Source organism: Vibrio sp. Hal054 (assembly GCF_037162405.1).
Lineage (GTDB): Bacteria > Pseudomonadota > Gammaproteobacteria > Enterobacterales > Vibrionaceae > Vibrio > Vibrio diazotrophicus.
Genome location: NZ_JARLUT010000001.1, coordinates 3,229,598 through 3,287,268 on the forward strand (window position 1 = coordinate 3,229,598; position 57,671 = coordinate 3,287,268).

Here is a 57,671-nt window from a genome sequence, read left to right on the forward strand (position 1 = left end):
AGGAGAAACGGCACCTTCCCACTCAAAAACGAAGTCTATGGATTGAGCATTGGCCAAATCAATCTTAGGAATCGGATTGAGAGGCAAAACTGGGATCTCGGTGTCTTCGGGTAGCTTTGATTGCTGACATTTAAATTCACACAGTGGGAACGGGAATTTTCCTTTCATCTGGCGCACGTAAACCACATTTCCAGCCTTAGGCGCAATAAAAGCGATGTCCACTCTCATTCCCGGCCCAATCTTATGCTCTTTTAAAGGATAAGGCGTTTTAATCGGATTACCATCAATAGCCACTACCCACGCTTCAGCACCTTCAACAGCAATTGGATAAGTAATCGTGTTGTCGACATTAGCAATTCTCAATCTGACACTGGCATTTTGCTGCACATCGTAACTAGGATTGTGAATACCATTTACCGTTCCCCACTCCCCCGGAGTACCCATGCGAGCGCTGTAGCGTGGAATCATCAAGTCCTTCCATTGGCCTTTTTTATCAAGATGCCAATGTTTAAGAACTAACTCATGTTCTTGATCGAAAGTGACTGGCTGCGCTTCTTCCACCACGATAAGACCAACCAGTCCCATCCCCAGTTGTTTTACGCTGTTCATATGAGGGTGATACCAGAAGGTGCCCGCATCCGGTGGAGTAAACTCATAAACGAATGTCTCTCCGGGCATAATCGGCCTCTGGCTTAGAAATGGAACACCATCCATACCAATAGGTATACGCAAACCATGCCAATGGATTGTTGTCGCCTCATCAAGTTTGTTGGTAAAACGAATGGTCACTTTTTCCCCCTGACGACAGCGTATTGTCGGAGCAGGTATTGAACCGTTGAAGCCAAGAACAGGAGTTACATAACCCGGAACGATCTCAGCAGAAGAAGCTTCCGCTGTAAGTTCATAAACATATCTTTCCTGATCAGTTCGAATCAATGAACAGGCAGGTAATAACGTAGATAGCCCAAGAGCTGAACTAACTGAAAGAAAACGACGACGAGTAATATCCATTTCTGCCTCAGGTAAAGCAACACAACAAAGTGTTAATAAAACTTATTCTCATCACAATGTAAACAACAGTGGACATTAAATCGCTCTAGCCCATCTATTTTTTAATGATGCAGTTCCTGCCGTTGCGTTTCGCCATATACAGCGCCGAATCCGCTTTGCTGAATAAACTGTGTAGAGTGTCACCGTTACTAACTTCGCTATAACCAACACTGATAGTAACGGGGTTAGGAAGCATTAAGGAGGCTTTGGTTTCAACAGCCTTACGTATCTCTTCTAAAAGCGTTTTAACACTCTCAGAATCGCTCTGAGAAAGAAAAAGAACAAACTCTTCGCCACCGTAACGACCAATCAGATCTTGCTGTCCCATAAATGATTTAAGGATGTTAGAGACTGCAATAAGCGTATTGTCACCAACATCGTGCCCAAAAGAGTCATTTACCTTCTTGAAATGGTCGATATCAACAACTGCGATGACGCCTCGAGAGCCAGAATTGGATAAAGATTGAGAAATACGTTCATTGATATAGCGCCTATTGTACAACCCCGTCAGTTCATCACGGATAGAGCGCTCGTAATGCCAATCGATCTGCTTAAACAAAAACAGCGACAATAATGAACCAAGCAAAAAGAAACATACAATGTTCTGAGTTACAACAACGGCCACACGATAGTAATCAGGACTGTTAGTTATTCCCAAAGCGATAGTTGGAAAGCTAGCGGCAACCATACAAACCACAGCAGAGAGCGCCAACATGCGCTCACCTCTTCCGTTTTGGTGACGATGCCGATAACAAACCCAATATGCAGGGAGATAAACCATAATAAAGTTCAAGAAAGCTAACTGAACTCTTAACTGAAGGGTTCCGGGCCAGTAATAGTAAACTACGTACTGAACAGCCGTATAAGCAAGAACATGGATAACAGCAAGCTTCCATAGCCAAGACTTTATTGGTTTCTTATACCAGCTTAGAGTGCCAAATAAGAGCAGATAAGCCACGCTCATATAGAGCGCATTATTAATTAATACAGAATAGCCAAGAGGAACCCAAGAGCGGATAGCCATTGCAAAAAAAGCAGAACCTAACAACAGAAAAAATAAGAAAAAGTACGATGCAGAGAGTCTTTGATAACCAGACAAACCACTACGAATTTGTAATAAGAACAAACATCCAACAACACTGCAGAGAATATTGTTTAAGACGCTAGCAAAGATAATTAGATCGGAGGCTGAGTAAATCACGGTATGGCGTTTATGTAAGCAAGTGGGGCGATAATATCACCGATATTAATGATAACAAAGTAACCAATTAGGTAAGCATATTTTCATTACTGTTGTAGAAGCCTACGATCCACTGGCTAATATCACCTACTACTCAATAAATCCCTATTATCCAAATAATACCAATCTAAGTAAAAATGTGATCTAATTGAGGCCATCCAACAATAAAACTGATTCTCTATGGATAGCCTCAATAATATCGACTTTAAAAAGCTCGCAAGCCAGCAGAAATCCATCCAGATGAAAATGAGACTGCTGGCCCTCGCTCATTTCAAAGATGGGCAATCACGCACACAAATCGCCAAGTTTCTCAAGGTAAGTCGAACCAGTGTCAATAAGTGGGTTCAAGCTTTTCTTGAAGAAGGGCTGGAAGGGCTACAAGAAAAGCCAAGAACTGGAAGACCGCCATTCTTAACTTCCGAGCAAAAAGAGCAATTGAGCCAATACATAAAAGATAAAGCCAATGATACACAAGGCGGACGACTGACTGGTGCCGACATCCACGCTTATATTGTGAAAGAATTCGGCCAGCACTACCACCCTGATTCTATCTATTACCTGCTCGACCACATGGGCTTTTCATGGATAACTTCCCGCTCAAAACACCCCAAACAATCTCAACAAACACAAGACGATTTTAAAAAAATTCAAAATCGAAACGATCCTTAAGATCCCGGGACATATAGCTTTAGAGTGTGTCGATGTCTGGTTTCAGGACGAAGCCAGATTTGGGCAACAAAACACGACCACACGTTTATGGGCTGAAAAAGGAACTCGCCCAAGAGCCGTGAAGCAACAACAATTTGAGTATGCCTATCTGTTCGGTTCAGTCTGTCCCAGCAAAGGAATTGGTGAGGCTATCGTTGTCCCTTGGGTTAGTAAAGACATCATGATAGAGCACTTAAAACAAATATCGGCAGTCACGGAGAAGGGACGTCACGCCGTCGTTGTTATGGATGGGGCAGGATGGCATACAGAAGACATTACCAATGACTTTAAGAATGTCAGTGTCATCAAACTTCCCCCTATTCTCCAGAGCTAAACCCTATCGAACAAGTATGGAGTTGGTTGAGGCAACGCTATTTAGCCAACCAATCTTTTACTGATTACGACGATATCATCGCCAAAATCTGCGATGCATGGAATCGTTTTTTGGATAGCCCTAAAAGAGTCACCAAAATGTGCTCAAGAAGATGGATAGACCTGACCAGTTAATTTTCCAGATTGGTATAACAGGTGCATAAAAGCCCCAGTCTTTCGACTGAGGCTTCTAGTAATGGCAGGAGTGGAGAGATTCGAACTCCCAACACACGCTGATTTTTGGTGTTGGCGGAATCCGCTGCTCTGCCAATTGAGCATTACAGCAACTATCCAAACGACAGATGTGAAAAAGCCCCAGTTTATCGACTGAGGCTACTGATAATGGCAGGAGTGGAGAGATTCGAACTCCCAGCACGCACTGATTTTTGGCATTGGCGGAATCCGCTGCTCTATCAATTGAGTGTTACAGCAACTAGCCAAACGACAGATGTGAAAAAGCCCCAGTCTATCGACTGAGGCTTCTAATAATGGCAGGGGTGGAGAGATTCGAACTCCCAACACGCGGATTTGGAATCCGCTGCTCTGCCAATTGGAGCTACACCCCTGCAGAATTTCTATTCTCTAGATTTGCAAAAACCTCAGCTTTTCAGCTGAGGTTCTTTAAATAAGTGGCGGAGCGGACGGGACTCGAACCCGCGACCCCCGGCGTGACAGGCCGGTATTCTAACCAACTGAACTACCGCTCCGCATTGGTTAGCGCTTGGTGCTAAATAAAAGCCTGGCGATGTCCTACTCTCACATGGGGAGACCCCACACTACCATCGGCGCTAATTCGTTTCACTTCTGAGTTCGGCATGGAATCAGGTGGGTCCAAATCGCTATGGTCGCCAAGCAAAATTTTAAAATTCGGAAAGCTGTTAATGTTCTCTACACATTCAATTCTGTTCTTGCTTTGAGCCCACAAAACCCCTTGGGTGTTGTATGGTTAAGCCTCACGGGCAATTAGTACAGGTTAGCTCAATGCCTCACAGCACTTACACACCCTGCCTATCAACGTTCTAGTCTCGAACAACCCTTTAGGACACTTAAAGTGCCAGGGAGAACTCATCTCAGGGCTTGCTTCCCGCTTAGATGCTTTCAGCGGTTATCAATTCCGAACTTAGCTACCGGGCAATGCTACTGGCGTAACAACCCGAACACCAGAGGTTCGTCCACTCCGGTCCTCTCGTACTAGGAGCAGCCCCCTTCAATTCTCCAACGCCCACGGCAGATAGGGACCGAACTGTCTCACGACGTTCTAAACCCAGCTCGCGTACCACTTTAAATGGCGAACAGCCATACCCTTGGGACCGACTTCAGCCCCAGGATGTGATGAGCCGACATCGAGGTGCCAAACACCGCCGTCGATATGAACTCTTGGGCGGTATCAGCCTGTTATCCCCGGAGTACCTTTTATCCGTTGAGCGATGGCCCTTCCATTCAGAACCACCGGATCACTATGACCTGCTTTCGCACCTGCTCGAATTGTCATTCTCGCAGTCAAGCGGGCTTATGCCATTGCACTAACCACACGATGTCCAACCGTGTTTAGCCCACCTTCGTGCTCCTCCGTTACTCTTTGGGAGGAGACCGCCCCAGTCAAACTACCCACCAGGCACTGTCCTCGACCCGGATGACGGGTCTGAGTTAGAACATCAAACATACAAGGGTGGTATTTCAAGGACGGCTCCACACAAACTAGCGTCTGCGCTTCAAAGCCTCCCACCTATCCTACACATGTAGGTTCAATGTTCAGTGCCAAGCTGTAGTAAAGGTTCACGGGGTCTTTCCGTCTAGCCGCGGGTACACTGCATCTTCACAGCGATTTCAATTTCACTGAGTCTCGGGTGGAGACAGCGTGGCCATCATTACGCCATTCGTGCAGGTCGGAACTTACCCGACAAGGAATTTCGCTACCTTAGGACCGTTATAGTTACGGCCGCCGTTTACCGGGGCTTCGATCAAGAGCTTCGACCGAAGTCTAACCCCATCAATTAACCTTCCGGCACCGGGCAGGCGTCACACCGTATACGTCATCTTACGATTTTGCACAGTGCTGTGTTTTTAATAAACAGTTGCAGCCACCTGGTATCTGCGACTCTCATCAGCTCCATCCGCGAGGGACTTCACCGTCAAGAGCGTACCTTCTCCCGAAGTTACGGTACCATTTTGCCTAGTTCCTTCACCCGAGTTCTCTCAAGCGCCTTGGTATTCTCTACCCGACCACCTGTGTCGGTTTGGGGTACGATTCCTTACAATCTGAAGCTTAGAGGCTTTTCCTGGAAGCATGGCATCAATGACTTCACTACCGTAGTAGCTCGACATCGTGTCTCAGCCTTAAAGAGAGCCGGATTTACCTAACTCTCAAGCCTACGCACTTGAACCTGGACAACCGTCGCCAGGCCCACCTAGCCTTCTCCGTCCCCCCATCGCAATTGTAAGAAGTACGGGAATATTAACCCGTTTCCCATCGACTACGCCTTTCGGCCTCGCCTTAGGGGTCGACTCACCCTGCCCCGATTAACGTTGGACAGGAACCCTTGGTCTTCCGGCGAGGAGGTTTTCACCCCTTTATCGTTACTCATGTCAGCATTCGCACTTCTGATACCTCCAGCATGCTTTACAACACACCTTCAACGGCTTACAGAACGCTCCCCTACCCAATACAATAAATTGCATTGCCGCAGCTTCGGTTGATTACTTAGCCCCGTTACATCTTCCGCGCAGGCCGACTCGACTAGTGAGCTATTACGCTTTCTTTAAATGATGGCTGCTTCTAAGCCAACATCCTAGCTGTCTGAGCCTTCCCACATCGTTTCCCACTTAGTAATCATTTGGGACCTTAGCTGGCGGTCTGGGTTGTTTCCCTCTCCACGACGGACGTTAGCACCCGCCGTGTGTCTCCCGGATAGTACTTACTGGTATTCGGAGTTTGCAAAGGGTTGGTAAGTCGGGATGACCCCCTAGCCTTAACAGTGCTCTACCCCCAGTAGTATTCGTCCGAGGCGCTACCTAAATAGCTTTCGGGGAGAACCAGCTATCTCCGAGTTTGATTGGCCTTTCACCCCTAGCCACAAGTCATCCGCTAATTTTTCAACATTAGTCGGTTCGGTCCTCCAATTGATGTTACTCAATCTTCAACCTGCCCATGGCTAGATCACTCGGTTTCGGGTCTATATCCAGAGACTGAACGCCCAGTTAAGACTCGGTTTCCCTACGGCTCCCCTATACGGTTAACCTTGCCACTGAATATAAGTCGCTGACCCATTATACAAAAGGTACGCAGTCACCCCACGAAGAGGCTCCTACTGCTTGTACGTACACGGTTTCAGGTTCTATTTCACTCCCCTCACAGGGGTTCTTTTCGCCTTTCCCTCACGGTACTGGTTCACTATCGGTCAGTCAGGAGTATTTAGCCTTGGAGGATGGTCCCCCCATATTCAAACAGGATATCACGTGTCCCGCCTTACTCGTTTTCACTTAAAATGACATGTCGGTTACGGGGCTATCACCCGGTATCGCGGCACTTTCCAGAGCCTTCACCTGTGTCATTAAAAGCTTAAGGGCTAATCCAATTTCGCTCGCCGCTACTTTCGGAATCTCAATTGATTTCTTTTCCTCGGGGTACTTAGATGTTTCAGTTCTCCCGGTTCGCCTCATTAACCTATGTATTCAGTTAATGATACTCACTTATGTGAGTGGGTTTCCCCATTCGGAAATCGTAGACTCAAGTGGCTTTTACTGCCTTATCTACGCTTATCGCAAGTTAATACGTCCTTCATCGCCTCTGACTGCCAAGGCATCCACCGTGTACGCTTAGTCACTTAACCATACAACCCCAAGAGGTCTTATGTATGGCAAACAACCAAGGTTTAGTTGTCTCTCATTATTTGAATGAGCGAGAGACATTTCGATTTTGCCGGACTCAAATATGAATACTTACTTATAAAGTAAGATTCCCAAGAACACTTGAATGTGTATTGGTACCTAAATGACTATGTCATCTAGGATTTGAGAACTTTTAATAGTTAATAATTAATCAAATTATTAACTGTCAGCTTTCCAAATTGTTAAAGAGCAAGAGTTTTTATAAACAAAGAGTTTATGAAAACCATTTTTAAATATTCTTTTTCAAAAACACTTAAAGATGGTGGGCGATACCGGGTTCGAACCAGTGACCCCCTGCTTGTAAGGCAGGTGCTCTCCCAACTGAGCTAATCGCCCATTATTTCACTATCAAGATGGTGGAGCTATGCGGGATCGAACCGCAGACCTCCTGCGTGCAAGGCAGGCGCTCTCCCAGCTGAGCTATAACCCCATACTTGAAGCGATAATGGTGGGTCGTGCAGGATTCGAACCTGCGACCAATTGATTAAAAGTCAACTGCTCTACCAACTGAGCTAACGACCCATGGTATCCCGTAGGGGAGTCGAACCCCTGTTACCGCCGTGAAAGGGCGGTGTCCTAGGCCTCTAGACGAACGGGACACTAAGATACTCTTATCTTTCTAAACCTAATCAATCTGTGTGGACACTCATCAAGAGAATCTTTACGTAAGGAGGTGATCCAGCGCCAGGTTCCCCTAGCGCTACCTTGTTACGACTTCACCCCAGTCATGAACCACAAAGTGGCAAGCGTCCTCCCGAAGGTTAAACTACCTGCTTCTTTTGCAGCCCACTCCCATGGTGTGACGGGCGGTGTGTACAAGGCCCGGGAACGTATTCACCGTGACATTCTGATTCACGATTACTAGCGATTCCGACTTCATGGAGTCGAGTTGCAGACTCCAATCCGGACTACGACGCACTTTTTGGGATTCGCTTACTATCGCTAGTTCGCTGCCCTCTGTATGCGCCATTGTAGCACGTGTGTAGCCCTACTCGTAAGGGCCATGATGACTTGACGTCGTCCCCACCTTCCTCCGGTTTATCACCGGCAGTCTCCCTGGAGTTCCCGACATGACTCGCTGGCAAACAAGGATAAGGGTTGCGCTCGTTGCGGGACTTAACCCAACATTTCACAACACGAGCTGACGACAGCCATGCAGCACCTGTCTTACAGTTCCCGAAGGCACACCTGCGTCTCCGCTGGCTTCTGTAGATGTCAAGAGTAGGTAAGGTTCTTCGCGTTGCATCGAATTAAACCACATGCTCCACCGCTTGTGCGGGCCCCCGTCAATTCATTTGAGTTTTAATCTTGCGACCGTACTCCCCAGGCGGTCTACTTAACGCGTTAGCTCCGAAAGCCACGGCTCAAGGCCACAACCTCCAAGTAGACATCGTTTACGGCGTGGACTACCAGGGTATCTAATCCTGTTTGCTCCCCACGCTTTCGCATCTGAGTGTCAGTATCTGTCCAGGGGGCCGCCTTCGCCACTGGTATTCCTTCAGATCTCTACGCATTTCACCGCTACACCTGAAATTCTACCCCCCTCTACAGTACTCTAGCTTGCCAGTTTCAAATGCTATTCCGAGGTTGAGCCCCGGGCTTTCACATCTGACTTAACAAACCACCTGCATGCGCTTTACGCCCAGTAATTCCGATTAACGCTCGCACCCTCCGTATTACCGCGGCTGCTGGCACGGAGTTAGCCGGTGCTTCTTCTGTCGCTAACGTCAAATAATGCAGCTATTAACTACACTACCTTCCTCACGACTGAAAGTGCTTTACAACCCGAAGGCCTTCTTCACACACGCGGCATGGCTGCATCAGGCTTGCGCCCATTGTGCAATATTCCCCACTGCTGCCTCCCGTAGGAGTCTGGACCGTGTCTCAGTTCCAGTGTGGCTGATCATCCTCTCAGACCAGCTAGGGATCGTCGCCTTGGTGAGCCATTACCTCACCAACTAGCTAATCCCATCTGGGCATATCCTGACGCGAGAGGCCCGAAGGTCCCCCTCTTTGAGCCGAAGCTATTATGCGGTATTAGCCATCGTTTCCAATGGTTATCCCCCACATCAGGGCAATTTCCCAGGCATTACTCACCCGTCCGCCGCTCGCCACCCGAGAAACAAGTTTCTCTGTGCTGCCGCTCGACTTGCATGTGTTAGGCCTGCCGCCAGCGTTCAATCTGAGCCATGATCAAACTCTTCAATTTAAGATTTTGTCGGCTCAACGAATACTGACTTCAAAACTGCTCTTACTCGAAAGTAAGACGTAATTTTAAAGCTATTACCATTCCAACAGAATGGTAATGAATTGACTGTGCCAAGACCCCTAATGTTTCCAAAAGAAGACTTGATTGGTCACTCAGTTCATTGAAACCTAAGTTGCTTTGCTACAAGAACAAAGACTTAACTTTGATTTTCATCAACGAGTGCCCACACAGATTGATAGGTTTAAATTGTTAAAGAGCTACGTTTTTAAAGGCATTCCTCTCAAAACGGACGGCTATTTTAGCTAGTTAAGTTTAAGTGTCAAACACTTTTTTAAAACTTTTTCATCGTTAATTGATGCTAGTTAATAAACCGGCTAACTGGTTACATTTCTTATGAACTGTTCCCTTGTCAGCGAGGCGGCATTATAGGGAGATGATCGGAATTGGCAATAGTTTTTTAGCAAAGTTTTTGAAGTTTTTTATCGTTCGAACAAAAAAGAGCCAGCAAGGCTCTTTTTTGTCTGTTTTCTTTACAATTGTTCAAACTTTTGGGCGAATAAAGACACTTTTTCCCAGTCTGTATATTCAACTTCTTTCGTTGTATCCGTTTCACCACCGGTCAATTTCATAATGAAACGAATCATCATTCTATCTATTGGGCGATAACGTGGGTAATAAAGCGCTCCAGCAAACACACCTATCAATGAAGGCTGCCAAGGTGATTTCTTTAGAAACGTTTTTATATAAACGCTTCCTTCAGGAGTATCTTTACCCTGCTCCACTTTACGAGCAGTCAAATTGACACAATAAAAGGCAGCCTTTAATTGTTCTAACTGTTTTATGTGGGCATCGATAAATTGATACAACTTCGCATTTAATTTTCCATAGCGGATAGAGGCACCAATCAACACTTTGTCATATTGCGTTAAATCCATTGTATGGCACTCATGCAGGTCAACAAACTGACATTCATAACCTTGCAACTGCTGCGCAATGTGGTGCATGATTTTTTTTGTCTGACCTTCGCGGGTCGAATATAAAAGAAGTGCTTTCACGCTATATCCCTACTTTGTAACCCTAGCTACGCCAAAACGTAGGCGTTAACAAAATTAATAAAGTAAATATTTCTAGACGACCGAACAACATGGAGACAATAAGAACCCACTTGGCACTATCATTAATGTCAGCAAAGTGGACAGAAACCTCTCCTAGTCCAGGCCCTAAATTGTTTAAAGTGGCTGCAACGGCTGAAAATGCGCTGAGTTCATCCATTCCTGTCGCTATCACTGCAAGCATACAAACCACAAACACTAATGCATAAGCAGAGAAGAATCCCCATACCGCATCGACAACACGTTGTGATAACGCACTGTCCCCTAGTTTAATTGGGTAGATTGCTCTCGGGTGCACTAAACGTTTCATTTCACGAGCACCTTGCAATGTAAGCAATAACACTCGAATGACTTTCATACCGCCACCGGTTGAACCAGCACAACCACCTATAAAAGATGAGAACAGTAGAAGCACAGGTAAGAACAGAGGCCATTCTGAGAATCCTGTTGTGGTAAATCCGGCCGTTGTCGATATTGATACCGTTTGGAATATCGCCTGATCAAACGCATCATAAAGAGAATCATAGGTATGGTGCTGCAATAGCATTAAGAAACAGACGACAAATAGAATGACTTGTATCCCGATAAAAGCTCGAAACTCAGGATCACGCCAATAATACTTTGGATGCACACCGCCCGTTGCCCAAACAGCATAATGCAAGGTGTAGTTACACGCAGATATTAAGAGGAACACTACCGTAATAAGGTTAATCGAATAGCTGTCAAAATACCCCATACTCGCGTCATGAGTTGAGAAACCACCAATAGCGATAGTTGAAAAACTATGGCAGATCGCATCGAAAACCGTCATACCAGCCAACCAGAACGCTGTAGCACATAGAATGGTTAAACTAAGGTAGATATACCACAACGCTTTTGCCGTCTCTGCAATACGGGGAGTTACTTTCGTGTCTTTAACAGGGCCGGGGACTTCAGCTCGATACAACTGCATACCACCGATACCCAGCACAGGTAAGATAGCGACTGCTAATACGATGATACCCATACCACCAAACCACTGTAGGAACTGACGGTAAAATAGAATCGCCTTAGGTAATTCATCAAGGCCAACTATGACTGTCGCCCCAGTAGTGGTTAATGCGGAAAATGATTCAAAAAAAGCATTAGTGACTGATAGGTTCGGGTTATCAGACAGCAAAAAAGGCATCGCCCCAGCGCTACCGATTACCGTCCAAAAAAGTACAACAATAAGAAAACCGTCTCGGGATTTTAGTTCATGCCGATGGCGACGGTTAGGAAACCAAAGTACCGCGCCAAAAAACAGCAATGCAAAGAAAGTAGTGACAAATGGCACACCCGCACCATCGCGATAGATCAAAGCGACCAGCGCTGGAGCTAGCATTGTAGAGCTAAATATCGCGAGCAGCAGCCCGACAATCCGGATAATTGAACGAAATTGCATTGATAGACAAAATGAAGCCGGGCTTCTTAGTTCCTATATATTGTTTAAATCGGTGACAATAATTTTTGCACCGCTTCGATTAATGATAGTTTGGGTGAAATCTTCAACATGAAGAACTTCCAGCTCCACATCCAATTCCACGTTTGAACCGTATTGAGCGTCAACTTCTGTTCCGTCGAACTGCTTAATAATAGACTGCGCCAGCGGAACTAGGCCGTAGTCTAAACTTAGGTGCAAATTTGTGGTGATTTTTTTCTCAATAGTTTGAAGCAGCTTAAGAGCTTGTTGCACACCACCACCGTACGCCTTAACTAAACCACCAGTTCCAAGACGAATACCGCCATAGTAACGCGTGACTACAGCCGTGATTTCACCAACGCCAGAACCAGATAACTGAGCCAATATCGGCTTACCCGCTGTTCCTGACGGCTCGCCGTCATCACTAAACCCCCAAAGCATCGAATCTTCAGGCCTACCCGCGACAAATCCCCAACAGTTATGCCTCGCATCAGGATGTTTCTGCTTTATTTGCTCCACAAACGCTTTGGCTGCATCACTACTAGGCGTATGTGCAAGATATGTAATAAACAGGCTCTTTTTTATTTCTTCTTCGAAGATAACCGGCTCATTGGGGATTAAATAGGGTCGAACGTTCATATTTTTCACAAAATCATAAAGATGACCAAGTGTATCACGAGCCCTAAAAATGTGCTCAGGATTGGTATCAGCACACAATGTTAAACACTTGTTTAAAAAATGTATTGAAATTAAACATTCTGCCGTTCAAACTGAAATTACTGGTCACACCAGAAACTAAATACAACAAAAACTCTCACACACAATCCTTCGGTTGTATGTCAAGGAGATAGACAATGATTTACCAAGCCGAAACCCTACAGGTAAAGGAATTAGAGAACGGTATCGCAGAGATAAGCTTCTGCTCACCGCACTCTGTAAACAAACTCGACCTCAACACTCTTAATTCTCTAAACGAGGCTCTTGATGCTCTCCAAACCCATCAAGGTTTAAAAGGTGTTGTGCTCACAACTGATAAAGACTCATTTATTGTCGGTGCCGACATTACTGAGTTTTTAGGACTATTTGCAAAACCAGAAGCAGAGCTAAATACGTGGCTTGTTTTTGCAAACAGCATATTTAACAAGCTGGAAGATTTACCGGTACCAACACTCTCTGCGTTAAGAGGTTTCACTCTTGGCGGCGGATGTGAGTGTGTACTTGCTACCGACTTCCGCATTGGTGATAAAACCACCAGCATCGGTTTGCCAGAAACCAAACTCGGTATTATGCCTGGCTTTGGTGGCACGGTTCGCCTGCCAAGAATCATCGGCGCCGACAGCGCGATGGAAATCATCACTCAAGGTAAAGCGTGTAAAGCTGACGAAGCACTAAAACTAGGCTTACTCGATGCCATTGTTGAAAGCGACAAGCTCGAAGAATCTGCTATCGCGACACTAACCCAAGCCATGAATGAGAAGATTGACTGGCAAGCACGACGTAAGCAAAAAACCTCAGCGCTGACATTAAGCAAGATTGAAGCGATGATGAGCTTTACCATGGCGAAAGGTTTAGTCGCTCAGGTTGCGGGTACTCACTACCCAGCGCCAATGACCGCCGTCAAAACTATCGAACAAACAGCAAACTGCGAGCGCGATGCCGCTTTGGATATTGAGCGTAAACACTTTATCACCCTAGCGAAATCTCAAGAGGCGCAAGCGCTTGTAGGTATCTTCCTGAATGACCAATACATTAAAGGGCTGGCAAAAAAATCTGCGAAATCTGCATCGAAAGATACTCAGCGAGCAGCTGTTCTAGGCGCGGGTATTATGGGTGGTGGTATTGCTTACCAATCCGCTTCAAAAGGCGTTCCGGTTACCATGAAAGACATTGCTCAGTCGTCTCTTGATTTAGGGATGACGGAAGCGTCTAAGTTGCTAAATAAACAACTTGAGCGTGGCAAGATCGATGGCTTTAAGATGGCTTCTGTGATCGCTTCTATTTCACCAACGCTACATTATGCAGGTATAGAGCAATCTGACGTTATTGTGGAAGCTGTGGTTGAGAATCCAAAAGTGAAAGCGGCCGTTCTGAGCGAAGTGGAACAACAAGTTTCAGCAGATACCGTCATCACGTCAAATACCTCGACTATTCCAATTAACTTACTGGCGAAATCGCTTAAGCGCCCAGAAAACTTCTGTGGTATGCACTTCTTCAACCCAGTACACCGTATGCCGCTGGTTGAAATTATCCGTGGTGAACACACATCTGAAGACACCATCAATCGTGTTGTCGCTTACGCTGCGAAAATGGGCAAATCGCCAATCGTGGTTAATGACTGCCCAGGATTCTTCGTAAACCGTGTTTTGTTCCCATACTTTGCGGGCTTTAGCTTATTGATGCGTGATGGCGGTGATTTCACTCACATCGATAAAGTGATGGAACGTCAATTCGGTTGGCCAATGGGTCCTGCCTACTTGTTGGATGTAGTTGGTTTAGATACCGCTCACCATGCACAAGAAGTGATGGCACAAGGCTTCCCTACTCGCATGGCTAAAGAAGGTCCTGACGCGATCAGCGCCCTGTTTGAAGCCCAGAAATACGGTCAGAAAAATGGTAGTGGTTTCTACCAGTACACTGTCGATAAAAAAGGTAAGCCTAAGAAAGCCTTTGATAACAGTGTTCTTACACTGCTTCAAACCGTGTGTTGTGCTTCTACCGAGTTTGATGACCAAACCATTATTGAACGCATGATGATTCCTATGATCAATGAAGTAGTGCTTTGTTTAGAAGAGAACATCATTGCTTCACCTCAGGAAGCTGATATGGCTCTAGTTTATGGCTTAGGTTTCCCTCCATTCCGTGGTGGTGTGTTCCGTTACCTAGATAGTATTGGTCTAAGTACTTACCTAGAAATGGCGAAAAAACATCAGAATTTAGGTGCGGTTTATCAAGTACCTCAACGCCTGATAGATATGGCTGAGAAAGGTGAAACCTTCTACGGTTCACAACAGGCTGGCTCACACCAAACCGTCTCAAAGCAAATCACTTTGGAAAAGGAATAACAAAATGAATAATGTAGTGATTGTTGATTGCCTTCGTACCCCTATGGGACGTTCCAAAGGCGGGGCGTTTCGCCATCAGAGAGCGGAAGATCTGTCAGCTCATTTGATGAAAGGGATTCTGGCTAGAAACCCACAAGTAAACCCACACGACATTGAAGATATCTACTGGGGCTGTGTGCAACAAACCTTAGAGCAAGGCTTCAACGTTGCGCGTAACGCAGCGCTACTGGCAGGCCTGCCAATTGAAATTGGTGCTGTTACAGTTAACCGTCTCTGTGGTTCTTCTATGCAGGCTCTTCACGATGCCACTCGTTCAATCATGGTTGGTGATGCAGAGATCTGCCTAGTAGGTGGTGTTGAGCACATGGGACACGTCCCGATGAACCATGGCGTGGATTTCCACCCAGGGTTATCAAAGAACGTTGCAAAAGCTGCAGGCATGATGGGTTTAACCGCTGAAATGCTGGGCAAAGTACACGGTATTAGCCGTGAACAACAAGATGCGTTTGCCGCACGTTCACACCAAAGAGCGTACGCTGCAACTGTTGAAGGAAGATTCAAAAATGAAATTCTTCCAACAGAAGCTCATGCGGAAGACGGCACTCTATTCACTCTCGATTACGACGAAGTGATCCGCCCAGAAACCACTGTTGAAGGCTTATCTGCTCTTCGACCTGCCTTTGACCCAGTTAATGGTACGGTAACTGCGGGTTCTTCTTCTGCGCTGTCTGACGGTGCATCTGCCATGCTAATCATGAGTGAAGCAAAAGCGCTGGAGTTAGGACTTACTATCCGTGCCAAAGTAAAATCGATGGCGATTGCCGGTTGTGATCCTTCTATCATGGGTTATGGACCTGTTCCTGCTACTCACAAAGCACTGAAACGCGCTGGTCTATCAATGGAAGACATTGATGTGATTGAACTGAACGAAGCGTTTGCTGCTCAGTCTCTACCTTGTGCAAAAGACTTAGGTTTATTGGATAAGATGGATGACAAAGTAAACCTAAATGGTGGTGCAATTGCATTAGGCCACCCATTAGGTTGTTCAGGAACACGGATCTCAACGACGTTGATAAACCTTATGGAAGCAAAACAAGCGAAATACGGCTTGGCAACCATGTGTATTGGTTTAGGCCAAGGTATTGCGACGATTTTCGAACGCCCGTAAATTAGTAAAAAAATAAAAGGCCACCAGCTACGCTGGTGGTTTTAAAGCCAAACAATAATGCCAGCCCACGCTGGCATTATTCTTAATCCGCTTTTAGCCAGTCTCTATGAAGTTGTTCGCTCGAACCTAAATAATTCACCATCCACTCAATCAAACGGTGATTATCATCTTTACGCCATACGAGGCAGCACTGACTTAATGGTTGTTCATCGGGTAATGTTTTTTCTACCAACAAGCCTTCATCGATCAATGGCAGTGCAATATGACGTGGCATATAGCCCACACCAATCCCCTTTTTCAGGCACTCTATAGCGCTATACCAGTTGGGCAATAATAATCGACGCTGTTGAGGATAATGTCCCGTATGTCTTTTAGGTAAAACACTAGAGGTATCATCAAGACAAATCGCTGGAAACTGACTCACAAAGGCTTCACTCAAATCTCGCTGTTGTGCACACGGATGATCAGGAGACATCACAAATGTCCATTTCAACTCGCCCATATCTCGTACCTCGAAGTCTCCGCCAACAGGAACTGCCGAAGTAGCACCAATCACAATATCCGCCCTCTCTTGAGCTATCGCTTCCCATGAACCGTTAAATACTTCCATGTTGATTTGTAGCTCTGCAAATTCAAACTGTTGATAAAAATCTTCCACCAGCGATTTAAGCTTATCGAGTTTCACCACATTATCTAAAGTCAGCTTGAGTGTAGATTGCCAACCATGAGCCGCTCGGCGAGTTTGCGCATTGATCTCCTCCATCTGCCTCAAGAGCAAACGGGCCTGAGCAATAAATAGCTCACCAGCCGGAGTCAGTTCTACTTTACGAGGTAAACGGCGAAAGAGAACCACATCAAGTTCTTGTTCCACTTGCCGAACACCGTAGCTGATGGCTGAAGGAACTTTATGCAACAGCTCAGCCGCCGCGGTAAAACTGCCTAATCGAGCAACTGCATCCAACATTTCCAACGAAGATTTAGAGTACACACATATACCTTTCAAATTTTTTGAACGATAACCAACAATTTTATCGTTTCATTTTCCTAGTAACGAAAAATAGAATAGCACGGTAAATAAATAGGGGTTGGCGCCAACTGATATTCACGGAACATTAATTAAAATATTTGATTGGTTAAAATGAAAATATCAAAATTACAACTCTTCTATCTTGCAACTCTGTCTATGCTCGGCTTTATAGCCACCGATATGTACTTACCGGCCTTTAAAGCGATGGAAATCGACTTTGCTACCGGACCTGAACAAATAGCCTTGTCTCTAACGATATTCTTAGTCGGGATGGCTATCGGTCAATTGATATGGGGCCTTGCCTCAGATAAGTTTGGTCATCGCAATACGCTTGCGGCAGGCTTAGTACTTTTCACCATCGCATCCTTAGGGCTGGCATTCGCCGATCAGGTTTGGCAACTGTTGACTCTGCGCTTTATCCAAGCGATCGGTGTCTGTGCTCCAGCAGTAATCTGGCAAGCCATGGTTATTCAGCGATATTCAAGCCAAAGCCAACAGATTTTTGCCACGATTATGCCGTTAGTCGCACTCTCTCCTGCTCTAGCACCTCAACTGGGAGTGTTGCTAGCAGAAAGCTTTGGCTGGCCGAGTATCTTCGTTGCACTCACTGTCATCGGCATCGCACTTATTACAGCGACAATGGCACAAGATAATAAAAAGGCGGAGATAAAACAGACCAGCATAGCTGCTGATATAAAAGCACTGCTTGCTTCAAAAGCTTATCTTGGCAATGTTCTGATATACGCTACGGCATCAGCAGCCTTCTTCGCTTACCTAACAGGTATGCCGGAAATCATGGCTCAGTTAGGCTATAGCACAAAAGATATCGGCTTAAGCTTCATCCCACAAACAGTTGCCTTCATGCTAGGTGGTTATTTAGGCAAGGTAGCAGTGAAAAAATTTGGCGATGAGAGAGTACTGCGTCATTTGATCGGTTTATTCAGCGTCGCGTCACTGCTGATTTTTATCGCATCACAATGGCAGTTAGAATCCATTTGGCCAATTCTGACGCCATTCTGTTTGATCGCCGTTGCCAATGGTGCTTTGTACCCAATAGTGGTCAATCGAGCCTTAGCTAATGCCAAACAAGCACCAGCGACTGCTGCAGGGTTACAAAACAGTCTACAAATCTGTATCAGCAGCCTTTCTAGTGCTCTGGTTGCCTCAATGGCAAGCCAAGCACAAATGGTCATAGGCATCGCTATTATTATTTGTACGGCAGGATTGTGGTTCGGATTCGTTGTTTCCAATAAACAGCTATCACAACATTTCACAACACCTGATAACTCGCGTGTTGTCAGTGATGAATAATCCGTAAAAAAATAGCCCCCATGATTGGGGGCTATTTTATAACAGAGCACTTAGATTACTTTTTCTTAACTGGACGTTGCCAGCCAGCAATTTTCTTCTCTTTAGCACGAGTGATTACTAACTCACCTTCTGCGACATCTTTCGTTAATGTCGTGCCCGCACCGATTGTTGCACCGTTTGCGATAGTCACAGGAGCCACCAGCTGGCAGTCTGAGCCGACAAACACATCATCACCAATAATGGTTTTGTGCTTGTTCACGCCGTCATAGTTACAAGTAATCACGCCTGCACCGACGTTTACACGCTGACCAATTTCTGCATCACCAATGTAAGTTAAGTGGTTGGCTTTAGAGCCTTCACCGATACGAGCGTTCTTAACTTCCACGAAGTTACCAACATGAGCATCATTACGTAGATCTGCACCAGGACGAAGGCGAGTAAATGGACCCACAGTACAGTCCTCACCCACACTCGCGCCTTCAATCACGCTGTATGGACGAATAACGGTATTGTCATCGATTTCACAGTCTTTCAGGATACAACCCGCACCGATAACCACGTTATCACCGATAGAAACCGTACCTTCGATAATAACGTTAACGTCAATTTCTACGTCCATACCGCATTGCAACTCACCACGCAGATCAAAACGAGCTGGGTCGCGTAGCATTACGCCTTGTTCTAACAGTTTGTTTGCTTGACGAGCTTGGAATGCACGCTCCAAACGAGCCAGTTGAATACGGTCATTTACCCCTTCAACCTCAATTGAGCTCACTGGATGCACAGCTTCAACCGCGCGCCCTTCTTCATGTGCAGCAGCAATAACGTCTGTAAGGTAATATTCGCCCTGAGCATTGTTGTTGTTCAAACCTGACAACCAGCGCTTTAGATCACGACCAGTCGCAACCATCACACCAGTGTTAATCTCTTTGATCAGCTTTTGCTCTTCGGTTGCGTCTTTCTGTTCAACGATCGCCACTACAGGGCCGTTCTTACGTACGATACGTCCGTAACCCGTTGGGTTTTTAAGCACCACGGTTAATAAAGCAATACCATCGTTTGGTTGAGCATCTAACAAACTTTCGAGAGTTTCCTCAGAGATCAATGGAACATCACCGTATAAAACGAGGATCTTCTCATCATCCTGAAATTGCGCTGATGCCTGATCAACCGCATGACCAGTACCCAGTTGCTCCGCTTGCAGCACCCAACTAACCTTTTCTTCAGCCAGCGCATGTTGCATTTGATCACCACCGTGGCCATAAACCAAGTGGATATTCTGAGCGCCTAAGCTATTGCACGTATCGATCACGTGCTTGACCATCGGCTTACCAGCAAGGGTGTGAAGGACTTTTGGCATGTTGGAATTCATGCGAGTACCTTTACCCGCGGCCAAAATTACAGCGCTAAATTTCATGTTGAACCTATTTGTTGAGGTAACGACTGAGGGCATTTTAGCGGCTTACGGGGAGGGTGTTAATTCTTTGTCGTTAATTTCTATTAAAAATAAAGCAAAAAAGGCGACCAATGGTCGCCTTTTCATGAAACGTGTTAATAAAATTAACGACGTTTCTTAGTCAGCTCAATTACTCGTAGCTGAGCAATGGCTTTAGCCAGTTCACTGGCCGCTTGCGCGAAGTCCATATCGCCATGCTGATTCTGAATTTTCTCCTCAGCGCGACGTTTGGCTTCTTGAGCCTTGGCTGTATCTAGATCTTCACCACGAATTGCTGTGTCAGCCAGTACAGTAGCTGTACCCGGTTGAATTTCAACAATACCACCAGAAACATAAATAATTTCTTCGTGGCCGTGTTGTTTCACTATACGCACCATACCAGGCTTAATAGCGGTCAGCAGCGGAGTGTGACCATGGAAAATACCAAGTTCACCTTCGCTACCGGTCACCTGAAACGTTTCAACACGACCTGAGAAAATTTTCTTCTCTGCGCTCACAACGTCTAGATGAAAGGTTATTGCTGCCATATCGCCTCCTAGTTAGCCTTATAGCTTCTTCGCATTCTCGATAGCTTCGTCGATAGTACCGCAGTACATAAACGCTTGCTCTGGAATGTCGTCGTAGTCACCAGCTAGTAGACCTTTAAAGCCACGTAGTGTTTCTTTAAGTGGAACGTATACACCGGGGTCACCAGTAAATACTTCCGCTACGTGGTAAGGCTGAGTTAGGAAACGCTCAATCTTACGTGCACGAGATACAACTTGCTTATCTGATTCAGAAAGCTCGTCCATACCTAGGATCGCAATGATGTCTTTTAGCTCTTTGTAACGCTGAAGCGTTTGCTGAACACCACGCGCAACATCATAGTGCTCTTGACCAACAACCAATGGATCTAGCTGACGTGAAGTCGAATCTAGTGGGTCGATCGCTGGGTATAGACCCATAGCTGCGATGTTACGGTTAAGTACAACTGTTGCATCTAAGTGCGCAAACGTTGTTGCTGGTGATGGGTCAGTCAAGTCATCCGCAGGTACGTATACCGCCTGTACAGACGTGATAGAACCTTGACGAGTTGAAGTGATACGTTCTTGAAGAACACCCATTTCTTCAGCAAGAGTTGGCTGGTAACCTACCGCTGAAGGCATACGACCTAGAAGTGCTGATACTTCAGTACCTGCAAGTGTATAACGATAGATGTTATCGATAAACAACAGTACATCACGGCCTTCATCACGGAAGCGCTCAGCCATTGTTAGACCAGTCAGTGCAACACGTAGACGGTTACCTGGTGGCTCGTTCATCTGACCGTAAACCATTGCTACTTTAGATTTTTCAGGTTCAGCGATATTTACAACGCCTGCTTCCTGCATCTCGTAGTAGAAGTCGTTACCTTCACGAGTACGTTCACCAACACCCGCGAATACTGATAGACCAGAGTGTTGTAGTGCGATGTTGTTGATAAGCTCCATCATGTTAACGGTCTTACCTACACCTGCACCACCGAATAGACCGATTTTACCACCCTTAGCGAATGGACAAATCAAGTCGATTACTTTTACACCTGTTTCTAGAAGAGCTGTCTCGTTTGATTGCTCTTCGTAGCTTGGCGCTGCACGGTGGATAGAGTAAAGCTCTTCCGCACCGATTTCACCACGCTCATCAATCGCATCACCAAGCACGTTCATGATACGACCTAGTGTCTTAGTACCTACTGGTACTGAGATTGGAGCGCCAGTGTTTTCAACTACCAAACCGCGACGTAAACCATCAGAGCTACCCATAACGATTGCGCGAATAACGCCACCGCCAAGCTGCTGTTGAACTTCAAGAACTAGACGCTCTTTAGAATCCACAACATTCAGAGCATCGTAAACACTAGGTACTTCGCTCTGTGGGAACTCTACGTCGACTACCGCACCAATGATCTGTACGATCTTACCTGTAGCCATCGTTAATCCTCTAAACTGTTTGTTTTACCTAAGCTTAAACCGCTGCCGCACCAGAAACGATTTCTGATAGTTCTTGTGTAATCGCAGCCTGACGGGCTTTGTTGTACACAAGTTCTAAATCTTCAATCAAGTTGGTTGCGTTATCAGTTGCAGCCTTCATCGCGATCATTCGAGCCGCTTGCTCACAAGCAAGGTTCTCAACTACACCTTGATAAACCTGAGATTCTACGTAACGCACAAGAAGCGTATCCAGTAGAGGCTTTGGTTCAGGCTCATAGATGTAGTCCCATGAATGCGGACGCTGCATCTCTTCGCTTTCCGATTTAGGCAAAGGTAGCAATTGATCGATCGTTGGTTGCTGAACCATAGTGTTTACAAACTCGTTGTAAACGACATATAAGCGGTCCAATTCACCTTCATCGTATTTTTTCAACATTACGCCAACAGAACCGATCAGGTCTTCCAAGCTAGGTGCATCACCTAGACCAGAAACCTGAGCTACGACTTTTGCGCCACTGTTGTTAAAGAAAGCCGTTGCTTTTGAGCCAATTACCGCTAGCTCAATATCAGCACCTTTTGCTTTCCAAGCTTGCATATCAGTTACAGCTTTTTTGAACACGTTAATGTTCAAGCCGCCACACAAGCCACGATCTGTAGAAACGATGATATAACCAACACGTTTAGCTTCACGCTCTGCTAGGTACGGATGACGGTACTCTAGGTTTGCGTTAGCCACATGACCGATCACTTTACGCATTGTTTCAGCGTATGGACGAGAAGCTTCCATTGCGTCTTGAGAGCGACGCATTTTTGAAGCTGCTACCATTTCCATCGCTTTCGTAATTTTCTGAGTGCTTTTAACACTACCGATTTTATTACGTATCTCTTTTGCGCCGGCCATCGTTACTCTCCATTAGTTGGTGGCAGAATCTGCCACCGACTTATTACCAAGTTTGGGTTGCTTTAAAATCGTCGGTCAGTTTCTTCAACTGAGCTTCGATCTCATCGTTGTAAGCACCCGTCTTGTCGATCTCAGCTGCAAAATCTGCGTACTGAGCGCGAGCATACGATAGTAGAGCCGCCTCAAAATCTAGAACTTTTGACAGTTCTACATCATTTAGGTAACCACGCTCTGCAGCATAGATAGTTAGTGCTTGGTCAAATACTGACATTGGAGCATATTGTTTCTGCTTCATTAGCTCAGTAACTTTTTGACCGTGGTCTAACTGACGCTTAGTCGCTTCATCAAGATCAGAAGAGAACTGAGCGAAAGCCGCTAGTTCGCGGTATGCAGCTAGTGCTGTACGGATACCACCTGATAGTTTCTTGATGATTTTCGTCTGCGCAGCACCACCTACACGAGATACTGAGATACCTGGGTCAACAGCTGGGCGAACACCCGCGTTGAATAGCTCAGTTTGTAGGAAGATCTGACCGTCGGTAATCGAGATTACGTTTGTCGGTACGAATGCTGAAACGTCACCAGCTTGTGTTTCGATGATAGGTAGAGCAGTCAAAGAACCTGTCTTACCTTTCACTTCACCATTAGTGAAACGTTCTACATACACTTCGTTTACACGAGCAGCACGCTCTAGTAGACGAGAGTGGAGGTAGAATACGTCACCTGGGAAAGCTTCACGGCCTGGTGGGCGTTTTAGTAGTAGAGAGATCTGACGGTAAGCAACTGCTTGTTTAGATAGATCATCATAAACAATTAGTGCATCTTCACCGCGATCACGGAAGTATTCACCCATCGCACAACCTGCGTAAGGCGCTAGGTATTGTAGCGCTGCAGATTCAGAAGCAGATGCTACAACAACAATAGTGTTCGCTAGTGCGCCATGCTCTTCTAGTTTGCGTACTACGTTAGCGATAGTCGATGCTTTCTGACCGATTGCTACGTAGATTGAGAAAATACCAGAGTTTTTCTGGTTAATGATTGCATCGATCGCCATTGCTGTTTTACCAGTCTGACGGTCACCGATGATAAGTTCACGCTGACCACGACCGATCGGGATCATTGCGTCAACTGACTTATAACCAGTTTGTACAGGTTGATCTACCGATTTACGGTCGATTACACCCGGTGCAATCACTTCTACAGGCGAAGTTAGTTTTGCTTCGATAGGACCTTTACCATCAATAGGTTCACCTAGTGTGTTCACTACGCGACCTAGAAGTTCTGGACCAACTGGTACTTCAAGAATACGACCAGTACCTGTAACTTTCATGCCTTCCTTAAGGTCAGCATAAGGTCCCATTACAACCGCACCTACTGAGTCACGCTCAAGGTTAAGTGCTAGTGCATAACGGCCACCCGGTAATTCAATCATTTCACCCTGCATCACGTCCGCAAGGCCATGAATACGGATAATACCATCGCTTACCGATACGATAGTACCTTCATTGCGAGCTTCACTAACAACGTTGAAAGATTCAATACGTTGTTTAATTAGATCGCTAATTTCCGTGGAATTAAGTTGCATGCTCCAATCCCCATCAAGATTGCAAGGCATCGCTCAGGCGGTTCAAACGACCACGCGCTGAGTTATCGATGACAAGATCTCCGGCTCGAATTACGACCCCACCAAGTAAGGTCTCATCTACACTGCAATTCAGCTGAACTTTACGTTCTAGACGCTGCTCCAGTTTGCTACTGATATCTGAAAGTTGTTGTTCAGAAAGTTCGGTTGCTGAAATTACTTCAACATCGATATTCTTCTCATACTCTTTCTTAAGAGCAACGAATTGCTCAAAAACATCAGGAATAGCTCTTAAACGGCCATTCTCAGCCATCACCTTAATTAGGTTTTGGCCAAATTCATCAAACTGTTCGCCACAAATTGCGATAAAAATTTCTGCAAGTTTCTCAGCAGAAGCAGAACTGGTTAACAGTTCATGTATTTGCTCGTTATTTGTAACTTCGGCAGCGAAAGCTAACATCTCACTCCACTGAGTTAGTTGTTGCTTTTCTACCGCAAAGTCAAAAGCTGCTTTAGCGTAGGGGCGAGCAATAGTAGTCAAATTAGACATTCGCGCCCCCAGACTTAAAGTTTTGCAGTAATGTTGTCGAGAATATCTTTATGCGCATCTTTATCGATAGAACGCTCAAGAATCTTCTCAGCACCAGCAATTGCCAGAGTTGCAACTTGTTTGCGCAGCTCATCTCGGGCACGATTACGTTCAGCTTCAACTTCAGATTCTGCTTGAGCAAGGATTTTCTGGCGCTCTGCCTGAGCTTCCTCACGTGCTTCATCTAGAATTTGAGCTTTGCGTTTGTTCGCTTGCTCGATGACCTCTGTTGCTGTGCGCTTCGCTTCTTTCAAAGAATCGGAAGCGTTGGCTTGTGCTAGATCTAAGTCTTTTTTTGCACGCTCAGCGGCTTGCAAACCATCAGCAATTTTCTTCTGACGTTCTTCAATCGCTTGCATGATTGGCGGCCATACATACTTCATGCAGAACCACACAAATAGTGCGAAAGACAGAGCTTGACCTAGCAGAGTTGCGTTCATATTCACAACAGCTACCCCTCTATATGGACTTAGTATTAATCAATGGCAAACCTAAAAAAGCTTGCCTCTGGCAAAACGTGATTAACCTAATTGACCAACAAATGGGTTCGCGAATGTAAATAGAAGTGCGATAACGATACCGATCATTGGTACCGCATCCAGTAGACCCGCGATGATGAACATCTTAACTTGTAGCATAGGAGCCATTTCTGGTTGACGAGCTGCACCTTCAAGGAATTTACCACCTAGAAGTGCGAAACCAATCGCTGTACCAAGAGAAGCAAGACCGACGATGATACCTACGGCGATTGCAGAAAAGCTCAGTAAAGTTTCCATTACTATCTCCAATTATAGTTGTTGGCTAATTGTGCCCAAATAAAAGCTATATATTAATGATCACTGTCTTCGTGTGCCATTGACAGATAAACGATAGTCAACATCATAAACACAAAGGACTGAATCAGAATTACAAGAATATGGAAAATAGCCCACGGTAGTGAACCCATCCATTGTAAATACCATGGTAGCATCGCTGCGATAAGAATAAATACAACCTCACCTGCGAACATGTTACCGAATAGACGCATACCAAGTGAAAGAGGTTTAGCTAGTAGCGATACCACTTCAATTAGTAGGTTAAACGGAATCATGGTCCAGTGGTTAAATGGATGTAATGCTAATTCTTTCGCAAAACCGCCTAGGCCTTTCACTTTGATGCTGTAATAAATCATCAGAGCAAATACACCTAGTGCCATAGCCATGGTGATGTTCACATCAGCAGAAGGAACCACTTTCAAGTAAGGGATACCTAGCCAATGCTCTGCTGGATACGGCAAGAAATCAATTGGCACTAAGTCCATGATGTTCATTAGCAATACCCAACAAAAGATAGTCAGTGCCAGCGGTGCTATTAGTGGATTGCGTCCATGGAAGGTGTCTTTGACGTTGGTATCGACAAATTCAACCACTATTTCAACAAAACACTGTAGCTTGCCTGGTACACCCGCTGTTGCCTTCTTCGCTACAGAACGGAAAACCCAAAGGAAAATCAGTCCAGTAAACAAAGAAAAAAACAGGCTATCGATATGTACGTTCCAGAAACTTGTTTCCGACCCAACTAAACCCAGCTTGTATAAAGACAGGTTGGTTAGGTGGTGTTCAATGTATCCGGACGATGTTAGCGCTTCACCTGGCGCAGCCATAACTCATCCTATTTTTTGTTGTTAATGAATAGCACTGGCGCACAGATATTAATACCTAGAGCCAGCAAATAGGTTAGTTTCAGGGGAACAAGTTCCACCTGCATATACATGTAAGCAACAGAGAATAAAACGACTGTAATAAGAATTTTAAGTGCTTCACCAGTGTAAAAAGAGACCGCGATACGCTTTGCAGCGCGAGCTCCACTAAACATAAAAGCACACAGCGCAAAAACTGCATTGGCAAAGACACAGATGCCTCCCCCAACCAGCGCTGAAAATCCCCAATCAGCATTTACAGCAATAGTCATCCCTGCTGCCACAACCATAACCGCGCCAGACTGGATCATTAACAATTGCTTTGCAAGCTCTCGTCCTGGCCTAGCCAACGCAGCTACCATGTATTCGTACCTCTAGTTACATTCCCAACACTCAAAAACGTAATGTTGAGAAATTCGCGAAAATTATACGAAGGCGCAAAACTAATGCAACGTAAATACAATCTTATGTTACATTTTTGTTCGCTAACCAACATTTTTCACACAAAATTCTTTTTTCTCAAAAATGTGACGCAGGCCGATTATGTCACTTAGGCTTGCAGCTTTGCAACCAATTGCTCTAGTTTCTGGGGTTCGTCAAGGCTAATCGTTACCTTAGATTTACCATTTTTGGAACGGACAATTGACACTTTTGCACCTAAGTTTTCACTAAGTTTTTGTGATATTTGTTGTATTTCTACGTCTTCAGGCACATTTTTTTCTTCAGTTGTGTCTGAGAGACATTTTTTCACTAATTGCTCAGTCTGACGCACTGTTAATTGCTTTTTAGCAACTCGCTCTGCAATCTCTTCTTGTTGTTCACCTTCCAGCATTAACAGAGCACGAGCATGCCCCATCTCTAACTGTTTGGTTTCAACTAAACGTTTAACAGCATCAGCTAACTGGTTAAGACGAAGTAGGTTACTGACCGTTGTTCTCGACTTACCTATTACATCTGCGACTTGTTGGTGAGTCAGTTTAAATTCATCTTGTAGACGCTCTAAAGCTTGTGCTTCTTCAATCGCATTAAGATCTTCACGCTGAATATTTTCGATCAACGCCATCGCGATCGCCGCACGATCATCTACAGGCTTGATCAAGCACGGTACTTGCTTCAAACCCGCCTGCCTTGCAGCTCTCCAACGACGCTCACCCGCAATGATTTCGTAGCCACCAGTATTTAATGGACGAACGACAATCGGCTGAATAATACCTTGAGATTGAATGGATGCAGACAGCTCTTCCAAAGCTTCAGGAGACATATCTTTACGGGGCTGGTAAATACCCGGTTTCAAGCTCGCAATCGCGATATCCTGCAGCTCACCGTCAGAAGACAGCTCTTGACTGTGTGTTGCGACTTGTTGCTTTTCACGAGCAAGAGAACTGGTTGCCAATAACGCATCCAGTCCTTTTCCTAAACCACGTTTAGACGACATGTAAACGAATTCCTTTATTCTGTGTTAAGCGATAACTTCTTCGCGACGAAGCATTTCTCCAGCCAAAGCTAAATAAGCTTTAGAACCCGCGGAATACTTATCGTAGTACATGGCTGGTTTACCATGACTAGGCGCTTCAGCGAGACGGACATTACGAGGAATAACGGTACGATAGACTTTGTTACCAAAATGCTTCTTCAACTGATCGGAAACTTCATTGGCCAATCGGTTACGAGGATCATACATGGTTCGAAGTAAGCCTTCGATTTTCAATTTATCGTTCACTACCGCAGCAAGTTTGCTGATGGTATCCATTAACGCAGTTAAACCTTCTAATGCGAAATACTCACATTGCATTGGCACTAACACAGAGTCTGCAGCTGCCATCGCGTTGATTGTAAGGAGGTTTAAAGAAGGAGGACAATCAATAAAGATGAAATCATAGTTATCACGAACTGCTGCTAAAGCGTTCTTTAGACGGACTTCGCGAGCGAAAACTTCCATCAATTTGATTTCTGCAGCAGTGACATCGCCATTGGCAGCGATCAAGTCATAATGTCCGGCAGTGTTGCGGCATACCACGTCTTCAAATGGTGCATCTTCCACTAAGAATTCGTAAACCGTAGCATCGACTTGGTATTTGTCTACACCACTTGCCATTGTGGCGTTGCCCTGAGGGTCAAGATCTATTACCAGAACTTTACGTTTAGTGGCTGCCATAGAAGCAGCTAAATTAACACAAGTTGTTGTTTTTCCTACGCCACCTTTCTGGTTGGCGATCGCTACGATTTTACCCACGGTATGCCTCGCTGTTATCCCTTTCGGGATAAGATTACAAGATGACGCTCGCCTTCTAACTCTGGAACTTTCAAAGCTTTGACATCGGTCACAGAACACCATTCAGGTAACAGGCTTATCTCTTCCTGCGGCAATTGTCCTTTAAGGGCAAAAAACACACCTGAATTAGCTCGCGGTAAGTGCTGGCACCACTCAACCATATCGGACATAGAAGCAAAAGCTCGGCTCAGAACTGCGTCAAATCCGCCTTCCGGATCGAACTCTTCAACACGGCTCTGAACAGCAACAACGTTAACAATACCAAGCTCATGAAGAACTTGCTTAATAAAGCGAATGCGTTTACCTAAGCTATCCAGTAAGACAAATTCCTTTTCTGGATTCATGATAGCCAGAGGAATGCCAGGTAAACCTGGCCCTGTTCCAACGTCAATAAAGCGCTCACCATCAAGGTAAGGGCTTACAACTATGCTATCAAGGATATGTTTCACTAACATATCTGCAGGGTCTCTTACTGATGTAAGATTGTACGCTTTGTTCCACTTATTCAGCAGTCCAACATAACCTAGTAGTTGCTCACGTTGCTTATCTGATACGTCTAAGTCAGTTTTGGCAATTAACGAATCTAATTTAGCGCGTAAATCCATTAAGCTGCCTCTCCTTTCTTGAGCATGCCTTGTTTTTTCAGGTGAACTAACAAGATAGAGATCGCTGCAGGAGTAATACCAGAGATACGTGACGCAATACCAACCGTTTCAGGTTTAGCTGCGTTGAGCTTCAAGACTACCTCGTTCGATAGACCTTTAACTTGCTTGTAATCAAGATCCGCTGGCAATTTAGTATTTTCGTGACGCAAAGACTTCTCGATCTCGTCTTTTTGACGCTCGATATAACCTTCGTACTTAACCTGAATCTCCACTTGTTCAGCAGCTTCTGCATCGTCAAGTGCAGGACCAAACTCAGGAAGAGAAACAAGCGCATCGTAATCCACTTCTGGACGACGAAGTAAATCTTCACCACTCGCTTCACGCGACATTGGCGTTTTGAGCAGTGCGTTCAGAGCATCAATGCCTTTCGAGTTCGGGTTCATCCAAGTCTCTTTTAGGCGCTGACGTTCTTTTTCCATATTGTCGATTTTCTGGTTGAAACGAGCCCAACGCTCATCAGACACTAAACCAAGCTCGCGCGCTTTTTCTGTTAAACGAAGATCAGCGTTGTCTTCACGAAGTAACAAACGGTATTCAGCACGTGATGTGAACATGCGATACGGTTCTTTCGTACCCATGGTCGATAGATCGTCGATCAACACGCCCATGTAGGCTTGATCACGGCGTGGGCTCCAGCCTTCTTTGCCTTGGCTGTACAAGCTTGCGTTTAAACCTGCCATCAGACCTTGTGCGGCAGCTTCTTCGTACCCAGTGGTACCGTTAATTTGTCCTGCGAAGAACAAACCTTGAATAAACTTAGTTTCATAAGTCTGTTTCAAATCACGAGGATCGAAGAAATCGTATTCGATTGCATAACCAGGACGAACGATGTGTGCGTTTTCAAAACCTTTCATTGAACGAACAATTTGAACTTGCACATCAAAAGGTAAGCTGGTGGATATACCGTTTGGATACAGTTCAGTTGTATTTAAACCTTCTGGTTCAATAAAGATTTGGTGGCTGTTTTTATCAGCAAAACGCATCACTTTGTCTTCGATAGACGGACAGTAACGTGGACCAATTCCTTCAATCATACCAGCATACATAGGGCTGCGGTCAAGGTTAGAACGAATCACATCATGTGTCTGCTCGTTGGTATGAGTGATGTAACAAGAAATCTGACGCGGGTGTTGCTCACGTTTGCCCATAAATGAGAAAACAGGCGTTGGATTGTCACCATGCTGAGCTTCCAGCACAGAAAAATCGACACTGTTTGCGTCAATACGTGGTGGCGTACCTGTTTTCAGTCGATCAACTCGGAATGGCAATTCACGTAATCGATCCGCTAAAGCGATCGATGGTGGATCGCCTGCACGACCGCCAGAGAAGTTTTCCATACCAATGTGGATCTTTCCACCAAGGAAGGTACCAACGGTTAACACAACCGCTTTGGAGCGGAATTTAACGCCCATCTGAGTCACAACACCCAGCACTTGATCGTTCTCGACGATAAGATCATCTGCTGCTTGTTGGAAAAGAGTCAGATTTGGTGTGTTTTCCAGTGTGCTGCGAACATAGGCTTTGTATAAAGCTCGGTCAGCTTGCGCGCGAGTTGCACGAACTGCTGGACCTTTAGAAGCATTCAGTGTTCTGAACTGAATACCTGCATGGTCAATAGCTTGCGCCATTAAACCACCCATAGCATCTACTTCTTTAACTAAGTGGCCTTTACCAATGCCACCGATCGCTGGGTTACAAGACATCTGTCCTAGCGTGTCAATATTATGTGTTAGAAGTAACGTACTTTGTCCTGTACGTGCGGCTGCGAGAGCGGCTTCCGTTCCTGCATGACCGCCACCAACCACAATGACGTCAAATGTTTCGTGATAAAGCATGAACGACCTCAGGTATTCAATGAGATTAAGATTAAACAAAAGAGACGTATTCTACCCTCTTTCCTAAGTCTAGAAAATCGCTTTTCTATATTTTCCTCTCACTACCGATAACTTAATATATATAAGATCTTTATATAGAGATCTTTTATTACTCTTACTATTAGGATCGACGATCTCTGTGGATAAGTGGAAAATGATCAATAAGATCATGGATCTTTAATGGATCAGAACTTGTGATCTACACATGATCTTATTGCGTATTAGCTGGGATCAAAATTGCCACTTATGCACAACCCCCTAAACTGATCAAAGTTGTTATTGGGATAACTATAGGTTGATCACCGGATAAAGGTGTAGTTATCCACAAGTGATTTGTTTGAAATAGCATCAATATTGAATAAGTTTACAGTTCAATTTTAAGTTTATTTTCTTTCAAGTATAAAAAAAGCAGCGTTTCCGCTGCTGTTCTTATCAATTTTGTGCTTATTTAAGCTGGTGGATGATGCTTTTCAGCCACTCTTCTGCGGCATCTTCAGGAACTGGATGCTCTTGAATATCGATAGTAAAACACTCAGATAGCGGAGTTGCACCGATATCCTCAAGCAGTGCATGAGCATGCTTGCCTGCGGCACAAAAGGTGTCATAGCTTGAATCACCAATCGCAACAACCGCAAATTTTAAGTTGCTGGTTCTCGGTGGTGTATTTTGCAATGCTGCTATAAAAGGCTGAATGTTATCAGGATAATCTCCAGCACCATGAGTCGAGGTAACGATTAGCCAAGTACCGTCTGCTGGAATTTCTTCAAATGCAGGTTGGTTGTGGATCGTCGTTTCCAATGACTGCTCTTGAAGTAAATCACTGAGATGATCGCCCACGTATTCAGCACCGCCAAGGGTGCTACCCGTAATTATATGGATCATAGTGCTCCGCTTTATTTACCAATACAGAAAGATGAGAAGATTCGGCCCAATAGGTCGTCTGAGCTGAATTCACCGGTAATTTCGTTTAAGTGTTGCTGAGTAATACGCAGCTCTTCCGCTAAGATTTCACCAGCCATGTAGCCTTCAAGTTGTTGCTGACCTATGTCTAGGTGCTCTGCTGCACGTTCCAGAGCTTCTAAGTGGCGACGACGCGCCATAAAGCCACCTTCTTGGTTACCAGAGAAGCCCATACACTCTTTTAAGTGTGTTCTCAGAGCTTCTACACCTTCGCCAGTCTTCGCTGAAAGACGGATCAATGTTGGTGTGCTCACATGGCAAATGCCCAGCGTTTCACCTGTTTGATCCACTTTATTACGAATAACCGTCATACCCATGTTGTCTGGTAGACGATCAACGAAGTCTGGCCAAATATCTTCAGGGTTAGTGGCATCTGTTGTGGTGCCATCAACCATGAACAGTACTCGGTCAGCTTGCTTTATTTCGTCCCAAGCGCGCTCAATACCGATTTTTTCTACTTCATCTGAAGCATCACGAAGGCCCGCTGTATCAATAATGTGCAGCGGCATACCGTCTATATGGATATGCTCACGCAGAACGTCGCGAGTGGTACCTGCGATATCCGTTACGATAGCGGACTCTTTACCTGACAAAGCATTCAGTAGACTGGACTTACCGGCATTTGGTCGGCCAGCGATTACGACTTTCATGCCTTCACGTAAAATTGCACCTTGGTTGGCCTCTTTACGTACAGCATTCAGGTTATCAATAATTGCTTGCAGATCAGCGGCGACTTTACCATCGGCCAAGAAATCAATTTCTTCTTCTGGAAAGTCAATCGCAGCTTCCACATAGATACGCAGGTAAATAAGTGACTCCACCAGCGTGTTGATACGTTGTGAGAACTGTCCTTGCAAAGATTGCAGTGCTGATTTCGCCGCTTGTTCAGAGCTGGCGTCGATCAAATCCGCAATGGCTTCCGCTTGGGTTAAGTCCATTTTGTCATTAAGGAACGCACGCTCTGAAAACTCACCTGGTCGTGCTGGGCGAACGCCTGAAATTTTCAAAATACGCTTAATCAGCATATCCATTACTACCGGACCACCGTGGCCTTGCAGTTCTAATACGTCTTCGCCAGTAAATGAGTTCGGGTTAGGGAAGTAAAGCGCAATGCCTTGGTCAAGCTCCAGACCGCTTTCATCTTTGAAAGGCAAGTATTCCGCATAGCGCGGTTTTAACGTTCGTCCCGTTACTTCTAAAGCAACCTGAGCCGCCTTTGGACCAGAGACACGGATAATGCCTACACCGCCTCGTCCAGGGGCTGTTGCTTGAGCAACGATGGTATCAGTTGTCATAAAGGTTGTTACCTAAATACATTTCGAATTAGCGTCATTGTAATCAGCAAAAAACAAAAAGGCGACCTTTTGGCCGCCTTTGCTGATTCATCATTAACTTACTTAGAGTGTAAGCCTTTCTTCTCTAGCGCTTTGTAAATCAAAGTCTGCTGAATCAGAGTCACGACGTTCGATACCAACCAGTAAAGAACCAGACCTGAAGGGAAGAACAGGAAGAAGAATGTGAACATCACCGGCATGAAAGTCATGATCTTTTGTTGCATTGGATCAGTAACTGTCGTTGGGCTCATCTTCTGAATCATGAACATACTTGCACCCATTAATAGTGGCAAGATGTAGTATGGGTCTTGTGCTGACAAGTCATGAATCCAACCAAAGAATGGTGAGTGACGTAGTTCAACAGATTCCATTAGTGCCCAGTATAGCGAGATGAAAATTGGCATCTGTAGGAAGATTGGTAAACAGCCACCAAGTGGGTTTACTTTCTCTGTCTTGTAGAGTTCCATCATCTCTTGGCTCATGCGTTGACGGTCGTCGCCAATACGCTCACGCATTGCTTGCAGTTTAGGTTGCAGCATGCGCATTTTCGCCATAGATGTGTATTGAGCTTTAGTTAGTGGGTACATAGCACCACGAACGATGAAGGTCAGACACATAATTGCTAGACCCCAGTTCACTACAATGCCTTGAATGAAAGAAAGCAGTGAGTGTAGAGGTTTTGCGATGAACCATAACCAACCGTAATCCACTACAAGGTCTAGGCTTGGTGCAACCGCAGCCATTGCATCTTGTAGTTTTGGACCAACCCATAGCGTAGATGTGAAGGTTTCTTGAGTACCATCAGCCAAGGTTTTGTTTGGCATACGAATACCGATATCACCTAAGTTACCGATAATACGAGAGTAGATATTAGTGCCTGGTTCGTTACGTGGAATCCACGCTGTTGCGAAGTAGTGTTGGATCATTGCTGCCCAACCAGTACCGCTTGGTAGGTTGATAGACAGGTTACGATCTTGCATATCGTCGAAGCTGTACTTTTTGTAACGAGTATCTTCACTTGAGTATGCGCCGCCACGATAAGTTGGCATTGCTAAGCTACCGCCAGAATCTTGTAGATTTTGACGTAGGTGCGCGTACATACCCATAGTTGCGTTGCTGCCAGAGTGGTTAACAACGTTGAATTCAACATCGATAGCATAGCTATCGCGCTTGATGATGAAGGTTTTTGTGTACTCAATACCGTTTGCTGAATAAGTCATCGGAACACGAAGTTCGTCCTGACCGTCTGCTAGCGTGTAGCTGTCAGCGTCAACATGATAATTTGGACGTGTAGTGCTGCTTAGGTCGATACCTTGAGGACCGATCAAGCCACTTTGAGCAATAAACTGGTGTCCTTGCTCATTTTTAAGTAGTTGGAATGGAGTCTCTGAATCTAGTTCTTCTGCATACTGATTAAGTTTTGCAGAAACAACATCACCGCCAACTGTGTCAATCGACAGAGTTAGTACATCTGAAGTAACGGTAATCGTTTTTGCAACAGCACTAGTTTGAGATGGTGCTGGGTCAAACTCATCTGCAAATGATGGTGCAGGTACTGTATTGCCTGATTGAGCCTGTTCAACCGCTTGCGGAGCTGGATTCTTAGCTACTTGCCATTGTTGGAAGAGTAAAAAAGAAACCAGAGCCAAAGCGATTAACAGGATATTACGTTGAGAATCCATCGTTAATTATCTCTGTCGTGTTTTTGGATCGGTGGAACGGGGTCAAACCCGCCTTCATTCAAAGGGTGGCATTTTAATAGACGTTTGCCAGATAACCAACACCCTTTTACAAAACCGTGAACTCTCAGAGCTTCTATCGCATATGAGGAACAGGTTGGAGTAAACCGGCAGCGAGGGCCGATAAGCGGACTAATAGTCCATTGGTAAAGTTTTACTAAACCAATGGCTATCCACGTGAAGGGCGAGATAGGCGTTGCCATAACTTTTCGAACAAAGTAAATAGTTCTTCATTGCTCAAATACTGCGCGCTATTTTTCGCTATTACAACAAAATCTTTATTAGGAAGTTTGTGCTGTTGTAGACGAAAACTTTCTCTAGATAAACGCTTAAAGCGGTTACGACCAACGGCAGTTTTAATTTGTTTTTTGGGAACAGCTAAACCTAAACGAGGGTGAGAAAGATTATTGTTGCGGGCAATGATTGTGAAATGAGGAGAGCCAGCTCGATGAGCTTGCTGAAAGACATTTTTATAATGCTCGGGAGTTAACAAGCGTAACTCCCGATTGAATGCGTACGTACTCAAAATAATTTATGGATTATTTTGAAAGGCGCTTACGGCCTTTTGCACGACGTGCATTAATTACTTTACGACCGTTCGCTGTCGCCATGCGAGCACGGAAACCGTGAGTACGCTTGCGCTTTAGAACTGTAGGTTGAAAAGTGCGTTTGCTCATTGTAAATACCTTACTGATCAGTAGTTTTTAGGTTTGTTAAACCCGGCGTGGGCTTTGTGTCTTCTCTTTATATAAAGAAAGGACTATCCGACGCCTCTCAACAAAGAGGCGGAATTGTAATCACTGTCACAAAAGGTGTCAATGATTGGGTTTGCCGAAGTCCTGTTCAGTTTCTCAAATTACTAAGAAATCGAGGCTTCGGTTTTTCCGGTCGGGCGATTATACGGAGTCTCGGTAAAATCTCAAGGATCCTTATTCGATCCCAACCATATTTAAGAATTTCTTTAAACGAGGATCCTGTGGATTACCAAATATATCCTGTGGAGAACCTTGTTCGACGATATTGCCTTCAGCCATGAATATCACTCTATCCGCGACTTCTCTAGCAAACTGCATCTCGTGAGTAACCACTAACATCGTTTGATGTTGCGTGGCGAGTTTTTTCATCAGCGCAAGAACTTCACCGACCCATTCTGGATCCAGTGCAGATGTTGGCTCATCAAACAGCAGTAGTTCAGGTTGCTGTGCCATTGCTCTGCCAATACCCACACGTTGCTGCTGGCCACCAGAAAGCGCAGAAGGGTAACTGTCTCCCTTGTCGCCAAGTCCAATGTCATCAAGTATCTGTTGAGCACGTGCTAAAGCATCGCTCTTTTTCCAGCCTTTCACTGTAATCAGACCTTCAGCGATGTTCTGTCTTGCTGTCATATGAGAGAACAAGGCGTAGTTCTGAAATACAAACCCCGTTTTGCGTCTAAGCGCTAACACTTCCGATTTGCTGTGTAATTGGCAATCAACGGCCACGTTATCAATAGTGATCGTGCCTTGGTCTGCTTGCTCTAGGAAGTTAACACAACGCAACAGAGTTGATTTACCTGTACCACTTGAACCGATAATAACGATGATCTCACCTTTATTAATAGAGAGATCGATGCCTTTAAGAACTTCGCTATCGCCAAAGCGTTTGTGAATGTTAGTTAAGTTGATCATCTTACATACGCCTTGTTGAGTTTATTTTCAGCCCAAATCTGTACTCGTGTCAGAACCACAACCACAGCCCAGTAAATCAATGCTACTGCTAGGAATGCTTCGAAAAAGCGAAAACTGGATGATGCTTCCATCTGAGCTTTAGCCATAATTTCCGCAACACCCAAAGTAAAGGCGAGGGAGGTCGACTTAATCATATCAATGAAGTAGTTCATCAGTGACGGCAAAGCAACACGTGTTGCTTGCGGTAATATAATGCGACGCATGGCCTGACTGGTGGTCATTCCCACAGAGAGGCTGGCTTCCATCTGGCTACGGTCAATACCAATAATTGCCGCACGAATACTTTCTGCCATGTAGGCGGAGAAATGCAACGTGATACCAATAACCGCGGCACTGAAAGCATCAATACCGACTAGGATCGGGAATATTTGCGGCAAACCATAATAAAGAAGGAACAGCTGTACTAATAGTGGTGTTCCACGGAAGAAGCTGATGTAGAGCTGACTAAGCTGATCAAGAACCGGAACTTTGAACACACGAATATTGGCCAAGATGACAGAAAGAATTAGAGAGAAAAACATTCCCCATGTCGCCATTTCCATGGTAGTGCCGAGATACTTGAGCAGTATCGGCATCAGATCCAGCATGTATTGAAAGTCAAAACCCATTTACTTCCCCTTAAAGACAACAAAAGGCGGGATCATACAATCCCACCTCTTTAAAAGTACAGTCTAGCTTATTAATTAGTAATATCAGTGCCAAACCACTTGTTAGAGATCGCGCTTAGCGTACCGTCTGCACGAATTGCTGCAAGTGCTTTGTTGACTTCAGCTTGTAGCTTCTGACCTTTTTCGTTGTTCAGGAATGGCCAAGCATTTTCAATGGTTTCGAAAGGCTTACCTGCAAGTTGAAGTGGTAGACCTGTTTTCTCGATAGTCTCTAGCACTGATAGACGGTCCATTACGAATGCGTCTGCACGGCCAAGAGCAACATCATGTTCAATACCAGTGTCGTACGTCTTAATGTTGATTTTACCGTCTTTGTCGTAGTCACGTAGTAGCTGTTCAAAGTTTGAACCTAGGTTAACGGCAACTGTTTTGCCTGCAAGGTCTTCAATACCTTTGATGCTGCTGTTACCTTTACGAACCGCGATCTGCGCACCGTCAATAACGTATGGGTCTGCAAACAGGTACTTCGCTTTACGTGCGTCGGTAATAGTTATTTGGTTAGAAATCGTATCGATACGACCTGTTTCTAGTAGACCAAATAGACCAGAGAAGTTTGAAGTAACAAACTCAACCTTGTAATCATTGCGTTTAGCAATTTCATTCCATACATCGACTTCAAAACCTTGAAGTTGGTCTTGCTTAACAAATGTGAATGGGAAGTAACGGCCAGACATGCCGACTTTGATATCTGTTGTTGCTTGAGCTGCTGAAGCTGCCAATACAAGAGTGGCTACTGCGAGTTTAATCCAGTTTTTCATTTTCTAACTCCGAATGAATATAGGGCAGAATGTTACTGGTAAATGTTAGTACAGAACAAATAACCTTATGTTATTAACAATAACCATAATAAGTTTTTATTTTGGGATAACTCACTAATTTTCTGGGATATGTGGGTAAAAATGGGGATGTTTATGTAGATCTTCATAATTGAGACGGAAATATTGTGAATAACTTTGATCTTATTCACTGGATCTTCGATCAATCGCTGGCGATCTTAGTTATCAACAGGTAGAATTATCAACCTTTATCGATCATCAGATTAGAGTGAGAGCACAGTGTCATCTTCGCTTTGGTTGCAATGTTTGCAACAGCTTCAAGAAGAATTACCAGCCGCAGAATTCAGCATGTGGGTTCGTCCGCTACAAGCGGAGCTCAATGATAATACTCTCACTTTGTTTGCCCCTAACCGTTTTGTGCTTGATTGGGTTCGCGATAAGTACATCAACAACATTAACTTATTGTTGAGAGAGTATTGCGGCAACGATGTACCAAGCCTGCGTTTTGAAGTGGGTAGTAAACCTGTAGCGGCTGTGAAGCCAGCGCCAAAGCGCTCAGCTGCAGACGTGGCAGCAGAATCATCTGCGCCAGCTCAACTAGCTCAGCGTCGTCCTGTTCATAAAACATGGGATGATGAATCCGTTGAAGCGGATATTACTTATCGTTCTAACGTCAACCCTAAGCATAAGTTCAATAACTTCGTTGAAGGTAAATCGAACCAGTTAGGTTTGGCTGCTGCTCGTCAGGTGGCAGACAATCCGGGTGCTGCGTATAACCCTCTATTCTTATACGGTGGCACGGGTTTAGGTAAAACCCACCTTTTACACGCTGTGGGTAATGCGATTGTCGATAACAAACCGAATGCTAAAGTGGTTTACATGCACTCTGAGCGTTTCGTTCAGGATATGGTTAAAGCACTGCAAAATAACGCGATTGAAGAATTTAAACGTTACTACCGTAGCGTTGATGCGTTATTGATCGATGATATTCAATTCTTTGCCAATAAAGAGCGCTCTCAAGAAGAGTTCTTCCATACTTTCAACGCTTTGTTGGAAGGTAACCAGCAAATCATCTTAACTTCTGACCGTTATCCTAAAGAGATAAATGGCGTAGAAGATCGTCTTAAATCTCGCTTCGGTTGGGGTTTGACGGTGGCGATTGAACCACCAGAGCTAGAAACTCGCGTGGCGATTTTGATGAAGAAAGCGGAAGATCACCAAATTCATCTGCCAGATGAAGTGGCGTTCTTTATTGCGAAACGTCTGCGTTCAAACGTTCGTGAGTTGGAAGGGGCACTTAACCGTGTTATCGCCAATGCGAACTTTACCGGTCGTCCAATTACCATTGATTTTGTTCGTGAAGCGCTGCGTGACTTATTAGCTCTGCAAGAAAAGTTGGTCACCATTGATAATATTCAAAAGACAGTCGCAGAATACTACAAAATTAAAATGGCGGATTTACTTTCAAAACGCCGTTCACGTTCTGTTGCGCGTCCTCGTCAATTAGCAATGGCGCTAGCGAAAGAACTCACCAACCACAGCTTACCAGAAATTGGTGATGCTTTTGGTGGTCGCGACCATACCACTGTGCTTCACGCATGTCGTAAAATCGAGCAACTGCGCGAAGAGAGCCACGACATAAAAGAAGACTATTCGAATTTGATTCGCACGCTTTCATCATAATTGCGCTATAGTTTGCGCTGATTTTGCGTCGTTAATCCGTCTATCGTTTAAGAGCACACTATGAAATTTACTATCGAACGTAGCCACTTCATTAAACCTCTACAACAAGTATCCGGCACTTTAGGTGGCCGAGCGTCACTGCCTATATTAGGTAATTTGCTGATTAAAGTTGAAGACAATCAATTGTCGATGACGGCAACGGATTTAGAAGTTGAACTGATCAGCCGAGTGACGTTGGAAGGGGATTTTGAAGCAGGCAGCATTACCGTTCCGGCACGTAAATTTCTCGATATTTGCCGAGGTCTTCCAGACTCAGCGGTAATCACTGTGCTGTTAGAAGGTGATCGCATTCAAGTTCGTTCTGGGCGAAGCCGATTCTCATTAGCGACTCTGCCAGCGAACGATTTCCCAAATATCGAAGATTGGCAAAGTGAAGTTGAAATTTCACTCACTCAGGCAGAGCTTCGTGGTTTGATAGAGAAAACGCAATTTTCGATGGCAAACCAAGACGTGCGTTACTACCTAAACGGTATGCTGTTTGAAATTGATGGCAGCACGCTTCGTTCAGTAGCAACTGATGGTCACCGTATGGCGGTTTCTCAAACCGAATTAGGTGCAGATTTTGCTCATAAGCAAATCATCCTACCGCGTAAAGGTGTATTGGAATTAGTGAAGCTGCTGGATGCTCCAGAACAATCTGTGGTACTGCAAATTGGTAGCTCAAATCTGCGTGCAGATGTGAACAATTTTGTTTTCACTTCTAAGCTGGTTGATGGTCGTTTCCCTGATTATCGACGCGTAATGCCGCAAAGTACCAACAAAGTATTGCTTGCGAACTGTGATGAGTTGCGTCAGTGTTTTTCACGCGCTGCGATTTTATCGAATGAAAAATTCCGTGGTGTGCGAGTGAATCTTGATGAAAACGAAATGCGCATTACAGCAAACAACCCAGAACAGGAAGAAGCGGAAGAGGTGTTAGATGTTACCTTCGAAGGAGACGCCATTGAGATCGGCTTCAACGTAAGCTATATCCTCGATGTGTTGAATACCCTTCGTTGTGATAACGTACGTATCTCTATGTCAGATGCTAATGCCAGTGCGCTGGTGGAAAATGCGGAAGATGACAGCGCGATGTACGTCGTGATGCCAATTCGCCTGTAACCAAGAGTTAACTTCGCGCTATGCCGCTAACCCGTCTGGTTATTCAGCAATTTCGTAATATTAGAGCCTGTGATATTTCATTATCATCAGGCTTTAACTTTCTTATTGGTGTCAACGGAAGTGGCAAAACCAGCGTCTTAGAAGCAATTTATCTGCTTGGGCATGGTCGCTCTTTTAAAAGTTCGCTCACGGGTCGAGTGATTCAGAATGAGTGCTCTGAACTGTTTGTTCACGGGCGTTTTTTGACATCGGATCAATTTGAGCTACCGATTGGTATTAATAAGCAGCGCGACGGTTCAACTGAGGTTAAAATAGGCGGTCAATCTGGGCAAAAATTGGCACAGTTGGCACAAGTTTTACCATTGCAGTTGATTCATCCTGAAGGCTTTGATTTATTAACGGATGGACCGAAACAGCGTCGATCATTTATTGATTGGGGTGTGTTTCATTCTGAACCTGCATTCTATGATGCATGGGGAAGATTTAAGCGTTTAAGTAAACAGCGTAATGCATTACTCAAAACAGCAACCAGCTATCGTGAGCTGAGTTATTGGGATCAAGAATTAGCCTTGTTGGCTGAAAATATTGACCAATGGCGCAGAACTTACGTCGAACAAATGAAAGTTGTCGCAGAAGAGTTATGCCGCACGTTTTTACCCGAGTTTGATATTGCGGTAAAGTACTACCGCGGTTGGGATAAAGAGACCCCATACCAGCAGATATTAGAAAAGAACTTCGAACGCGATCAACAGCTTGGCTACACCTTCAGTGGCCCAAATAAAGCTGATTTGAAGATAAAAGTTAACGGTACTCCGGTGGAAGATGTGCTTTCACGGGGGCAACTGAAATTAATGGTGTGTGCACTACGTGTCGCACAGGGCCAACACTTAACTGAGTTGACCGGGAAGCAATGCATCTACTTAATTGATGATTTTGCTTCCGAACTCGATAGCCAGCGTCGTAAGCGTCTTGCAGACTGCTTGAAGGCGACGCAGGCTCAAGTTTTTGTAAGTTCTATTACACAAAGCCAAGTTGCCGACATGGTCGAGCCAAACAGCAAGATGTTTCATGTGGAACATGGCACAATAGAGCAAGGATAATTTAGTCAGAGAGTAACTCATGTCGAATAATTACGATTCATCGAGTATTAAGGTACTAAAGGGTCTGGACGCAGTACGTAAACGTCCAGGTATGTACATCGGGGACACTGATGATGGCACCGGTCTACACCACATGGTTTTTGAGGTGGTGGATAACTCAATAGATGAAGCGTTAGCAGGTCACTGTAAAGACATCATCGTTACTATTCACGAAGATAACTCAGTATCGGTTAGCGATGACGGCCGTGGTATCCCAACTGAGCTGCACGAAGAAGAAAATGTTTCTGCGGCAGAAGTTATCATGACAGTACTGCACGCTGGTGGTAAGTTCGATGATAACTCTTACAAAGTATCAGGTGGTCTGCATGGCGTAGGTGTGTCAGTGGTTAACGCACTATCAGAAAAAGTGCTTCTGACTATTTACCGCGGTGGTCACATCCATACTCAAACCTATCGCCATGGTGTGCCTCAAGCGCCACTAAGCGTTGTTGGTGATACTGAAAAAACAGGTACAACGGTTCGTTTCTGGCCAAGTGCTGACACCTTTACCAATATCGAATTTCATTACGATATTCTTGCGAAACGTCTACGCGAGCTTTCATTCCTAAACTCAGGCGTATCAATCAAACTGATTGATGAGCGTGAAGAAGATAAACAAGACCACTTTATGTATGAAGGTGGTATCCAAGCGTTTGTTACTCACCTTAACCGCAACAAAACTCCGATTCATGAGAAAGTTTTCCACTTTAACTCAGAACGTGAAGACGGTATTAGCGTTGAAGTGGCGATGCAGTGGAACGACGGTTTCCAAGAAGGTATTTACTGCTTTACCAACAACATCCCACAGCGTGATGGTGGTACTCACTTAGCCGGTTTCCGTGCAGCGTTAACTCGTACGTTAAACACCTACATGGATAAAGAAGGCTACAGCAAGAAAGCCAAAACAGCGACATCTGGTGACGATGCGCGTGAAGGTTTGACTGCGGTTGTCTCGGTTAAAGTTCCAGATCCAAAATTCTCAAGCCAAACCAAAGACAAACTGGTTTCTTCTGAAGTGAAATCTGCAGTTGAATCTGCAATGGGCGAGAAACTTAACGAGTTCCTAGCTGAGCATCCTTCTGAAGCAAAAATGGTGTGTAGCAAAATTATCGATGCGGCACGTGCACGTGAAGCAGCGCGTAAAGCTCGTGAGATGACTCGTCGTAAAGGCGCGTTGGACCTTGCTGGTCTTCCAGGTAAACTTGCTGACTGTCAGGAAAAAGATCCTGCACTGTCTGAACTGTACATAGTGGAGGGTGACTCTGCTGGCGGTTCAGCTAAGCAGGGACGTAACCGTAAGAACCAAGCAATTCTTCCGCTGAAAGGTAAGATTCTAAACGTTGAAAAAGCACGTTTTGATAAAATGCTTTCTTCTCAGGAAGTGGCAACACTGATTACTGCATTAGGTTGTGGTATCGGTCGCGATGAATACAACCCAGATAAACTGCGCTACCACAACATCATCATCATGACCGATGCGGACGTCGATGGTTCGCACATTCGTACGCTACTGTTGACCTTCTTCTACCGTCAAATGCCTGAGCTTATTGAGCGTGGCTACATCTACATTGCACAGCCACCGCTTTACAAAGTGAAGAAAGGTAAACAAGAGCAATACATCAAAGATGAAGAAGCTATGGAACAATACCAAGTTTCTCTCGCGTTAGATGGCGCAGCACTGCATGTCAATGCGGATGCTCCGGCATTGGCTGGTGCTCCACTTGAGCAGCTTGTACACCAGTACAATGCTGCGGTTAAGCTAGTTGGTCGTATGAGCCGTCGTTACCCATACGCGATGGTGCAAGAATTCATGTATGTACCTCGATTGACTGCTGAACAATGCCAAGATCAGGCGGCAGTAGATGCTTGGACGGCAGTTTTAGTTGATCAGCTTAACGCAAAAGAGTCTGGTGCGAGCCAATACAGCTACCAAGTAGAACACAATGCAGAGCAAAATGTTTATGCGCCTAAGATTGTCGTTCGTACTCATGGTGTGACTTACGAATACTTGATCAGTGTAGACCTGCTTAACTCAAGAGAGTACAGCAAGCTGGCTGACGCTTCAGAAGCACTACGTGGTTTGATTGAAGAGGGTGCATTTATCAAACGTGGTGAACGTACTCAACCAGTAGATAGCTTTGCTTCTGCGCTTGATTGGTTAATTAAAGAGTCTCGTCGTGGTCTTTCTTTACAACGATACAAAGGTCTTGGTGAGATGAACCCTGATCAGCTTTGGGAAACCACTATGGACCCAGAAACTCGTCGTATGATGCAAGTAACCATTGAAGATGCGGTCGGTGCTGATGAGCTGTTTACTACGCTAATGGGTGACCAAGTTGAACCTCGTCGTGCGTTTATTGAAAACAACGCTCTGAAAGTAGCTAACCTAGACGTGTAGTTAGCTTGGACGTATAGTCTGAGTTATTCGAAATAGTAAAAGGCGCACTTTAAAGTGCGCCTTTTTTATGCTTGCCGTTTTGCATTAACCTTTAGCTATTGAGCATTACGTAGCTCTCGACGCAGTACTTTGCCAACCGCAGATTTAGGTAGTTGCTCATGGAAAGTAATTCGTTTTGGTACTTTGTAGTTAGTGAGGTGCTGGCGACAGAAGTGGATAATATCGCCTTCGTCTAATGGCTCTAGTGTTGCGACATGAGCATGTACTAACTCACCAGTATGTTCGTCATGATCGCCGACAACCGCGGCTTCAAAGATGTGTTGGTGGCTACATAGAATATCTTCTACTTCATTTGGATAAACATTGAAGCCAGAGACGATAATCATATCCTTCAGGCGATCGACTATTTGCACTTGGCCGTCGGTTTTAATCAAGCCGACATCACCCGTTTTAAAGAAACCATTAATAATTGAGTTGTTGGTTTCATCTGGTCGTTGCCAGTAGCCCGGCATGACCTGTGGCCCTTTCACCACCAATTCTCCAACTTCTCCTTGCGCGAGAGGTTGATTATTGATGTCCCAAACTTGGACTTCGGTTTCAAGTAATGGAATACCGACACAACCAACTTGTTCTTTACCAAATTCGTTAAGGGTAATGACTGGTGACGTTTCTGATAATCCCCAACCTTCCGTGATGGTGCATCCTGTTGTTTGGTACCAGACATGAAACGCTTTGCTGGTCAGCATAGAACCACCGGAAACCGTGACTTTCAGGTGACTAAAATCGACAGATGAAATCTCTGGATGCTGGCAAAGCCCCATAAACAGAGTATTGATGCCGGATAAGCCAGAGAAACGAACGTTTTTCAACGTATTTACGAAACCATCCATATCACGTGGATTAGGGATGAGAATATTTTGAACCCCAACACTGAATAGGCTGATCATATTCACGGTAAACGCGTAGATGTGATAAAGCGGTAGCGGGCAAACAAAGCTGTCTTCACCTTCAATCATCTTCTGTGTGAGACGAATGTTCATCTGAGCAGCATTGGCCATAAGGTTGCTATGTGTCAGGCAAGCTCCTTTAGATACACCTGTAGTGCCACCTGTGTACTGGATAACCGCAATATCATCGGCAATCTCACTGTTTTCGGCAACGGCTGGTAGGTGTTTACCTGCGGATATGACGCTATTAAAGTCGCTATAAGTGCCGCGATCTTGTTCTTGTTGGGTTAGCAGATCTGGTGCGGCAGTAACGATCACATGCTTGATATTCAGCTCAGATTCTATTGCTTGGTATTTTGGTACTAAGTCTTCCAGAATGATCAGTGCTTTTGCGCCGGAATCACTAAACTGATGTTTCATCTCTCTAGAGGTGTAGAGAGGATTGGTATTAACAATAATCAGCCCTGCTCGTAGTGCGGCATAAGCGGCAATAGGGTACTGAGTTAAGTTCGGTAGCTGAATGGCGATTCGGTCACCGGCTTCTAGTCCGCATTCATGGCGCAACCACTGTGATAAGTAGCGTGATTTTTGCTCAATATCCTCATAAGTCAATGTTTGACCTAAACAATGAAACGCAGGCTTATCGCTATAGCGAGAAAATCCATCTTCAAGTAATTGTGCTAGGTTATTGAATTTATTTGTGTAGTGGTAAGCATCTTTAATCATGTTCTATTCATTCCTTTTATGCATGACGGCAGATACGGTGTAGGAGGTCTATCTTGGTTTAGCACCGTCATCAGGCTTATTAGATATGCAATTGTTGGAGAATGATGACTCAACATTCCATTAACATTGCATTAACAACAAGCGAGTCTAACTGACCCAAATTTTTTGGCTATAGTCCTGAACGGTATATTGTGCGGATTGGCGTTAATTTGTGATAAGCATCGAATACTCTTGATACTTTTATCATTTTTTATGCAATCAGATGCCAGACTAGTTGCCTCTATAAAAAACAAAAAAATTTTTAAGTGAGACTTGAAAGAGTAAAAGGTGGCCTTATATCTATTTACGAAGCAGGAAATGCCGCAGCTGGTGGGTTTCCACTGACTCGTCCAAAAGGAGAGTCCGCTTCACTATTTAGCATCTAATCAATGCATCATTTAAAAATATTGCTTCACAGAAGGATACTTATTATGAGAACTGTAGATTTTACTCCTCTATACCGCAACGCAATTGGTTTTGATCGTCTTCTAAATATGATGGAAGCGAACGCAGCAAAAAATAGCCAAGGCGGTTTTCCTCCATACAACATCGAGCAGCAAGAAGAGAACAAGTTCCGCATTACTATGGCGGTGGCTGGATTTGCTGACGAAGAGCTAGATATCACTCAACAAGAAAACACCTTAATTGTTCGTGGTGAGCGTAAACCAACAGAAGAAAAAAAATACGTTTATCAAGGCATTGCCGAGCGTGATTTCGAGCGTAAGTTCCAATTAGCGGACTACGTAAAAGTGATTGGTGCAAATATGGAGAATGGTTTGCTACACATTGATTTGGAACGTGAAATTCCAGAAGTGATGCAACCACGAAAAATAGCCATCAATGGCAAACACCTACTAGAGAACTAATCACTGGTAGATAACGAATAACAGAAAGCCCGCGAGTAAGCGGGCTTTCTAGTTTCTCAGGCTTTAATTACTTGCACGAGGGTAACAAGATTAGCCTTCTAAATACGCTTTCTTCACTTCTTCAGCGATCACTGCAATGCCTTTTTGCATCGCTTCATCGTCTTGAACGTAGTTCATGCGCAGACATTGATGCGCATGAGCCCAATCTTCCTTCTGACCAATAAAGAAATACTCACCCGGAACAATCAGAACACCGCGATCTTTTAGGCGTTTGTAGAGCTCCATTGTGGTGATTGGCAGTTCATCAAACCATAGCCAAAGGAAAATAGCGCCTTCAGGTTTATGAATACGGAAACGTTCATCATCGATAGCATGTTGCAGAAGTTCTACTGCACGCTGTGATTTTTGTTTGTAGAAAGGCTTAATGACTTCTTCACTCAGACGCAATAAGTCATTCTTTTCAATGATGCGGTGTGCCAAAGCTGGGCCAATACTGCCCGGCGCTAAGCTGATGATGCCATTCATATTGCTTAGTGCTTCCGTTACCTGTTCGTTGGCAATCACTATACCGCAGCGTACGCCCGGTAGACCGAGTTTTGATAAGCTCATGCAAAGAATGGTGTTTTCATTCCAGAACGGTTCTACATCTTCAAAGATGATGTTTGGGAACGGCACACCATAAGCGTTATCCACCAGTAGTGGGATATTGTTCTCACGAGCCAATTGGTCGAGCTTGTGGATCTCTTCCTCTGTTAACACATTACCCGTTGGGTTGGTTGGACGAGAGGCGCAGATAGCGGCAACAGAATCGTCGATTTTTAGCTGCTCAAAATCGACATGGTATTTGAACAGACCGTTATCCAGTAGTTCGATCTCTGGGTGGTATGAAACGAAAATATCTTCATCGATACCCGCATCACCATAACCAATGTATTCCGGTGCTAGAGGCAATAAAATCTTCTTAAAGCTGCCATCTGGTTGTTTACCCGCAAACAGGTTGAACAGGTAGAAAAAGCCACTTTGGCTGCCGTTGGTTAAACTGATGTTCTTTTCTGTAATGTCCCAGCCATAAGTATCACGCAGCAGTTTTGCCAACGCGCTGATAAACACATCTTTACCTTGAGGACCGTCGTAGTTGGTCATTCCAGCCAGTAAAGAGCCGTCAGCCAGCATTTCTTCGGTTGTCAGTCGGAAATAATCGAGCATTTCAGGAATGGCGGCAGGATTACCTCCACCAAGCATGATGGCACCCGGTGTGCGTAAACCATCATTCAAATCGTCCATTAATTGGGTTATTCCAGAATATCGATTAAATTTCTCGCCAAAAGTTGAAAACTGCATTACTGACTACCTGGGGTTGTGTTTATTTGAGTATTGCCGGCGGATAGATTCTCAGCCGTTTAGAATAGTTCCTGAACATACCGTAATGCTTTTGTGAGGCAAAGCACTATTTCTTATGATGTAAAAAAAGCGGCGCAACTCGGAGGAGTCAGGCCGCTTTTTCAAGCTTTAGTGGGATAATCTCAGAGTTTTAAACTGAGTTACTCAATTACTTTTGTAGTAATGAGATATCTGCAATTTGCAGGAACAAGTTACGTAGGTTGTTAAGCAGAGTTAAGCGGTTTTTCTTCAACGCTTCATCATCTGCCATTACCATTACGTTATCAAAGAACGCATCTACTGGCTCACGCAGCGCAGCAAGTTGGCTCAATGCTTGTTGGTAGTTACCCGTTGCAAACGCAGGCTCTAACGCTTCTGTGAGTACTTCAACGTTTTCAGCCAGAGCTTTCTCTGCATCTTCCTGAAGAAGAGACAGTTCAATCTCAGCTGGTAGTTCGCCTTCGAATTTCGCCAGAATGTTACCCACGCGTTTGTTTGCTGCTGCAAGTGATTCTGCTGCATCCAACTCACGGAAGTGAGAAACCGCTTTAACACGTTGGTCAAAGTCAGCAGGTTTAGTTGGGCGACGAGCCAGTACCGCTTGGATGATGTCTACGCTGAAACCTTCATCTTGGTACCATGCACGGAAACGACCTAGCATGAATTCAATTACATCTTGCTCAACATTTTCGTTAGTTAAACGATCACCGAACAGTGATTTCGCTTTCGCGACTAAGTCTACTAAATCTAGGTTGTAACCGTATTCGACGATGATACGTAGCACACCTAATGACGCACGGCGCAGTGCAAAGGGGTCGCTGCCTTTTGGAGCTTGACCAATACCGAAGATACCTACGATAGTGTCTAACTTATCAGCCATAGCAACTGCTGCTGAAACACCATTCGTTGGCAGGTTATCACCAGCGAAACGAGGCATGTATTGCTCGTTAAGTGCTACCGCTACTTCTTCTGCTTCACCGTCGTGACGAGCGTAGTGCATGCCCATAACACCTTGAGTATCGGTAAATTCGAATACCATTGATGTCATTAGGTCACACTTCGCTAGAAGACCAGCACGTTTTGATTTCTCAACATCCGCGCCGATTTGCTCTGCAATGTAGCCTGCAAGTTCAGTAATACGGTCTGTTTTGTCTTTGATGGTGCCCAACTGCTGTTGGAAAATCGCCGTTTCAAGTTGAGGAAGGCGATCAACCAGTTTGCTCTTCAGGTCAGTGTTGAAGAAGAACTCTGCATCAGCAAGACGTGGACGAACTACTTTCTCGTTACCTTCAATAACATGACGAGGCTCTTTAGACTCGATGTTTGATACGAAGATAAAGTTGGGCAGCAGTTTCTTATCTGCGTCATACACTGGGAAGTACTTCTGGTCGCCTTTCATGGTGTAAACCAAAGCTTCTGAAGGTACTTTGAGGAACTTTTCTTCAAACTTAGCTGTAAGCACAACAGGCCATTCAACCAGTGAAGTTACTTCTTCTACTAGGTCATCTTCTAGGTCAGCAACACCGCCAACTTGTTGTGCTGCTTTTTGTGCATCTGCAATGATAGTAGCTTTACGTGCATCGTAATCGGCAATCACTTTACCGCGCTCTTCCAGAATCGCTGGGTATTGAGATGCAGAATCGATAGTAAATTCAGCTTCACCCATGAAACGGTGACCACGAATAGTACGAGAAGAACTTACACCAAGGATTTCACCTTCGATAAGTTCATCACCGAACAGAATGGTTAGCGTTTTAACTGGGCGGATAAATTGAGTTTCTTTATCTCCCCAACGCATTGGTTTGGCGATAGGCAGGTTAGCCAGTGCTTTTGCTGCAAGTTCAACAACAACCGCTTTTGCTTCTTGGCCTTTCACTTCTTGTTTGTAAAGCAGCCATTCACCTTGGTCTGTCTTTAGGCGATCTGCTTGTTCAACAGTGATGCCGTTACCACGAGCCCAGCCTTCAGCAGCTTTGGTTGGTTTACCATCTGCATCAAAAGCAACCGCAATCGCAGGACCACGTTTTTCAACGACTTTATCCGCTTGGCCTTCAGCAAGGTTAGCGACTTTAAGAGCCAAACGACGTGGCGTTGCAAACCACTTGATGCCTTCATGAGCAAGGTCTGCGGCTTTTAATTCTGCTTCAAAATTTGCAGCAAATGCTTCCGCTAGAGTGCGAAGTTGCTTTGGTGGTAACTCTTCAGTACCGAGTTCAATTAGAAATTCTTTTGCCATCTTATTTGTCCTCACCCTTTTTACACATAGGGAAGCCCAAAGCTTCACGAGATGCGTAGTACGCTTCTGCAACCGATTTAGTTAGGTTACGAATACGTAGGATGTAACGCTGACGCTCTGTTACTGAGATTGCTTTACGCGCATCCAGTAGGTTGAACGCGTGGCCAGCTTTCAAAATACGTTCGTAAGCTGGTAGCGGGAGAGGCTTTTCAAGCTCAAGCAGGTGTTTACACTCTTTTTCGCACTGGTCGAAGAAGGTGAATAGGAAATCCACATCTGCGTGTTCGAAGTTGTAAGTTGATTGCTCAACTTCGTTTTGATGGAAAATGTCACCATAGGTTACTTTGCCTAGTGGGCCATCTGTCCATACCAAGTCATACACAGAATCCACGCCCTGAATGTACATCGCCAGACGTTCGATACCGTAAGTGATTTCACCTGTAACAGGTTTACACTCTAGACCACCAACTTGTTGGAAGTAAGTAAACTGAGTTACTTCCATACCGTTTAGCCAAACTTCCCAGCCTAGACCCCATGCACCCAGTGTTGGGTTTTCCCAGTTATCTTCCACGAAACGGATATCGTGTACTTGTGGGTCAACGCCAAGCACTTTCAGAGAACCTAAGTACAGTTCTTGAATGTTGTCTGGTGACGGTTTAATGATCACCTGGAACTGGTAGTAGTGCTGAAGGCGGTTAGGGTTTTCACCGTAACGACCATCAGTTGGACGGCGTGAAGGTTGAACGTACGCTGTAGCGATTGGCTCTGGACCAAGAGCTCGTAAGCACGTCATTGGGTGAGACGTACCAGCGCCCACTTCCATATCTAATGGCTGAACAATGGTACAGCCTTGTTGGGCCCAATAATCCTGCAGCGCGAGGATCATACCCTGAAAGGTTTTGATATCGTATTTTTGCATAGTCAGGTTCGCGCGATTCTTCTGTCTGAATTGATAAAAAATAACGATCAAGTATACCCAGTTATTCCCTGACAAAGTAGTGCCAATATTGCTTAATTATTAGCTTAAACTTTCTTTTAGGAGAGTTTTTGTCGTTTATTAGTCTTTATTCTTTGATAAGAGAAAAAGTTAAATGGAAGCCTATGGTGAATTTGGGGTTGAGATTAATAACGATGCTGTATAGAATTCGGCCTGTCTTTGGGGAGTAGCTTATCGGGCGCTGTGGCAAACAGTACCGATTCGTTCGTCAACATAATTGGTGCAAAATCACCATGGCGTCCGAGACTCGAAGCCCTTCGAGTTTAGCAAGACCTTAGACAAACACCGCGAACTTGGGTAGGGCGTGGGGTTTGTCTATGGTTTATATAATAATCCCTACCCTAATGAGTAGGTCGTGAGCGTTTTAGCTATTTCAATTACAACTGTCGCCTTAGCCGAAATTGGTGACAAAACCCAATTATTATCTCTTCTGTTAGCCAGCCGTTACCGTAAACCGGTACCAATCATTGCTGCTATTTTTCTTGCAACCGTTGTGAACCACGCATTAGCTGCTTGGTTAGGTGTTGTAGTTGCCGATTATTTATCTCCGGAAATCCTTAAATGGGTCGTGGTGGTCAGTTTCTTAGCCATGGCTGGCTGGGTGTTGATTCCAGATAAATTGGATGATGACGAGGAAATCTCAAATCGCGGGCCTTTTATTGCAAGTTTTATCGCGTTCTTTGTCGCTGAAATTGGTGACAAAACTCAGATTGCGACTTCTATTCTTGGTGCTCAGTTCGCAGACGCGTTAACCATGGTGGTGTTGGGTACGACAATTGGTATGCTGCTAGCCAACGTTCCGGTTGTTCTGATTGGCAAATTGTCTGCTGACAAACTTCCTTTAGCTATGATTCGAAAAGTCACCGCACTGCTGTTTTTGGCCTTAGCTGCGGGCACTGCCTTCTTATAAATCTCACATGTCAGTCTGTCATTTTCGGTTGCAAATATTGTTTGAATAATAATCAATAATGCGCGGGCTGACATATTTGTGTCACGCTTGTCATGCTAATGTAATAGGCGATGGTTTTCTAAAAAAGAGGGCTCGTTTATGTTGTCACGATACATGGGGATGAGCGTTAAGAGTCAGGCTTATTTGTTTACGTTTGGCTTTGGTTTAACTTTGCTTGGAATGTCGTTAACTGAAATGTGGCTACCAATGGTTGCTGGTGCAATCATTATGGCGGCTTTAAGCGTAGAGTCTTGGATTCGGGTATCCCACATCATTCCACTGCATAACGAAATTAGAGCGTTACAAAAACAGGTCAACAAACTGCAAGCGGAGTTACGCTCTGTAGAAAATCAAGATTAAGCAAAAGGCTGCCACGACATCCATTTATAAAGATGAATGTGTCATGGCAGCCTTTGTTTGTTTCCATTCTCGCTTTTTATTCCAAACCTTTCTTAATCAGGTACTGGTAAGGCAGCTCGTCTGTTTTTGATGACAATAACTGGTGGTCCATAAAGCGACAGAAACTTGGGATATCCCGAGTGGTTGATGGGTCATCCGCTTTTACCAGCAGCACTTCACCATCCTGCATAGTACGAATTGTCTTTCTGACCATCATTACAGGCTCAGGGCAGCGTAATCCTTCAGCTTCCAATACTTGATTGACACTGATGTTATCGGTGATTTCTGGATTGATACTCATAGCAAACCTAACGGATGTCACATTTAGGGCGTTGATAATACTGTTGGGGAAAAATTATTCAATAAACTCTTGGCAAATGAAACAATTTGGTTTAATTTAATTAACAAATTGGTAACAAGTGGGCTGGAGGTTGTATGTTAACAGCGTTAGATAGACTGACCATCTATTCGGTTCTGTGTTTTATCTCTTTCTGCTCATTAGTTATTAGGACACCTGCTGAACCATCACTCATGCCACTACTTGGCGTGATTGCTTCAATCAGTGGTATCTGGCTTGAGATGCACCTGTGGCAAGGCTCATCTGAAGAACAGAAACATTAATTGTCATACTATGCTCTACGATATTCCGACACTATCCCCAGTTTTCTTGGGCTTCCCCGCTGAAAGGCGGGATTTTTTTATTTATTGGTTACACTCAGAGTATCGTTATAAACCAGAGTGTTATTGTGGAATTAGAAGATGTTTATCGTCGGGATTTAAACTTACTTATTGCTTTGCGAGTTCTGGTGGAAGAGTGCAGTGTCAGTCGAGCTGCTGAACGCCTCAATTTAAGCCAGTCAGCAATGAGCCGAGTGTTAGGGCGGTTGCGTAGTTTATTAGCTGATCCGCTTTTTACCCGTCAAGGTCAAAGTCTTATCCCGACAGAAAGGGCTTTAGCGATTAACTTAGCGCTAGGTGAACCTTTAGAATCTCTGCGTCAGGTACTTTCTCCTTTGGATTTCAATCCAACTTCCTGCGATCACACCTTCACGATTGCAACTACTGACTACGCAATGCAAACCATTTTGCCATTCGCTCTGCCTCGAATTTATAAAGAAGCGCCGAATGTCGCTTTTGAATTTTTGCCTCTTCAACATGAGCGATTGATGGATCAGCTCACCTATGATGGTGCTGATCTCGCGATTTGCCGACCTATTCGTTCAATTGAACCTTTGCGACACGAGATTCTGGGAAGAGTTGGGGTTCTATGTTTGCTATCTAAACAACACCCGTTGGCGAATAGCACGATGAGTTTGCAAGATTATCTGCAGTATCCCCATGCCATGATAGCGATTAGTGATGGAGTCAAAGCGCTGATAGATCAGGCTCTTGAAGGTTGCTCTCCTCGTCATATGGTGTTGCGCGCCTATCATTTAGAAGCCGCACTAGCCATTATTGATATGATGCCTCTGATTATGACTGTACCGGCAGATTTAGCTTATCTGGTTGCAGAGCGCTATGACTTAGTTGTTAAGCCACTGCCATTTCAGTTCACCCCTTTTGACTACTCAATGATTTGGCATCCGAGGTGCGAACATTCGCCAGCACAAGAGTGGCTGAGAAGCATTGTTAAAGAAGAGTGTGGAAAGCTGATTGCGAAGCGTGTGGAAGATATGGGGTTAGAGTAAAAAGATAAGGCTCCGGAGAGCCTTATCTTTCAAACGATTATAGTTTAATAACAACACGGCCAGTGACTTGACCATTGGTGATGTTTTCAGCGTATTGTGGTGCTTGCTCAAGCGTGATTTCTGTACAAGCTTGTTCGAAATAACTCGCTGGTAGTAGCTCAGCCAATTTTTCCCATGCAGCAACACGTTTTTCTAGTGGGCAGCTTACTGAATCAACGCCTTGCAGACGTACATTACGTAGAATAAACGGCATCACTGTGGTTGGAAGGTCAAAGCCACCCGCAAGTCCACATGCAGCAACAGCACTGTTGTAATCCATTTGCGCTAACACTTTCGCTAAAACTTTACTGCCCACAGTATCAACGGCACCCGCCCAAACTTGCTTTTCTAGTGGGCGTGCTGGTTCTTCAAACTCACTGCGGTCGATAATTTGGCTAGCGCCTAATTTTTCAAGCAATGGACCGTTAGTTTCAACACGGCCTGTAACAGCAGCAACTTTATAGCCCAATTGAGCCAGAAGAGTGACAGCAACAGAACCAACACCACCGCTTGCACCCGTCACCAAAATTGGTCCACTTTCTGGTTTTACTCCAGCATCAACAAGAGCTTGAACACATAGCATTGCGGTAAAGCCAGCAGTACCTATCATCATGGCTTGTTTTGCTGAAAAACCTTGAGGAAGAGGAACTAACCAATCTGCTTTAAGGCGAGCTTTTTCTGCCATGCCGCCCCAGTGATTCTCACCCACACCCCAGCCAGTAAGAACAACAGCATCGCCTTCTTTATAGCGAGAGTCTTCAGAGCTGATGATTTTACCTGCGAGATCAATACCCGGAACCATAGGGAAGTTGCGGATAATTTTTCCTTTACCTGTAATGGCAAGGCCATCTTTATAGTTCAGTGAGGAGTAATCAACAGCAACAAGCACATCACCTTCCGGAAGTTGTGATTCATCAAGCTGTTCAATAGTCGCAATAGTTTGTTTTTCTTCTTGGTTTAGAGTCAGAGCTTGAAACATTTTGTTTCTCCACGAGTGATTTATCTTTATTGACTATAGTTTAGCCTTGATAGCTTGATGAATTAAATGAAACTTTAGCATTAGTTCTATGCATAACACGCATACTTATTATGGTTATATCGTTTCAAGTAGTGAGCCACACCAGTCAGGAGTGGAGGAGTAGGTAAAAATAATGTTAAATCTTAAGTTGGGTTTGTGTGTGCATTTGTTATTTAAAAGTATGCTATTCAGTATGGGTGATGTAGGTTATTTATTATTTGTTTTTGGGATTTGTTTCTTGTGGTGGTGGAGATTATTTTTTTGCCAAAGAAGTACGCATAATTATTAATGTAAAAATTTAAATATTTTGTGATTTTTCTATTTTTAATTTAATAGATATTTGTTTGTTGTTGATTTTGTTGGGTTATTTTTTTGGTTGGATAGTCGTTTTTATGTTGAATGGATAAGCGATATATATTCATAATTTTGATAGGTTTCTCTTATTGGTTTAATTGGTCTAAATAATGTGATCGTTTTTCAAACTCTACATATAATTAGTTTTATATTAGTAGAACATCTATATGCTCGTTTATTAAAAGAGAACTATTGTCATCTAAATATATTGTTTTGACATGACCAATTGATAACATTCTGTTAATTAAGGATAACCCTATGAATAAAGATAGTAGCTCAGCAGGAAAGTGCCCAGTGATGCATGGCGGCATGACATCAACGGGATCTACAGTAATGGACTGGTGGCCAAATGCTCTAAACTTGGACATCCTTCATCAACACGATAAGAAAACCAACCCACTTGGTGAAGACTTTAATTACCGAGACGAACTTAAAAAGCTTGATGTAGAAGCTTTGAAAAAAGACCTAACAGCATTAATGACAGACAGCCAAGAGTGGTGGCCAGCAGACTGGGGTCACTACGGCGGTTTGATGATTCGTATGGCTTGGCACTCAGCAGGTAGCTACCGTACTGCGGATGGTCGCGGTGGAGCTTCTACTGGTAACCAGCGCTTTGCTCCTCTCAACTCATGGCCAGATAACGCGAACCTAGATAAAGCGCGTCGTATTCTATGGCCAATCAAGAAAAAATACGGCAACAAAATCAGCTGGGCTGACTTGATGATTCTTGCCGGTAATATCGCTTACGAATCAATGGGTCTGAAAACCTTTGGTTTTGCGTTTGGTCGTGAAGATATCTGGCATCCAGAAAAAGACATTTACTGGGGTTCTGAAAAAGAGTGGCTAGCGAAGAGTGGTGGCGAAGGTAGTCGTTACTCCGGTGAACGTGATCTA

At 44.6% G+C, this 57,671-nt stretch carries 48 protein-coding genes, 6 tRNA genes, 3 rRNA genes and 1 pseudogene (2 of these 58 running past the window's edge); 14 read left to right on the plus strand and 44 right to left on the minus strand.

The genetic code is table 11. The features are described from left to right. On the minus strand, positions 1-1,011 hold the 5' portion of the coding sequence (locus P4S58_RS15065; protein ID WP_102963065.1) for a multicopper oxidase family protein. 366 nt of this gene lie to the left of the window's left edge; 1,011 of the gene's 1,377 nt are visible here — the first part of the coding sequence; the start codon lies at positions 1,009-1,011; the stop codon falls past the left edge of the window. A 94-nt stretch (positions 1,012-1,105) separates the two neighbouring features. Next, positions 1,106-2,176: a GGDEF domain-containing protein gene (locus tag P4S58_RS15070; protein WP_245879058.1), complete on the minus strand. Its 1,071-nt coding sequence runs from the start codon at positions 2,174-2,176 to the stop codon at positions 1,106-1,108. A 294-nt stretch (positions 2,177-2,470) separates the two neighbouring features. Between P4S58_RS15070 and P4S58_RS15075 the strand changes: the two are divergent. Beyond that, positions 2,471-3,505, plus strand: a pseudogene (locus P4S58_RS15075) (IS630 family transposase). 354 nt (positions 3,506-3,859) lie between these two features. Here the strand turns inward: P4S58_RS15075 and P4S58_RS15080 are convergent. The 12 genes from P4S58_RS15080 to P4S58_RS15135 all read right to left on the minus strand — a co-directional run bounded on the left by P4S58_RS15080 (position 3,860) and on the right by P4S58_RS15135 (position 12,659). Beyond that, a tRNA-Trp gene (locus P4S58_RS15080) sits at positions 3,860-3,936 on the minus strand. 64 nt (positions 3,937-4,000) lie between these two features. Then, a tRNA-Asp gene (locus P4S58_RS15085) sits at positions 4,001-4,077 on the minus strand. A 30-nt stretch (positions 4,078-4,107) separates the two neighbouring features. Next, a 5S ribosomal RNA gene (gene rrf, locus P4S58_RS15090) occupies positions 4,108-4,223 on the minus strand. A gap of 89 nt (positions 4,224-4,312) precedes the next feature. Then, positions 4,313-7,200 (minus strand): 23S ribosomal RNA (locus tag P4S58_RS15095). A gap of 318 nt (positions 7,201-7,518) precedes the next feature. Beyond that, positions 7,519-7,594, minus strand: a tRNA-Val gene (locus P4S58_RS15100). Positions 7,595-7,612: 18 nt separating this feature from the next. Further along, positions 7,613-7,688: transfer RNA gene (locus P4S58_RS15105), tRNA-Ala, on the minus strand. A 16-nt stretch (positions 7,689-7,704) separates the two neighbouring features. Continuing rightward, positions 7,705-7,780 (minus strand) — tRNA-Lys (locus tag P4S58_RS15110). Between the two features lies 1 nt (position 7,781). Then, positions 7,782-7,857 (minus strand) — tRNA-Glu (locus P4S58_RS15115). A 67-nt stretch (positions 7,858-7,924) separates the two neighbouring features. Beyond that, a 16S ribosomal RNA gene (locus P4S58_RS15120) occupies positions 7,925-9,467 on the minus strand. The 16S, 23S and 5S rRNA genes sit together here with 6 tRNA genes alongside, the layout of an rRNA operon. A gap of 530 nt (positions 9,468-9,997) precedes the next feature. Then, on the minus strand, positions 9,998-10,522 hold the full coding sequence (gene hemG / locus P4S58_RS15125) for a menaquinone-dependent protoporphyrinogen IX dehydrogenase (RefSeq protein WP_102964065.1): 525 nt from the start codon (positions 10,520-10,522) through the stop codon (positions 9,998-10,000). 22 nt (positions 10,523-10,544) lie between these two features. Beyond that, positions 10,545-12,002 carry a TrkH family potassium uptake protein gene (locus P4S58_RS15130; protein WP_102964066.1) on the minus strand — a complete coding sequence of 486 codons (1,458 nt, stop codon included), beginning with the start codon at positions 12,000-12,002 and terminating at the stop codon, positions 10,545-10,547. Positions 12,003-12,035: 33 nt separating this feature from the next. Then, entirely contained in the window at positions 12,036-12,659 is a 624-nt protein-coding gene (locus P4S58_RS15135; protein WP_042489585.1) for a YigZ family protein, read from the minus strand. Positions 12,660-12,874: 215 nt separating this feature from the next. Between P4S58_RS15135 and fadB the strand changes: the two genes are divergently transcribed. Both fadB and fadA read left to right on the plus strand, forming a co-directional pair. Beyond that, positions 12,875-15,082 carry a fatty acid oxidation complex subunit alpha FadB gene (fadB, locus tag P4S58_RS15140; RefSeq protein ID WP_102964067.1) on the plus strand — a complete coding sequence of 736 codons (2,208 nt, stop codon included), beginning with the start codon at positions 12,875-12,877 and terminating at the stop codon, positions 15,080-15,082. Positions 15,083-15,086: 4 nt separating this feature from the next. Next, the gene (fadA, locus tag P4S58_RS15145) at positions 15,087-16,250 is read left to right on the plus strand and encodes an acetyl-CoA C-acyltransferase FadA (RefSeq protein ID WP_102964068.1); all 1,164 of its coding nucleotides are present in this window, start codon (positions 15,087-15,089) and stop codon (positions 16,248-16,250) included. Positions 16,251-16,332: 82 nt separating this feature from the next. Here fadA and punR read toward each other — a convergent pair whose 3' ends face one another. After that, complete coding sequence (punR, locus tag P4S58_RS15150; RefSeq protein WP_102964069.1) at positions 16,333-17,238, minus strand: DNA-binding transcriptional activator PunR; 906 nt, start codon at positions 17,236-17,238, stop codon at positions 16,333-16,335. A gap of 150 nt (positions 17,239-17,388) precedes the next feature. Here punR and punC point away from each other — a divergent pair, with 150 nt between their 5' ends. Continuing rightward, a complete protein-coding gene (gene punC, locus P4S58_RS15155; RefSeq protein WP_102964070.1) occupies positions 17,389-18,588 on the plus strand; it encodes a purine nucleoside transporter PunC in 1,200 nt (399 codons plus the stop codon). A gap of 55 nt (positions 18,589-18,643) precedes the next feature. On the opposite strand, the gene glmU is transcribed toward punC, so the two are convergent. The 23 genes from glmU to P4S58_RS15270 all read right to left on the minus strand — a co-directional run bounded on the left by glmU (position 18,644) and on the right by P4S58_RS15270 (position 38,740). Continuing rightward, positions 18,644-20,005 (minus strand): bifunctional UDP-N-acetylglucosamine diphosphorylase/glucosamine-1-phosphate N-acetyltransferase GlmU, encoded by a 1,362-nt coding sequence (glmU, locus tag P4S58_RS15160; protein WP_102964071.1) that lies wholly within the window; start codon positions 20,003-20,005, stop codon positions 18,644-18,646. Positions 20,006-20,148: 143 nt separating this feature from the next. After that, a complete protein-coding gene (locus tag P4S58_RS15165) occupies positions 20,149-20,571 on the minus strand; it encodes a F0F1 ATP synthase subunit epsilon (protein ID WP_042489563.1) in 423 nt (140 codons plus the stop codon). Positions 20,572-20,589: 18 nt separating this feature from the next. Next, positions 20,590-21,993 (minus strand): F0F1 ATP synthase subunit beta, encoded by a 1,404-nt coding sequence (gene atpD / locus P4S58_RS15170; RefSeq protein ID WP_102955605.1) that lies wholly within the window; start codon positions 21,991-21,993, stop codon positions 20,590-20,592. A 34-nt stretch (positions 21,994-22,027) separates the two neighbouring features. Next, positions 22,028-22,894 (minus strand): F0F1 ATP synthase subunit gamma, encoded by an 867-nt coding sequence (gene atpG / locus P4S58_RS15175; RefSeq protein ID WP_042489558.1) that lies wholly within the window; start codon positions 22,892-22,894, stop codon positions 22,028-22,030. A gap of 43 nt (positions 22,895-22,937) precedes the next feature. Next, positions 22,938-24,479: a F0F1 ATP synthase subunit alpha gene (atpA, locus tag P4S58_RS15180; protein WP_102955604.1), complete on the minus strand. Its 1,542-nt coding sequence runs from the start codon at positions 24,477-24,479 to the stop codon at positions 22,938-22,940. Between the two features lie 13 nt (positions 24,480-24,492). After that, positions 24,493-25,026, minus strand: coding sequence for a F0F1 ATP synthase subunit delta (gene atpH, locus P4S58_RS15185; RefSeq protein ID WP_042489553.1), 534 nt, complete (start codon positions 25,024-25,026; stop codon positions 24,493-24,495). Between the two features lie 14 nt (positions 25,027-25,040). Then, positions 25,041-25,511: a F0F1 ATP synthase subunit B gene (gene atpF, locus P4S58_RS15190; RefSeq protein ID WP_042489550.1), complete on the minus strand. Its 471-nt coding sequence runs from the start codon at positions 25,509-25,511 to the stop codon at positions 25,041-25,043. Between the two features lie 75 nt (positions 25,512-25,586). Continuing rightward, positions 25,587-25,841, minus strand: a complete 255-nt coding sequence (atpE, locus tag P4S58_RS15195; protein WP_002540812.1) for a F0F1 ATP synthase subunit C — start codon at positions 25,839-25,841, stop codon at positions 25,587-25,589. A gap of 53 nt (positions 25,842-25,894) precedes the next feature. Next, positions 25,895-26,707: a F0F1 ATP synthase subunit A gene (gene atpB / locus P4S58_RS15200; protein WP_042489544.1), complete on the minus strand. Its 813-nt coding sequence runs from the start codon at positions 26,705-26,707 to the stop codon at positions 25,895-25,897. A gap of 8 nt (positions 26,708-26,715) precedes the next feature. Continuing rightward, positions 26,716-27,105 (minus strand): F0F1 ATP synthase subunit I, encoded by a 390-nt coding sequence (locus P4S58_RS15205; RefSeq protein WP_042489541.1) that lies wholly within the window; start codon positions 27,103-27,105, stop codon positions 26,716-26,718. 188 nt (positions 27,106-27,293) lie between these two features. Further along, the gene (locus tag P4S58_RS15210; protein WP_042489539.1) at positions 27,294-28,178 is read right to left on the minus strand and encodes a ParB/RepB/Spo0J family partition protein; all 885 of its coding nucleotides are present in this window, start codon (positions 28,176-28,178) and stop codon (positions 27,294-27,296) included. Between the two features lie 24 nt (positions 28,179-28,202). Beyond that, positions 28,203-28,976, minus strand: a complete 774-nt coding sequence (locus P4S58_RS15215) for a ParA family protein (RefSeq protein WP_102942790.1) — start codon at positions 28,974-28,976, stop codon at positions 28,203-28,205. A 14-nt stretch (positions 28,977-28,990) separates the two neighbouring features. Continuing rightward, positions 28,991-29,620 carry a 16S rRNA (guanine(527)-N(7))-methyltransferase RsmG gene (rsmG, locus tag P4S58_RS15220; RefSeq protein ID WP_102955602.1) on the minus strand — a complete coding sequence of 210 codons (630 nt, stop codon included), beginning with the start codon at positions 29,618-29,620 and terminating at the stop codon, positions 28,991-28,993. After that, positions 29,620-31,515 carry a tRNA uridine-5-carboxymethylaminomethyl(34) synthesis enzyme MnmG gene (mnmG, locus tag P4S58_RS15225; protein WP_337164425.1) on the minus strand — a complete coding sequence of 632 codons (1,896 nt, stop codon included), beginning with the start codon at positions 31,513-31,515 and terminating at the stop codon, positions 29,620-29,622. Before mnmG ends, rsmG begins: the two co-directional genes overlap by 1 nt. Positions 31,516-31,998: 483 nt before the next feature. Continuing rightward, on the minus strand, positions 31,999-32,436 hold the full coding sequence (gene mioC, locus P4S58_RS15230) for an FMN-binding protein MioC (RefSeq protein ID WP_042489530.1): 438 nt from the start codon (positions 32,434-32,436) through the stop codon (positions 31,999-32,001). An 11-nt stretch (positions 32,437-32,447) separates the two neighbouring features. Then, positions 32,448-33,809 (minus strand): tRNA uridine-5-carboxymethylaminomethyl(34) synthesis GTPase MnmE, encoded by a 1,362-nt coding sequence (gene mnmE, locus P4S58_RS15235; protein ID WP_042489528.1) that lies wholly within the window; start codon positions 33,807-33,809, stop codon positions 32,448-32,450. A gap of 98 nt (positions 33,810-33,907) precedes the next feature. Beyond that, positions 33,908-35,530, minus strand: coding sequence for a membrane protein insertase YidC (gene yidC, locus P4S58_RS15240; protein ID WP_042489526.1), 1,623 nt, complete (start codon positions 35,528-35,530; stop codon positions 33,908-33,910). Between the two features lie 2 nt (positions 35,531-35,532). Further along, the gene (yidD, locus tag P4S58_RS15245) at positions 35,533-35,790 is read right to left on the minus strand and encodes a membrane protein insertion efficiency factor YidD (protein ID WP_081878773.1); all 258 of its coding nucleotides are present in this window, start codon (positions 35,788-35,790) and stop codon (positions 35,533-35,535) included. Then, positions 35,757-36,080 carry a ribonuclease P protein component gene (gene rnpA / locus P4S58_RS15250; protein ID WP_237292831.1) on the minus strand — a complete coding sequence of 108 codons (324 nt, stop codon included), beginning with the start codon at positions 36,078-36,080 and terminating at the stop codon, positions 35,757-35,759. The genes yidD and rnpA overlap by 34 nt, the downstream gene beginning before the upstream one ends. Positions 36,081-36,126: 46 nt before the next feature. Continuing rightward, the gene (gene rpmH / locus P4S58_RS15255; protein ID WP_004728723.1) at positions 36,127-36,264 is read right to left on the minus strand and encodes a 50S ribosomal protein L34; all 138 of its coding nucleotides are present in this window, start codon (positions 36,262-36,264) and stop codon (positions 36,127-36,129) included. Positions 36,265-36,516: 252 nt separating this feature from the next. Further along, positions 36,517-37,254: an amino acid ABC transporter ATP-binding protein gene (locus P4S58_RS15260; RefSeq protein WP_102964073.1), complete on the minus strand. Its 738-nt coding sequence runs from the start codon at positions 37,252-37,254 to the stop codon at positions 36,517-36,519. Continuing rightward, positions 37,251-37,922 carry an amino acid ABC transporter permease gene (locus tag P4S58_RS15265; RefSeq protein ID WP_042489518.1) on the minus strand — a complete coding sequence of 224 codons (672 nt, stop codon included), beginning with the start codon at positions 37,920-37,922 and terminating at the stop codon, positions 37,251-37,253. Before P4S58_RS15265 ends, P4S58_RS15260 begins: the two co-directional genes overlap by 4 nt. A 71-nt stretch (positions 37,923-37,993) precedes the next feature. Then, positions 37,994-38,740 (minus strand): amino acid ABC transporter substrate-binding protein, encoded by a 747-nt coding sequence (locus P4S58_RS15270; protein WP_042489515.1) that lies wholly within the window; start codon positions 38,738-38,740, stop codon positions 37,994-37,996. A gap of 297 nt (positions 38,741-39,037) precedes the next feature. Between P4S58_RS15270 and dnaA the strand changes: the two genes are divergently transcribed. The 4 genes from dnaA to gyrB are packed head-to-tail and all read left to right on the plus strand — an operon-like array spanning position 39,038 to position 45,139. Next, positions 39,038-40,441, plus strand: a complete 1,404-nt coding sequence (gene dnaA, locus P4S58_RS15275) for a chromosomal replication initiator protein DnaA (protein WP_042489512.1) — start codon at positions 39,038-39,040, stop codon at positions 40,439-40,441. 60 nt (positions 40,442-40,501) lie between these two features. Further along, positions 40,502-41,602, plus strand: a complete 1,101-nt coding sequence (gene dnaN, locus P4S58_RS15280) for a DNA polymerase III subunit beta (RefSeq protein WP_042489509.1) — start codon at positions 40,502-40,504, stop codon at positions 41,600-41,602. A gap of 20 nt (positions 41,603-41,622) precedes the next feature. Continuing rightward, the gene (gene recF, locus P4S58_RS15285; protein ID WP_042489506.1) at positions 41,623-42,702 is read left to right on the plus strand and encodes a DNA replication/repair protein RecF; all 1,080 of its coding nucleotides are present in this window, start codon (positions 41,623-41,625) and stop codon (positions 42,700-42,702) included. Between the two features lie 19 nt (positions 42,703-42,721). Beyond that, positions 42,722-45,139 carry a DNA topoisomerase (ATP-hydrolyzing) subunit B gene (gene gyrB / locus P4S58_RS15290; RefSeq protein WP_042489503.1) on the plus strand — a complete coding sequence of 806 codons (2,418 nt, stop codon included), beginning with the start codon at positions 42,722-42,724 and terminating at the stop codon, positions 45,137-45,139. 95 nt (positions 45,140-45,234) lie between these two features. Here gyrB and P4S58_RS15295 read toward each other — a convergent pair whose 3' ends face one another. Beyond that, positions 45,235-46,812 (minus strand): AMP-binding protein, encoded by a 1,578-nt coding sequence (locus P4S58_RS15295; protein WP_102964074.1) that lies wholly within the window; start codon positions 46,810-46,812, stop codon positions 45,235-45,237. Between the two features lie 470 nt (positions 46,813-47,282). On the opposite strand from P4S58_RS15295, the gene P4S58_RS15300 reads away from it, so the two are divergent. After that, the gene (locus P4S58_RS15300; protein WP_042489497.1) at positions 47,283-47,717 is read left to right on the plus strand and encodes an Hsp20 family protein; all 435 of its coding nucleotides are present in this window, start codon (positions 47,283-47,285) and stop codon (positions 47,715-47,717) included. 90 nt (positions 47,718-47,807) lie between these two features. On the opposite strand, the gene P4S58_RS15305 is transcribed toward P4S58_RS15300, so the two are convergent. From P4S58_RS15305 to glyQ, 3 genes are all read right to left on the minus strand, one after another. Next, on the minus strand, positions 47,808-49,058 hold the full coding sequence (locus tag P4S58_RS15305) for a valine--pyruvate transaminase (RefSeq protein WP_102964075.1): 1,251 nt from the start codon (positions 49,056-49,058) through the stop codon (positions 47,808-47,810). Positions 49,059-49,266: 208 nt separating this feature from the next. Next, positions 49,267-51,333 (minus strand): glycine--tRNA ligase subunit beta, encoded by a 2,067-nt coding sequence (gene glyS / locus P4S58_RS15310; RefSeq protein WP_102964076.1) that lies wholly within the window; start codon positions 51,331-51,333, stop codon positions 49,267-49,269. 1 nt (position 51,334) lies between these two features. Further along, entirely contained in the window at positions 51,335-52,252 is a 918-nt protein-coding gene (glyQ, locus tag P4S58_RS15315) for a glycine--tRNA ligase subunit alpha (RefSeq protein WP_042489583.1), read from the minus strand. Between the two features lie 433 nt (positions 52,253-52,685). Here glyQ and P4S58_RS15320 point away from each other — a divergent pair, with 433 nt between their 5' ends. After that, complete coding sequence (locus P4S58_RS15320; protein ID WP_042489488.1) at positions 52,686-53,240, plus strand: TMEM165/GDT1 family protein; 555 nt, start codon at positions 52,686-52,688, stop codon at positions 53,238-53,240. A 138-nt stretch (positions 53,241-53,378) separates the two neighbouring features. Continuing rightward, complete coding sequence (locus P4S58_RS15325) at positions 53,379-53,639, plus strand: hypothetical protein (protein ID WP_042489486.1); 261 nt, start codon at positions 53,379-53,381, stop codon at positions 53,637-53,639. 76 nt (positions 53,640-53,715) lie between these two features. On the opposite strand, the gene tusA is transcribed toward P4S58_RS15325, so the two are convergent. Beyond that, entirely contained in the window at positions 53,716-53,979 is a 264-nt protein-coding gene (gene tusA, locus P4S58_RS15330) for a sulfurtransferase TusA (protein WP_042489484.1), read from the minus strand. Between the two features lie 134 nt (positions 53,980-54,113). Between tusA and P4S58_RS15335 the strand changes: the two genes are divergently transcribed. Together P4S58_RS15335 and P4S58_RS15340 are read left to right on the plus strand one after the other, a co-directional pair. Continuing rightward, positions 54,114-54,299 carry a hypothetical protein gene (locus tag P4S58_RS15335; protein WP_042489480.1) on the plus strand — a complete coding sequence of 62 codons (186 nt, stop codon included), beginning with the start codon at positions 54,114-54,116 and terminating at the stop codon, positions 54,297-54,299. A 125-nt stretch (positions 54,300-54,424) separates the two neighbouring features. Then, positions 54,425-55,366 carry a LysR family transcriptional regulator gene (locus P4S58_RS15340; protein ID WP_102964077.1) on the plus strand — a complete coding sequence of 314 codons (942 nt, stop codon included), beginning with the start codon at positions 54,425-54,427 and terminating at the stop codon, positions 55,364-55,366. 37 nt (positions 55,367-55,403) lie between these two features. Here the strand turns inward: P4S58_RS15340 and acuI are convergent, their stop codons facing one another. Further along, positions 55,404-56,384 carry an acrylyl-CoA reductase (NADPH) gene (gene acuI, locus P4S58_RS15345; protein WP_102964078.1) on the minus strand — a complete coding sequence of 327 codons (981 nt, stop codon included), beginning with the start codon at positions 56,382-56,384 and terminating at the stop codon, positions 55,404-55,406. A gap of 651 nt (positions 56,385-57,035) precedes the next feature. Here acuI and katG point away from each other — a divergent pair. Further along, positions 57,036-57,671: the 5' portion of a catalase/peroxidase HPI gene (katG, locus tag P4S58_RS15350; RefSeq protein WP_102964079.1), read on the plus strand. 1,539 nt of this gene lie beyond the right edge of the window; the window shows 636 of its 2,175 coding nt (coding positions 1-636); its start codon is at positions 57,036-57,038; the stop codon falls past the right edge of the window.

Bases quoted from the DNA above. Each gene is read 5' to 3' on its own strand.
- P4S58_RS15130 (WP_102964066.1), bottom strand. From the start codon at position 12,002: ATGCAATTTCGTTCAATTATCCGGATTGTCGGGCTGCTGCTCGCGATA.
- P4S58_RS15135 (WP_042489585.1), bottom strand. From the start codon at position 12,659: ATGAACGTTCGACCCTATTTAATCCCCAATGAGCCGGTTATCTTCGAA.
- fadB (WP_102964067.1), top strand. From the start codon at position 12,875: ATGATTTACCAAGCCGAAACCCTACAGGTAAAGGAATTAGAGAACGGT.
- fadA (WP_102964068.1), top strand. From the start codon at position 15,087: ATGAATAATGTAGTGATTGTTGATTGCCTTCGTACCCCTATGGGACGT.
- punC (WP_102964070.1), top strand. From the start codon at position 17,389: ATGAAAATATCAAAATTACAACTCTTCTATCTTGCAACTCTGTCTATG.
- glmU (WP_102964071.1), bottom strand. From the start codon at position 20,005: ATGAAATTTAGCGCTGTAATTTTGGCCGCGGGTAAAGGTACTCGCATG.
- P4S58_RS15165 (WP_042489563.1), bottom strand. From the start codon at position 20,571: ATGGCAGCAATAACCTTTCATCTAGACGTTGTGAGCGCAGAGAAGAAA.
- atpD (WP_102955605.1), bottom strand. From the start codon at position 21,993: ATGGCTACAGGTAAGATCGTACAGATCATTGGTGCGGTAGTCGACGTA.
- atpG (WP_042489558.1), bottom strand. From the start codon at position 22,894: ATGGCCGGCGCAAAAGAGATACGTAATAAAATCGGTAGTGTTAAAAGC.
- atpA (WP_102955604.1), bottom strand. From the start codon at position 24,479: ATGCAACTTAATTCCACGGAAATTAGCGATCTAATTAAACAACGTATT.
- atpH (WP_042489553.1), bottom strand. From the start codon at position 25,026: ATGTCTAATTTGACTACTATTGCTCGCCCCTACGCTAAAGCAGCTTTT.
- atpE (WP_002540812.1), bottom strand. From the start codon at position 25,841: ATGGAAACTTTACTGAGCTTTTCTGCAATCGCCGTAGGTATCATCGTC.
- atpB (WP_042489544.1), bottom strand. From the start codon at position 26,707: ATGGCTGCGCCAGGTGAAGCGCTAACATCGTCCGGATACATTGAACAC.
- P4S58_RS15205 (WP_042489541.1), bottom strand. From the start codon at position 27,105: ATGGTAGCTGCGTTGGCTAGGCCAGGACGAGAGCTTGCAAAGCAATTG.
- P4S58_RS15210 (WP_042489539.1), bottom strand. From the start codon at position 28,178: ATGTCGTCTAAACGTGGTTTAGGAAAAGGACTGGATGCGTTATTGGCA.
- rsmG (WP_102955602.1), bottom strand. From the start codon at position 29,620: ATGGATTTACGCGCTAAATTAGATTCGTTAATTGCCAAAACTGACTTA.
- mnmG (WP_337164425.1), bottom strand. From the start codon at position 31,515: ATGCTTTATCACGAAACATTTGACGTCATTGTGGTTGGTGGCGGTCAT.
- mioC (WP_042489530.1), bottom strand. From the start codon at position 32,436: ATGATCCATATAATTACGGGTAGCACCCTTGGCGGTGCTGAATACGTG.
- mnmE (WP_042489528.1), bottom strand. From the start codon at position 33,809: ATGACAACTGATACCATCGTTGCTCAAGCAACAGCCCCTGGACGAGGC.
- yidC (WP_042489526.1), bottom strand. From the start codon at position 35,530: ATGGATTCTCAACGTAATATCCTGTTAATCGCTTTGGCTCTGGTTTCT.
- yidD (WP_081878773.1), bottom strand. From the start codon at position 35,790: ATGGCAACGCCTATCTCGCCCTTCACGTGGATAGCCATTGGTTTAGTA.
- rpmH (WP_004728723.1), bottom strand. From the start codon at position 36,264: ATGAGCAAACGCACTTTTCAACCTACAGTTCTAAAGCGCAAGCGTACT.
- P4S58_RS15260 (WP_102964073.1), bottom strand. From the start codon at position 37,254: ATGATCAACTTAACTAACATTCACAAACGCTTTGGCGATAGCGAAGTT.
- P4S58_RS15265 (WP_042489518.1), bottom strand. From the start codon at position 37,922: ATGGGTTTTGACTTTCAATACATGCTGGATCTGATGCCGATACTGCTC.
- P4S58_RS15270 (WP_042489515.1), bottom strand. From the start codon at position 38,740: ATGAAAAACTGGATTAAACTCGCAGTAGCCACTCTTGTATTGGCAGCT.
- dnaN (WP_042489509.1), top strand. From the start codon at position 40,502: ATGAAATTTACTATCGAACGTAGCCACTTCATTAAACCTCTACAACAA.
- recF (WP_042489506.1), top strand. From the start codon at position 41,623: ATGCCGCTAACCCGTCTGGTTATTCAGCAATTTCGTAATATTAGAGCC.
- gyrB (WP_042489503.1), top strand. From the start codon at position 42,722: ATGTCGAATAATTACGATTCATCGAGTATTAAGGTACTAAAGGGTCTG.
- P4S58_RS15295 (WP_102964074.1), bottom strand. From the start codon at position 46,812: ATGATTAAAGATGCTTACCACTACACAAATAAATTCAATAACCTAGCA.
- P4S58_RS15300 (WP_042489497.1), top strand. From the start codon at position 47,283: ATGAGAACTGTAGATTTTACTCCTCTATACCGCAACGCAATTGGTTTT.
- P4S58_RS15305 (WP_102964075.1), bottom strand. From the start codon at position 49,058: ATGCAGTTTTCAACTTTTGGCGAGAAATTTAATCGATATTCTGGAATA.
- glyS (WP_102964076.1), bottom strand. From the start codon at position 51,333: ATGGCAAAAGAATTTCTAATTGAACTCGGTACTGAAGAGTTACCACCA.
- glyQ (WP_042489583.1), bottom strand. From the start codon at position 52,252: ATGCAAAAATACGATATCAAAACCTTTCAGGGTATGATCCTCGCGCTG.
- P4S58_RS15325 (WP_042489486.1), top strand. From the start codon at position 53,379: ATGTTGTCACGATACATGGGGATGAGCGTTAAGAGTCAGGCTTATTTG.
- tusA (WP_042489484.1), bottom strand. From the start codon at position 53,979: ATGAGTATCAATCCAGAAATCACCGATAACATCAGTGTCAATCAAGTA.
- P4S58_RS15335 (WP_042489480.1), top strand. From the start codon at position 54,114: ATGTTAACAGCGTTAGATAGACTGACCATCTATTCGGTTCTGTGTTTT.
- acuI (WP_102964078.1), bottom strand. From the start codon at position 56,384: ATGTTTCAAGCTCTGACTCTAAACCAAGAAGAAAAACAAACTATTGCG.